At 39.3% G+C, this 56,745-nt stretch carries 63 protein-coding genes and 1 pseudogene (1 of these 64 running past the window's edge); 13 read left to right on the top strand and 51 right to left on the bottom strand.

The features are described 5' to 3' along the window. Window positions 1-19: 19 nt before the first annotated feature. The 17 genes from rpsH to LKE05_RS03505 form a co-directional block, all read right to left on the bottom strand. The gene (gene rpsH / locus LKE05_RS03585; RefSeq protein WP_022231083.1) at window positions 20-418 is read right to left on the bottom strand and encodes a 30S ribosomal protein S8; all 399 of its coding nucleotides are present in this window, start codon (window positions 416-418) and stop codon (window positions 20-22) included. Between the two features lie 193 nt (window positions 419-611). Then, a complete protein-coding gene (locus LKE05_RS03580) occupies window positions 612-797 on the bottom strand; it encodes a type Z 30S ribosomal protein S14 (RefSeq protein ID WP_022231082.1) in 186 nt (61 codons plus the stop codon). A gap of 19 nt (window positions 798-816) precedes the next feature. Further along, a complete protein-coding gene (gene rplE / locus LKE05_RS03575) occupies window positions 817-1,356 on the bottom strand; it encodes a 50S ribosomal protein L5 (RefSeq protein WP_022231081.1) in 540 nt (179 codons plus the stop codon). A 26-nt stretch (window positions 1,357-1,382) separates the two neighbouring features. After that, complete coding sequence (gene rplX / locus LKE05_RS03570; RefSeq protein WP_022231080.1) at window positions 1,383-1,706, bottom strand: 50S ribosomal protein L24; 324 nt, start codon at window positions 1,704-1,706, stop codon at window positions 1,383-1,385. A gap of 21 nt (window positions 1,707-1,727) precedes the next feature. Further along, complete coding sequence (gene rplN, locus LKE05_RS03565; RefSeq protein WP_022231079.1) at window positions 1,728-2,096, bottom strand: 50S ribosomal protein L14; 369 nt, start codon at window positions 2,094-2,096, stop codon at window positions 1,728-1,730. Window positions 2,097-2,188: 92 nt separating this feature from the next. Then, on the bottom strand, window positions 2,189-2,446 hold the full coding sequence (rpsQ, locus tag LKE05_RS03560) for a 30S ribosomal protein S17 (protein WP_022231078.1): 258 nt from the start codon (window positions 2,444-2,446) through the stop codon (window positions 2,189-2,191). 76 nt (window positions 2,447-2,522) lie between these two features. Then, window positions 2,523-2,726 (bottom strand): 50S ribosomal protein L29, encoded by a 204-nt coding sequence (gene rpmC, locus LKE05_RS03555; protein ID WP_022231077.1) that lies wholly within the window; start codon window positions 2,724-2,726, stop codon window positions 2,523-2,525. A gap of 2 nt (window positions 2,727-2,728) precedes the next feature. After that, window positions 2,729-3,151: a 50S ribosomal protein L16 gene (gene rplP, locus LKE05_RS03550; RefSeq protein ID WP_022231076.1), complete on the bottom strand. Its 423-nt coding sequence runs from the start codon at window positions 3,149-3,151 to the stop codon at window positions 2,729-2,731. Window positions 3,152-3,153: 2 nt separating this feature from the next. Next, window positions 3,154-3,882: a 30S ribosomal protein S3 gene (gene rpsC / locus LKE05_RS03545; protein WP_117968371.1), complete on the bottom strand. Its 729-nt coding sequence runs from the start codon at window positions 3,880-3,882 to the stop codon at window positions 3,154-3,156. 19 nt (window positions 3,883-3,901) lie between these two features. Beyond that, window positions 3,902-4,240: a 50S ribosomal protein L22 gene (gene rplV, locus LKE05_RS03540; protein WP_022231074.1), complete on the bottom strand. Its 339-nt coding sequence runs from the start codon at window positions 4,238-4,240 to the stop codon at window positions 3,902-3,904. Between the two features lie 88 nt (window positions 4,241-4,328). After that, window positions 4,329-4,601, bottom strand: coding sequence for a 30S ribosomal protein S19 (rpsS, locus tag LKE05_RS03535; protein WP_022231073.1), 273 nt, complete (start codon window positions 4,599-4,601; stop codon window positions 4,329-4,331). Between the two features lie 42 nt (window positions 4,602-4,643). Then, complete coding sequence (gene rplB, locus LKE05_RS03530; protein ID WP_308455946.1) at window positions 4,644-5,477, bottom strand: 50S ribosomal protein L2; 834 nt, start codon at window positions 5,475-5,477, stop codon at window positions 4,644-4,646. Between the two features lie 36 nt (window positions 5,478-5,513). After that, window positions 5,514-5,816 carry a 50S ribosomal protein L23 gene (gene rplW / locus LKE05_RS03525; RefSeq protein WP_022231071.1) on the bottom strand — a complete coding sequence of 101 codons (303 nt, stop codon included), beginning with the start codon at window positions 5,814-5,816 and terminating at the stop codon, window positions 5,514-5,516. Continuing rightward, complete coding sequence (gene rplD / locus LKE05_RS03520; RefSeq protein ID WP_022231070.1) at window positions 5,816-6,439, bottom strand: 50S ribosomal protein L4; 624 nt, start codon at window positions 6,437-6,439, stop codon at window positions 5,816-5,818. The genes rplW and rplD overlap by 1 nt, the downstream gene beginning before the upstream one ends. Window positions 6,440-6,467: 28 nt before the next feature. Further along, a complete protein-coding gene (gene rplC / locus LKE05_RS03515; RefSeq protein ID WP_022231069.1) occupies window positions 6,468-7,094 on the bottom strand; it encodes a 50S ribosomal protein L3 in 627 nt (208 codons plus the stop codon). Between the two features lie 97 nt (window positions 7,095-7,191). After that, window positions 7,192-7,506 (bottom strand): 30S ribosomal protein S10, encoded by a 315-nt coding sequence (gene rpsJ / locus LKE05_RS03510; RefSeq protein ID WP_022231068.1) that lies wholly within the window; start codon window positions 7,504-7,506, stop codon window positions 7,192-7,194. A gap of 487 nt (window positions 7,507-7,993) precedes the next feature. Further along, the gene (locus tag LKE05_RS03505) at window positions 7,994-8,401 is read right to left on the bottom strand and encodes a DUF4830 domain-containing protein (RefSeq protein WP_022231067.1); all 408 of its coding nucleotides are present in this window, start codon (window positions 8,399-8,401) and stop codon (window positions 7,994-7,996) included. Between the two features lie 134 nt (window positions 8,402-8,535). Between LKE05_RS03505 and LKE05_RS03500 the strand changes: the two genes are divergently transcribed. Beyond that, window positions 8,536-8,742 (top strand): DUF378 domain-containing protein, encoded by a 207-nt coding sequence (locus tag LKE05_RS03500; protein WP_022231066.1) that lies wholly within the window; start codon window positions 8,536-8,538, stop codon window positions 8,740-8,742. A 62-nt stretch (window positions 8,743-8,804) separates the two neighbouring features. Here LKE05_RS03500 and LKE05_RS03495 read toward each other — a convergent pair whose 3' ends face one another. From LKE05_RS03495 to LKE05_RS03480, 4 genes are all read right to left on the bottom strand, one after another. Further along, the gene (locus LKE05_RS03495) at window positions 8,805-9,353 is read right to left on the bottom strand and encodes a cytidylate kinase-like family protein (RefSeq protein ID WP_308455945.1); all 549 of its coding nucleotides are present in this window, start codon (window positions 9,351-9,353) and stop codon (window positions 8,805-8,807) included. A gap of 68 nt (window positions 9,354-9,421) precedes the next feature. After that, the gene (locus tag LKE05_RS03490; protein WP_308455944.1) at window positions 9,422-10,945 is read right to left on the bottom strand and encodes a cellulase family glycosylhydrolase; all 1,524 of its coding nucleotides are present in this window, start codon (window positions 10,943-10,945) and stop codon (window positions 9,422-9,424) included. Window positions 10,946-11,018: 73 nt separating this feature from the next. Further along, window positions 11,019-12,431 (bottom strand): UxaA family hydrolase, encoded by a 1,413-nt coding sequence (locus tag LKE05_RS03485; protein WP_308455943.1) that lies wholly within the window; start codon window positions 12,429-12,431, stop codon window positions 11,019-11,021. Between the two features lie 2 nt (window positions 12,432-12,433). Beyond that, window positions 12,434-13,801, bottom strand: a complete 1,368-nt coding sequence (locus LKE05_RS03480; protein WP_308455942.1) for a tagaturonate reductase — start codon at window positions 13,799-13,801, stop codon at window positions 12,434-12,436. Window positions 13,802-14,031: 230 nt separating this feature from the next. Between LKE05_RS03480 and secG the strand changes: the two genes are divergently transcribed. Then, on the top strand, window positions 14,032-14,274 hold the full coding sequence (secG, locus tag LKE05_RS03475; protein ID WP_022231061.1) for a preprotein translocase subunit SecG: 243 nt from the start codon (window positions 14,032-14,034) through the stop codon (window positions 14,272-14,274). A 270-nt stretch (window positions 14,275-14,544) separates the two neighbouring features. Next, entirely contained in the window at window positions 14,545-16,101 is a 1,557-nt protein-coding gene (locus tag LKE05_RS03470; protein ID WP_308455941.1) for an acetamidase/formamidase family protein, read from the top strand. Between the two features lie 55 nt (window positions 16,102-16,156). Here LKE05_RS03470 and LKE05_RS03465 read toward each other — a convergent pair whose 3' ends face one another. Next, window positions 16,157-16,726 carry a nitroreductase family protein gene (locus LKE05_RS03465; RefSeq protein ID WP_308455940.1) on the bottom strand — a complete coding sequence of 190 codons (570 nt, stop codon included), beginning with the start codon at window positions 16,724-16,726 and terminating at the stop codon, window positions 16,157-16,159. 153 nt (window positions 16,727-16,879) lie between these two features. On the opposite strand from LKE05_RS03465, the gene LKE05_RS03460 reads away from it, so the two are divergent. Genes LKE05_RS03460 through LKE05_RS03450 form a run of 3 tightly spaced genes read left to right on the top strand, consistent with a single transcriptional unit; the run spans window position 16,880 to window position 21,163 of the window. Beyond that, window positions 16,880-18,238, top strand: a complete 1,359-nt coding sequence (locus LKE05_RS03460) for an aminotransferase class I/II-fold pyridoxal phosphate-dependent enzyme (protein WP_308455939.1) — start codon at window positions 16,880-16,882, stop codon at window positions 18,236-18,238. Further along, window positions 18,231-20,477, top strand: a complete 2,247-nt coding sequence (gene recD2, locus LKE05_RS03455) for an SF1B family DNA helicase RecD2 (RefSeq protein WP_308455938.1) — start codon at window positions 18,231-18,233, stop codon at window positions 20,475-20,477. The genes LKE05_RS03460 and recD2 overlap by 8 nt, the downstream gene beginning before the upstream one ends. 53 nt (window positions 20,478-20,530) lie before the next feature. Further along, window positions 20,531-21,163 carry an HAD family hydrolase gene (locus tag LKE05_RS03450; protein ID WP_022231057.1) on the top strand — a complete coding sequence of 211 codons (633 nt, stop codon included), beginning with the start codon at window positions 20,531-20,533 and terminating at the stop codon, window positions 21,161-21,163. Window positions 21,164-21,211: 48 nt separating this feature from the next. Here the strand turns inward: LKE05_RS03450 and LKE05_RS03445 are convergent, their stop codons facing one another. From LKE05_RS03445 to LKE05_RS03420, 6 genes are all read right to left on the bottom strand, one after another. After that, window positions 21,212-21,712, bottom strand: a complete 501-nt coding sequence (locus LKE05_RS03445; protein ID WP_308455937.1) for a YcxB family protein — start codon at window positions 21,710-21,712, stop codon at window positions 21,212-21,214. A 20-nt stretch (window positions 21,713-21,732) separates the two neighbouring features. Further along, window positions 21,733-22,152, bottom strand: a complete 420-nt coding sequence (locus tag LKE05_RS03440; RefSeq protein WP_117965212.1) for a hypothetical protein — start codon at window positions 22,150-22,152, stop codon at window positions 21,733-21,735. 9 nt (window positions 22,153-22,161) lie between these two features. Continuing rightward, window positions 22,162-22,923 carry an imidazole glycerol phosphate synthase subunit HisF gene (hisF, locus tag LKE05_RS03435; protein ID WP_022231054.1) on the bottom strand — a complete coding sequence of 254 codons (762 nt, stop codon included), beginning with the start codon at window positions 22,921-22,923 and terminating at the stop codon, window positions 22,162-22,164. 15 nt (window positions 22,924-22,938) lie between these two features. Then, the gene (hisH, locus tag LKE05_RS03430; RefSeq protein ID WP_022231053.1) at window positions 22,939-23,544 is read right to left on the bottom strand and encodes an imidazole glycerol phosphate synthase subunit HisH; all 606 of its coding nucleotides are present in this window, start codon (window positions 23,542-23,544) and stop codon (window positions 22,939-22,941) included. Between the two features lie 361 nt (window positions 23,545-23,905). Beyond that, complete coding sequence (locus tag LKE05_RS03425; RefSeq protein ID WP_308455936.1) at window positions 23,906-24,814, bottom strand: hypothetical protein; 909 nt, start codon at window positions 24,812-24,814, stop codon at window positions 23,906-23,908. A gap of 24 nt (window positions 24,815-24,838) precedes the next feature. Continuing rightward, a complete protein-coding gene (locus tag LKE05_RS03420; RefSeq protein ID WP_117965218.1) occupies window positions 24,839-25,453 on the bottom strand; it encodes a hypothetical protein in 615 nt (204 codons plus the stop codon). A 276-nt stretch (window positions 25,454-25,729) separates the two neighbouring features. On the opposite strand from LKE05_RS03420, the gene LKE05_RS03415 reads away from it, so the two are divergent. The 4 genes from LKE05_RS03415 to LKE05_RS03400 all read left to right on the top strand — a co-directional run bounded on the left by LKE05_RS03415 (window position 25,730) and on the right by LKE05_RS03400 (window position 29,914). Then, on the top strand, window positions 25,730-26,956 hold the full coding sequence (locus LKE05_RS03415) for a bifunctional folylpolyglutamate synthase/dihydrofolate synthase (RefSeq protein ID WP_308455935.1): 1,227 nt from the start codon (window positions 25,730-25,732) through the stop codon (window positions 26,954-26,956). Between the two features lie 87 nt (window positions 26,957-27,043). Then, window positions 27,044-27,256: a 50S ribosomal protein L31 gene (gene rpmE, locus LKE05_RS03410; protein WP_308455934.1), complete on the top strand. Its 213-nt coding sequence runs from the start codon at window positions 27,044-27,046 to the stop codon at window positions 27,254-27,256. Window positions 27,257-27,371: 115 nt separating this feature from the next. Continuing rightward, a complete protein-coding gene (gene rpsO / locus LKE05_RS03405) occupies window positions 27,372-27,638 on the top strand; it encodes a 30S ribosomal protein S15 (RefSeq protein WP_022231048.1) in 267 nt (88 codons plus the stop codon). Window positions 27,639-27,823: 185 nt separating this feature from the next. Then, window positions 27,824-29,914 carry a polyribonucleotide nucleotidyltransferase gene (locus tag LKE05_RS03400; protein ID WP_022231047.1) on the top strand — a complete coding sequence of 697 codons (2,091 nt, stop codon included), beginning with the start codon at window positions 27,824-27,826 and terminating at the stop codon, window positions 29,912-29,914. Window positions 29,915-30,530: 616 nt separating this feature from the next. On the opposite strand, the gene LKE05_RS03395 is transcribed toward LKE05_RS03400, so the two are convergent. The 8 genes from LKE05_RS03395 to LKE05_RS03360 all read right to left on the bottom strand — a co-directional run bounded on the left by LKE05_RS03395 (window position 30,531) and on the right by LKE05_RS03360 (window position 39,664). Next, on the bottom strand, window positions 30,531-31,190 hold the full coding sequence (locus LKE05_RS03395; protein ID WP_022231046.1) for a sugar transferase: 660 nt from the start codon (window positions 31,188-31,190) through the stop codon (window positions 30,531-30,533). Window positions 31,191-31,207: 17 nt separating this feature from the next. After that, window positions 31,208-32,092, bottom strand: coding sequence for a metallophosphoesterase (locus LKE05_RS03390; protein ID WP_308455933.1), 885 nt, complete (start codon window positions 32,090-32,092; stop codon window positions 31,208-31,210). Window positions 32,093-32,109: 17 nt separating this feature from the next. Beyond that, a complete protein-coding gene (locus LKE05_RS03385; RefSeq protein WP_022231044.1) occupies window positions 32,110-33,981 on the bottom strand; it encodes a GGDEF domain-containing protein in 1,872 nt (623 codons plus the stop codon). Next, a complete protein-coding gene (locus tag LKE05_RS03380; protein ID WP_022231043.1) occupies window positions 33,974-35,350 on the bottom strand; it encodes a YveK family protein in 1,377 nt (458 codons plus the stop codon). Before LKE05_RS03380 ends, LKE05_RS03385 begins: the two co-directional genes overlap by 8 nt. Window positions 35,351-35,500: 150 nt before the next feature. Further along, complete coding sequence (locus tag LKE05_RS03375) at window positions 35,501-36,778, bottom strand: O-antigen ligase family protein (protein WP_308455932.1); 1,278 nt, start codon at window positions 36,776-36,778, stop codon at window positions 35,501-35,503. After that, on the bottom strand, window positions 36,775-37,338 hold the full coding sequence (locus LKE05_RS03370) for an acyltransferase (RefSeq protein WP_147514177.1): 564 nt from the start codon (window positions 37,336-37,338) through the stop codon (window positions 36,775-36,777). The genes LKE05_RS03375 and LKE05_RS03370 overlap by 4 nt, the downstream gene beginning before the upstream one ends. Window positions 37,339-37,379: 41 nt before the next feature. Continuing rightward, complete coding sequence (locus LKE05_RS03365; protein ID WP_308455931.1) at window positions 37,380-38,477, bottom strand: glycosyltransferase family 4 protein; 1,098 nt, start codon at window positions 38,475-38,477, stop codon at window positions 37,380-37,382. Further along, entirely contained in the window at window positions 38,474-39,664 is a 1,191-nt protein-coding gene (locus LKE05_RS03360) for a glycosyltransferase (RefSeq protein ID WP_308455930.1), read from the bottom strand. The genes LKE05_RS03365 and LKE05_RS03360 overlap by 4 nt, the downstream gene beginning before the upstream one ends. A 138-nt stretch (window positions 39,665-39,802) precedes the next feature. Here LKE05_RS03360 and LKE05_RS03355 point away from each other — a divergent pair, with 138 nt between their 5' ends. Together LKE05_RS03355 and LKE05_RS03350 are read left to right on the top strand one after the other, a co-directional pair. Further along, window positions 39,803-40,879 (top strand): acyltransferase family protein, encoded by a 1,077-nt coding sequence (locus tag LKE05_RS03355; RefSeq protein ID WP_308455929.1) that lies wholly within the window; start codon window positions 39,803-39,805, stop codon window positions 40,877-40,879. Between the two features lie 31 nt (window positions 40,880-40,910). Beyond that, a complete protein-coding gene (locus tag LKE05_RS03350; protein ID WP_308455928.1) occupies window positions 40,911-41,084 on the top strand; it encodes a hypothetical protein in 174 nt (57 codons plus the stop codon). A 58-nt stretch (window positions 41,085-41,142) separates the two neighbouring features. On the opposite strand, the gene LKE05_RS03345 is transcribed toward LKE05_RS03350, so the two are convergent. From LKE05_RS03345 to cdaA, 9 genes and pseudogenes are all read right to left on the bottom strand, one after another. Then, window positions 41,143-43,095, bottom strand: coding sequence for a fructose-1,6-bisphosphatase (locus LKE05_RS03345; RefSeq protein ID WP_308455927.1), 1,953 nt, complete (start codon window positions 43,093-43,095; stop codon window positions 41,143-41,145). A 335-nt stretch (window positions 43,096-43,430) separates the two neighbouring features. After that, window positions 43,431-44,177, bottom strand: a pseudogene (gene jag / locus LKE05_RS03340) (RNA-binding cell elongation regulator Jag/EloR); the annotation flags it as partial. After that, window positions 44,125-45,108, bottom strand: coding sequence for a YidC/Oxa1 family membrane protein insertase (locus LKE05_RS03335; protein WP_308455926.1), 984 nt, complete (start codon window positions 45,106-45,108; stop codon window positions 44,125-44,127). The gene LKE05_RS03335 and the pseudogene jag, both read right to left, overlap by 53 nt. Window positions 45,109-45,113: 5 nt before the next feature. After that, the gene (gene yidD, locus LKE05_RS03330) at window positions 45,114-45,356 is read right to left on the bottom strand and encodes a membrane protein insertion efficiency factor YidD (RefSeq protein ID WP_022231033.1); all 243 of its coding nucleotides are present in this window, start codon (window positions 45,354-45,356) and stop codon (window positions 45,114-45,116) included. Continuing rightward, the gene (gene rnpA / locus LKE05_RS03325; protein ID WP_022231032.1) at window positions 45,353-45,685 is read right to left on the bottom strand and encodes a ribonuclease P protein component; all 333 of its coding nucleotides are present in this window, start codon (window positions 45,683-45,685) and stop codon (window positions 45,353-45,355) included. The genes yidD and rnpA overlap by 4 nt, the downstream gene beginning before the upstream one ends. A gap of 81 nt (window positions 45,686-45,766) precedes the next feature. After that, window positions 45,767-45,901 (bottom strand): 50S ribosomal protein L34, encoded by a 135-nt coding sequence (gene rpmH, locus LKE05_RS03320; RefSeq protein ID WP_022231031.1) that lies wholly within the window; start codon window positions 45,899-45,901, stop codon window positions 45,767-45,769. Window positions 45,902-46,031: 130 nt separating this feature from the next. Beyond that, window positions 46,032-46,916 (bottom strand): Hsp33 family molecular chaperone HslO, encoded by an 885-nt coding sequence (gene hslO, locus LKE05_RS03315; protein WP_117965245.1) that lies wholly within the window; start codon window positions 46,914-46,916, stop codon window positions 46,032-46,034. 12 nt (window positions 46,917-46,928) lie between these two features. After that, window positions 46,929-48,116: a CdaR family protein gene (locus tag LKE05_RS03310; RefSeq protein ID WP_022231029.1), complete on the bottom strand. Its 1,188-nt coding sequence runs from the start codon at window positions 48,114-48,116 to the stop codon at window positions 46,929-46,931. Beyond that, window positions 48,113-48,955 carry a diadenylate cyclase CdaA gene (gene cdaA / locus LKE05_RS03305; protein ID WP_308455925.1) on the bottom strand — a complete coding sequence of 281 codons (843 nt, stop codon included), beginning with the start codon at window positions 48,953-48,955 and terminating at the stop codon, window positions 48,113-48,115. The genes LKE05_RS03310 and cdaA overlap by 4 nt, the downstream gene beginning before the upstream one ends. A gap of 185 nt (window positions 48,956-49,140) precedes the next feature. Between cdaA and LKE05_RS03300 the strand changes: the two genes are divergently transcribed. Then, complete coding sequence (locus LKE05_RS03300) at window positions 49,141-50,286, top strand: stalk domain-containing protein (RefSeq protein ID WP_308455924.1); 1,146 nt, start codon at window positions 49,141-49,143, stop codon at window positions 50,284-50,286. A gap of 93 nt (window positions 50,287-50,379) precedes the next feature. Here LKE05_RS03300 and LKE05_RS03295 read toward each other — a convergent pair whose 3' ends face one another. From LKE05_RS03295 to LKE05_RS03270, 6 genes are all read right to left on the bottom strand, one after another. Continuing rightward, window positions 50,380-52,833, bottom strand: a complete 2,454-nt coding sequence (locus LKE05_RS03295) for an ATP-dependent Clp protease ATP-binding subunit (protein ID WP_308455923.1) — start codon at window positions 52,831-52,833, stop codon at window positions 50,380-50,382. Between the two features lie 38 nt (window positions 52,834-52,871). After that, window positions 52,872-53,870 (bottom strand): protein arginine kinase, encoded by a 999-nt coding sequence (locus LKE05_RS03290; protein ID WP_308455922.1) that lies wholly within the window; start codon window positions 53,868-53,870, stop codon window positions 52,872-52,874. Beyond that, window positions 53,867-54,238, bottom strand: coding sequence for a UvrB/UvrC motif-containing protein (locus LKE05_RS03285; RefSeq protein WP_022231024.1), 372 nt, complete (start codon window positions 54,236-54,238; stop codon window positions 53,867-53,869). Before LKE05_RS03285 ends, LKE05_RS03290 begins: the two co-directional genes overlap by 4 nt. A 14-nt stretch (window positions 54,239-54,252) precedes the next feature. Beyond that, window positions 54,253-54,696: a CtsR family transcriptional regulator gene (locus LKE05_RS03280; protein WP_308455921.1), complete on the bottom strand. Its 444-nt coding sequence runs from the start codon at window positions 54,694-54,696 to the stop codon at window positions 54,253-54,255. A 191-nt stretch (window positions 54,697-54,887) separates the two neighbouring features. Beyond that, complete coding sequence (locus tag LKE05_RS03275; protein ID WP_022231022.1) at window positions 54,888-55,640, bottom strand: nucleotidyltransferase family protein; 753 nt, start codon at window positions 55,638-55,640, stop codon at window positions 54,888-54,890. Between the two features lie 9 nt (window positions 55,641-55,649). After that, window positions 55,650-56,745, bottom strand: partial view of a ribose-phosphate pyrophosphokinase gene (locus LKE05_RS03270; RefSeq protein WP_308455920.1) — the 3' portion only. Its footprint extends 47 nt past the window's final position; 1,096 of the gene's 1,143 nt are visible here — the last part of the coding sequence; its start codon lies beyond the right edge, outside the window; it ends in the stop codon at window positions 55,650-55,652.

Raw genomic sequence — 56,745 nt, 5'->3', positions numbered from 1 at the left:
ATTTTTTTATTAATATTAATTACCAGATGTAAGCAAGTACTTCGCCGCCAACGTGCTGCTTTCTTGCTTCCTTATCTGTCATAATACCCTTTGATGTTGAAACGATTGCGATACCAAGACCCTTAAGAACTCTTGGAAGTTCGTCAACGCTTGCGTAGAATCTAAGACCAGGCTTAGAAACTCTCTTAAGACCGCTTATAACTCTTTCCTTGTTAGGTCCGTATTTCAAAGTAATTCTGATAACGCCTTGTTTACCGTCTTCGATTACTTGAAAATCTTTTATATAACCCTCATCATTAAGGATTTCAACAATCGCCTTCTTCATGTTTGAAGCAGGAACATCGACTGTTTCATGCTTTGATGAGCTTGCATTTCTGATTCTTGTAAGCAAATCTGCGATTGGATCAGTTATTTGCATTTATTTTACCTCCTTACGCTCTCACAAACCGCAAGCGGTTTGCCTTATGCTACGGTATTTGATGTCTCGCATCAAATACCTGCTTCAGCTATAACTTGCTGTGCAAGTCACTTTACCTCTTTCGGATTTTTGTAAGTCCGAATTTTATCATATATCTAAAAATCAATTCGTTTCTTATAAGAAACGCTCGATTTTACCAGCTTGCTTTTCTTACGCCAGGGATTTGACCTTTGTAAGCCAATTCTCTAAAGCATATACGGCAAATACCAAACTTTCTAAGGTAAGCATGCGGTCTGCCGCAAATCTTACATCTTGTATAAGCTTGTGTTGAATACTTAGGTTGTTTCTGTTGTTTTAAAACCATTGCTTTCCTTGCCATGTTAAATCCTCCTTTTTAACTATGAACGGAACGGAGCGCCCATTAACTTTAGAAGTTCACGAGCTTCTTCGTCTGTCTGTGCAGTTGTGACAATGTTGATGTCCATACCTCTGATTTTGTCAATCTTATCATAGTCAATTTCAGGGAATATAAGCTGTTCCTTAATACCAACAGAATAGTTACCTCTACCGTCGAAACCGTTAGGGTTGATACCTCTAAAGTCTCTTACACGTGGAAGAGCAACATTGAAAAATCTGTCTAAGAATTCATACATCTTGTCAGCTCTAAGTGTTACTTTACAGCCGATATTCATTCCTTCTCTTAACTTGAAGTTCGCAACTGACTTCTTAGCCTTTGTTATAATAGGCTTTTGACCTGTTATAGCAGCCAAATCTCCGCAAGCAGCCTCGATTGCCTTAGGGTTGTCTTTAGCTTCACCCATACCGATATTTATAACGATCTTGTCGAGCTTAGGGATTTGCATTGTACTTTTATAGCTGAACTTCTCCATAAGAGCCGGAGCAACTTCTTTATTATATTTATCTTGCATTCTACTCATTGTTAGAATCTTCCTCCTCTCGAAAATTAATCGTTAAGTTCTGCATTACACTTCTTGCAGTATCTCATCTTTGAACCGTCATCAAGAACCTTAACACCTGTTCTTGCAGCTTTACCGCACTTTGAGCAAACTCTCATTACGTTTGATGCGTCGATTGGCATTTCCTTATGGATAATACCGCTTTCCTGACCTTGAACTCTTGCCTTTTGATGTCTCTTAGCAACAGCAACGCCTTCAACGATTACCTTACCGTCAGCCGGAATAGCTGTGATAATCTTGCCCTCTTTACCTTTATCTTTGCCGGCGATAACTTTTACAGTGTCGCCTCTTTTTACATGCATCTTTTTCATTGTATCAATTATCCTCCTTAATTAAAGAACTTCCGGAGCCAATGATAGTATCTTCATGTACTCTTTATCTCTAAGCTCTCTTGCAACAGGGCCAAAAATACGAGTACCTCTTGGGTTTTTGTCATCTTTTACGATAACTGCTGCGTTCTCATCAAATCTGATGTATGAACCGTCAGCACGCTTTGACTCTTTAACCGTTCTGACTACAACAGCTTTTACAACGTCACCTTTTTTTACAACGCCGCCCGGTGTTGCCTTCTTGACACTGCAAATGATTTCGTCGCCAACTGCTGCATATCTTTTCTTACTGCCGCCCATAACTCGGATACACATAACTTCCTTTGCGCCAGTGTTATCAGCCACTTTTAAAAGTGTTTGTTGTTGAATCATTAAAACTTCCTCCTTACGCTTCACAAATCGCAAGCGATTTGCTTACTACAACTTGCAAAGCAAGTTGTTCCACTCTTTCCGGGAACGCTATATTACTTAACTTTTTCTACTATTTCAACGAGTCTCCATCTCTTGTCCTTTGATAGAGGTCTTGTTTCCATAACCTTTACCTTATCGCCGATAGAGCATACGTTTTCTTCATCATGTGCCTTTAGTTTGTAAGTTCTCTTAACGATCTTACCATAAAGCGGATGCTTTTTATTTTCTTCAATAGCAACAACGATTGTCTTATCCATCTTATTGCTGATTACTTTACCGATCTTAACCTTACGGCTGTTTCTTTCTTCCACAGATAAGTGCCTCCTTCCGCACGTTTCTAATAATCTTCTATCTGCTCAATTTGTACCTGTCAAACAAGTACCGGCATTACATCGCACTGCCTTGTAGTTCTCTTTCATGAATGATGGTTAAAATACGAGCGATAGTCTTCTTTACATCACCAATTCTCTTTGGATTTTCTAATTGGTTAATAGCATTCTGAAATCTCAAGTTGAAAAGCTCTTGCTTGCTTTCTGCAAGTTTTTCTTCCAATTCAGCTGTTGATAAATCTCTTAGCTCATTTACTTTCATTCTTATTCACCATCCTCTGCTTGACGTTTTACAAACTTACACTTGATTGGTAGTTTGTGCATAGCAAGACGCATAGCCTCTCTTGCTACTTCTTCACTTACGCCTGCCATTTCAAAAAGCACTCTGCCAGGCTTAACTACTGCTACCCAATACTCTGGAGCACCCTTACCTGAACCCATTCGAGTTTCAGCAGGTTTTCTTGTTACCGGCTTATCAGGGAATATCTTAATCCAAACCTGACCGCCACGCTTTGTATATCTTGTCATAGCTATACGGGCTGCTTCAATCTGTCTTGAAGTAATCCATGCCGGCTCAAGAGCCTGAAGGCCGAACTCGCCGTGTGATACAACGTTACCACGTGTTGCCTTACCCTTCATTCTGCCACGCATAACTCTTCTGTATTTAACTCTCTTTGGTAACAACATGATTATCTGCCTCCCTTCGGTCTTCTATCGCCGCGTCTTCTGTTATCGCGTCTGTTATTGTCAGCCGCTTGTTGAGCAGCTTCCTTTCTTCTGCCGTCAGCAACGTTTAGGATTTCACCTTTGTAAATCCAAACCTTAACGCCAAGAATACCGTATGTTGTATGAGCTTCAGCGAAACCATAGTCAATATCAGCTCTCAATGTCTGTAGAGGAATTGTACCCTCGTGATATTGTTCTGTTCTTGCGATTTCAGCACCGCCTACACGACCTGCAACTGCAGTCTTGATACCCTTAACGCCAAGACGCATTGCTCTGCCCATAACTTGCTTCATTGCACGTCTGAATGAAATTCTTCTTTCAAGCTGTGCAGCAATGTTTTCAGCAACAAGCTGTGCATTTGTATCAGGAGTCTTAACCTCCATGATGTTTACGTTAACAGTCTTTGAAGTAAGCTTTTCGATTTGAGCCTTTAGCTTATCGATTTCAGCACCGCCTCTACCGATGATGATACCAGGCTTAGCAGCATGAATTGTGATAAACACTTTATTCTGCTTTCTTTCAATACCGATCTTAGCAACACCTGCATCATAGCAAGCCTTCTTAACGAACTTTCTTATATTATAATCTTCAACCAACTGGTCTCCGAAATCTTTTTTACCTGCAATCCACTTAGAATCCCAATCTTTTATAACTCCGACTCTAAGTCCGTGTGGATTAACTTTTTGTCCCATGAGTGAACCTCCTTTTCGATTAGTCTTCCATTTCCTTTAATACTAAAGTGATATGGCTGGTTCTCTTTAAAATCTTGAACGCTCTGCCTTGAGCATGAGGCTGAATTCTCTTTAAAGTAGGACCTTGTGTTGCGTAACATTCTGCAACGTATAACTTATTCTTATCCATATCATGATTGTTCTCTGCGTTTGCAATCGCTGACGCAAGAAGCTTTGTCAAATACTCGCTTGCTGCTTTAGGTGTGTTGTTTAGAATACCCATTGCAACGTTAGCAGGCTTGTTTCTTATTAGATCAAGCACTATCTTAACCTTTCTAGGTGAAATACGAGCATATCTTAACACTGCACGTGCTTCCATGTGGATTCCTCCTTTTGCAATATTAGTAACGGGATTTAACATCCCTCTGTAAATCTTATTTCTTTGCTTCTAAGCAATATCATAGATATTACTTAGAAGTTTTAGCTCCGGCATGACCTTTGTATGTTCTTGTAGGAGCGAATTCGCCAAGTCTGTGGCCTACCATGTCCTCACTGATGAATACAGGAACATGCTTTCTGCCATCATGCACTGCGATTGTGTGTCCAACCATTTCTGGGAAAATTGTGGAAGCTCTTGACCATGTCTTTACGACCTTCTTTTCATTAGCTGCGTTCATAGCGTCAATTCTCTTCATAAGACGCTCTTCAACGAAAGGTCCTTTCTTAAGTGATCTGCCCATTAAATCTTCCTCCTTTCAATCTATATCAAAATTAAATATCTATTATTTAGCGTTTCTTCTCTTAACGATGAACTTGTCAGTTCTGTTCTTAGTCTTTCTTGTCTTAAGACCAAGTGCTGGTTTACCCCAAGGAGTAACCGGTGCAGGACGACCGATTGGTGACTTACCTTCACCACCACCGTGAGGGTGATCGTTAGGGTTCATAACAACACCACGAACTGTCGGTCTCCAACCCATGTGACGCTTTCTTCCGGCTTTACCGATAGATACGTTTTCATGCTGTTGGTTACCTACAACACCGATAGTTGCTTTACAATCAAGTCTGATCATTCTAACTTCGCCGCTTGGAAGTCTAACCTGTGCATAGTCGCCTTCCTTAGCCATAAGCTGTGCACTGTTACCTGCACTTCTTACAAGCTGAGCGCCCTTTCCAGGATACAATTCAATGTTATGAATTAGTGTACCAACCGGAATATCTTTTATAAACAATGCGTTACCCGGCTTAATATCTGCACCTTCGCCCGATACTACGACGTCACCGTCTGTAAGACCGATAGGAGCGATGATGTAAGCCTTTTCGCCGTCTTCATATTGAACAAGAGCGATATTGGCACTTCTGTTCGGATCGTATTCAACACCGATAACTGTTGCCGGCATACCGTCTTTATTTCTCTTAAAGTCAATAATTCTGTACTTTCTTCTGTTGCCGCCGCCTCTATGACGAACAGTGATTCTACCGTATGAGTTTCTGCCGGCGTGCTTGTCTTTCTTAGCAAGAAGTGAACGCTCCGGTGACTTCTTTGTGATTTCAGCGAAGTCTGAAACTGTCATAAATCTTCTGGCAGGCGAAGTAGGATTATACTTTTTAATAGCCATTATCCTTTACTCTCCTTATCTATAAATTAATAACGATTAAATATCGAAGAATTCGATAGTTTTGCTGTCAGCTGTAAGAGTAACGATAGCCTTTTTCCATGAAGGACGTCTTCCTTCGTTTCTGCCCATTCTCTTAACCTTACCAAGAACATTCATTGTGTTTACCTTAGCAACCTTAACGCCGAATGCTTCTTCAACAGCTTTCTTTATTTCAACCTTGTTCACAGTCTTTGGAACTTCAAAGGTATATCTCTTAATCTCGTTACCTTCTCTGTCTAAAACAGTTTCCATGCTGCGTTCAGAGATGATTGGTCTTCTTAGAATATCAAATGAATTCATTATGCAAGCACCTCCTCAATCTTTGCAATGGCATCCTTTGAAACGATGAATGCATCGTTGTTAAGAACGTCATATGTGTTAAGTGTACCAACGTGAGTCGGTGTAACACCCTTAATGTTTCTTGCTGATTTGTAAACCTTTTCATCAGCATCTGCTGTAACGATAAGAGCCTTTGAATTAACGTCAAGTCCCTTTAGAAGAGCTACGATCTTAGCAGTCTTGATTTCGTCAACAGCAAGTTCATCTATAACAAATATTTTGTAATCAGCATACTTAGCTGAAAGAGCACTCTTAAGAGCGATTCTCTTAATCTTCTTGTTTACGCTGAATCTGTAACTTCTTGGCTTTGGACCAAGTGCTACGCCACCGCCAGTCCACTGTGGAGCACGGATACTACCTTGTCTTGCACGACCTGTACCCTTTTGTCTCCAAGGCTTAATACCGCCGCCACGAACTTCTGTACGTGTCTTTGTAGACTGTGTGCCTTGTCTTTGGTTTGCAAGATAGTTAACAACTACCTGATGCAAAACTGATTTATTCACTTCAGCAGCAAAGATAGCATCTGATACTTCCATATCGCCTGTCTTTGTGCCTTCCATGTTATATAAAGCCACTTTAGCCATTATATTTCCTCCTTTCCAATAACCTCGATTATGCCTTTACGCTGTTTCTGATTGTAACAAGTCCGCCCTTGTTTCCCGGAATTGCACCTTTTACAAGGATTAAATTCTGTTCAGCGTCGATTTTAACAACCTCAAGATTCTGGACTGTAACTTTTTGAACACCCATGTGTCCCGGAAGTACCTTACCCTTGAAAACTCGTCCAGGGTTTGAGCACATACCCATTGAACCGGAAACTCTCTTTGATTTTGAACCGTGAGTCATAGGACCTCTGTGTAGACCGTGTTTCATCGGACCGGCAAAGCCTTTACCCTTTGAAATACCGCTTACGTCTACTTTGTCTCCGGCTGCGAAAATGTCAGCCTTAATTTCGTCACCAACATTCAGACTTTCGCAATCATCAAGTCTGAACTCTCTGACATACTTTTTGTTTGCAGTGTCTGCCTTTTTGAAATGACCTAATTGTGGTTTGTTAAGGTGCTTTTCTTTAACGTCACCAAAACCAACCTGTACAGCTTCGTAGCCGTCTGTTTCAACAGTCTTCTTCTGTGTAACTACGCATGGGCCAGCCATAACAACAGTTACAGGAATAACTACTCCGCCTTCGCCAAAGATTTGAGTCATACCAATCTTTGTACCCAAAATTGCTTTTTCCATTGATTTTTCCTCCTTAACAGTTATTGGTTTCCGCAAAAGCTATCGGAAACTTGACCTGCATCATAGCCGTATAGGCTACTGCACTTTATAGACGATCTTACTTCTGGATTACGTCGATATCTACTCCAGCAGGAAGATCAATTTTGATTAGTGATTCCATAGTCTTAGCACCCGGAACAACTATATCAATCAATCTTTTGTGAGTTCTTCTTTCGAACTGCTCACGAGAATCCTTATACTTATGAACCGCTCTTAGGATTGTGATAACTTCCTTATCTGTAGGAAGCGGAATAGGACCTGAAACTTTAGCACCTGTTCTCTTTGCAATCTCAACAATCTTTTCAGCACTCTGATCAAGTACAACGTGGTCATAAGCCTTAAGCTTGATTCTGATTTTCTGGTTTGCTGCCATACTTTTCCCTCCTCGAATTGTTATTGTGTTGTAATCTGCACGACAGCGCTTAAAGAAAATGGCACACACCGCCGGGTGTTTCGCATCACCCTTATAAAAAAAACCCGAACCTCATATTGTAGAGTTCGGGCAAAGTTAGCCAATTTCGCCGCATACTTATCCTGTCTTATGCCATCAAAAGACCGCACTTCTCCTAAGTATACATTGACTGCCGCCCGGTTTCATGAATCGGACTCACTCCACAGAAAAACCGACGTTAAATCGTCGCAACCTCCCGCTTCATCGTTTGTCAGTACCTATATGCTTTCGCATACTTTAGTCACAACACTGTTATTATACACTATAACAGCCGTTTTGGCAAGCTTTTTTGTATAAAAAAATCATTAAATTTTATACAAATTTAATGATTTTGCGAATATTTTTTTGTATACTTTTACACGTATGATTTTTGGTATTATTACAAAACTTAATAATTTGTAATCAAATTTTAACGAAGTGAATCGTCAAAGTTCAAAGAATGTATAAATCCGCGGATACTTACGGTCATTATATCACCGCCGACAGGTTCGTTATTTATGCAGATTACATTCGCCCTGACCTCTTCGCCGACATCTTTCGGATAATTTTCTACTATATATGTATATCTCACGCCTTTCATACCCATATACGGTCTTAAATCAAGTCCGGCCTTTAATTGAATATCATTATAATTTTCATACACACGGTCAAAAGGTTTCGGAATTATAATATCCTCCTTTTCGACAGATTTTGTCCTCACTTCCCAGCCGTATCCTTTTAAAAACACAATATTGTTCGTATCGGTTTCACCGCTGGCAAAAAGCACAAACATCAATGTAGTTACTATTATTATAACAACAGAAATAAAATACATCATAGCTTTTCTCCCCATCTTCTCACCCCATATATAATATGAAGTTTTTTATGAAGTTATTACCACGTTTAAAATTTCACTTCTTTGTTTACACTAAAAACAACAATATAAACCAATTCAAAAGGAGTGTAAGTATTATGAACAATACTGCTTTAATCATAACAATTATCGGTGCGGTAAACTGGCTGCTTGTCGGACTTTTCAAATTTGACCTTGTCGCGTCAATCTTCGGCGGTCAAGCCGCAATCATAAGCAGAATTATTTATGTTATTGTAGGTCTTGCAGGTCTATGGTGCATAACTCTTTTATTCCGCAATCAAGGTACAGAGCATAGCAAAGCATAAAATGTAACATTTAAAAAGCGGTGCTGTTATTTTAGCACCGCTTTTTTGGAGGATTTATCAAATCAATCTATTTTCGTTTTTATATAGTTTTTGATTATATCAATAATCTTTTCTTTTTTCAATCCGGCTGTATTAAGACATATATCGTAATGCACAGCCTCGGACCAGTTCAAACCGGTATTATGCTGATAATAATCACCTCTTGTCTTGTTCATCGAATGAATAAGACTTTTTGCATCTTCGGGATTAAGCTCATACAATCTTATTACACGACGCATACAATCTCTGATTGGTGCGTAAAGATAAATCTTAACGACATTATCCATATCCCGAAGCACATAATCGGCACATCGTCCGACTATAACGCACGATTCTTTCTCGGCAATTTCGCGAATTGTTTTTGATTGTTGTTTAAACAATTCGTCAGCCTCTTCAAGAGATGCATTATGAATACTTTCATCATCGCCGGAATCCAAATCACTCTCAACCCCTTGTGACATTTCAAAAATCTCACGACCGTAATATTTTATTCCGAGATCTTTCGCAAGCAGTTTACCGATTTCCTTACCGCCGCTGCCGTAAGTTCTCGCAATCGTAACAACGTATTTCATAAATTCCACCCCTCTCTTTCGTGCTTATGTATTATATATACCACCAAATTGAGAGTTTAAACATTTTTTCAGAAATTTTTAAAAACAAATTTTCCGCTTTCGGTAAGTTCGTCCTCACTTATTCCGTCATTCACGTTTGCACCGTTCACAAGTGCGGCAGAAGATTCGCTTTTATCACAAAGCGACCAGTTTGCCCAACTTATTCCACGTTCATTCATAAAGTCAATCCACCTTTGCGCCTCGTCAAGATAAACACCGCCGTTTCCGTCAGCCGCACTTGTACCCCACTCGCTCACAAACACAGGTAAACCGCAGTCGTCTATACGTTGTCTTAGCCAATCGGTGTGAGTTCCTGCGTAAAAATGGCATGTGTACATTATATTTTCGGCATTAATCGGATTTTTTGCAGCCTCATGCAAATCCTGACTCCATGTCGGACTTCCTACTAATATAATAGCGTTTGTATTTGCACGTATAACAGGTATCACTGTTTCGGCATACGGTTTTACATTATCATTCCAAGTCACATTGCCGTTCGGCTCATTACATATTTCATAAAGCACAGCATTGCTGTCCTTATACCTCTCCGACATTTCGCCAAAGAAATCAACCGCATCATCAATATGTTGCATAGGGTTTCCGTCCGACAGTATATGCCAGTCGATTATTACATACATATCCTGACGTATCGCACTGTCAACCGCATTTATAAGCGTATCTTTTACAGACGGATTGCTTATATATCCGCCCTCATCGGTATACATTGCACATCTGAACAAGTTTGCACCGTAATCGGCAGTTGCTTTAACAGCATTTTCGGTCGCGAAATTACCAAACCATTGCAAACCGTGTGACGACATACCGTGAAGCACGACAGGCTCGTTGTTTTCATTCATAAGTTGCGTACCGTCAACGTGCAACGCACCGTTTTCACTTACACCGCCTTTTCTTGTCGTTTGCGGTTTTGGTTGCTCCGTCACAGTCGGCTCATAAGGTTTTAAATCACCTTTCATACTCGCCGCACGCATAATTATCGCACAAGCCTCAGCTCTTGTAATTGATGACTTCGGGTTTAAATTGCCCTTGTCGTCACCGTATACAATGCCTTTGCAGTAAGCCGCAATCATACTGTCATAATATCGTCCGTCAAGCTGTGCAAAATCAGATACAGACGAACTCACTCTGTTGTAATCACCGCGTTCTTCTTTAAAAAATGCATTCATAACAATTTTAACCGCCAACTGTCTTGTTATAGGCTCGTCATATGTTTGTGCCGTAGGCGGTATCTCGTCCCAATCGAACAAACCTTTTGTAAGTGCCGTTTGCACCATACCGTCTGCCCAATGATTGTTTTGCTTTGCACTCTCTTGAAGCCCCGCAATTCTGCCGACTATCGATACAAGCTCCGCTTTTGTAACAGTTCCGTCAGGTCTGAACGTTCCGTCCTCATAACCGCTTAAATATCCTTGGTTTGTCATATCGGTTACATTGTCATAATACCAGCTTCCGCTCTGTACATCAGAAAATGCACACGCATTAACGCAAAATATCATCATAACAAGTGCCGTCAGTATAAAAATTTTTCTTTTCATAATCTCACCCCTTTTTATTCAGTTTATCACATTTTCGTCATTTAGTCAAAAAAAGAGCGGCACAGCCACTCTTTCATAATACAACTCCGTCTTTGAAAATTGAAATTTCCTTATAACCGTTTTTCTCATTATTCGTTTGTTTGCCGTTTGCAACTTCTATAACATATTCAAAAAGCTCATCGGTCAAATCCGCACCGTTTATAATCTCACCTGCATTAAAATCAATCCAATGTGGTTTTCTTTTTGCAAGGTTTGTATTCGTCGCAATTTTCACAGTCGGCACAGGCGCACCCACAGGTGTACCGCGTCCTGTTGAAAACAGTATCAAATGGCAGCCCGACGCGGTAAGGTTTGTTACCGCAACAATGTCATTACCCGGTCCGGTAAGAAGATTAAGACCTTTTCTTGTAACGCTTCCACCGATTTCAATAACGTCCTCAACGTCTGCACTGCCAGACTTCTGCACGCAACCGAGCGACTTATCTTCAAGCGTGGTTATACCGCCTTTTTTATTACCCGGCGATGGGTTTTCATAAACAACTTGATTATGACTTGTGAAATAATCCTTGAAATCATTTATAAGCGAAACCGTCTTATAAAAAACTTCTTCATTTACACATCTGTTCATCAAAATCGTTTCCGCACCGAACATTTCAGGTACTTCCGTAAGCACCGTACTTCCGCCCTTGCTTATAAGCTTATCGGAAAATCTTCCTATAAGCGGATTTGCGGTAAGTCCGGAAAAGCCGTCACTGCCGCCACACTTCAAACCGACAACAAGCTCCGACACATCACATTCTTCACGTTTTTGATTTTTCGCATATTCGGCAAGCTCGCCTATAAGACGCAACCCCTCACCGATTTCATCATCAAAATCCTGCGTACTCATAAATTTAACTCTGTTTTCGTCAACTTCACCGAGAACTGTTTTAAATACGGAAATATTATTATTTTCACAGCCTAATCCCATCACAAGCACACCTGCCGCATTAGGGTGATTGACAAGACCCTTAAGGACGTTTTGCGTCATTTTCTGGTCGTCGCCAAGCTGAGAACAACCGAACGGATGTACATAATTAAACACACCGTCACACATATTTCCGTACAGCTTATCAGCCTCTCTTGCAAGTATTTCGGACGTCTTGTTCACGCAGCCGACAGTGTTCACAATCCAAATTTCATTTCTTATACCGACTTTGCCGTCTGCACGTCTGTAACCCATAAAAGTGCGTTTTTCCGTTTTCGGCATTTTGTTTCTTTGCGGTTCGTATTTGTATTCAAGCACACCGCTTAAATTCGTTTTAATATTATGTGTATGTACATGGTCGCCTTTTTTTATGTCCTCTGTCGCATGACCGATAGGATAACCGTATTTAATTATATTTTCGCCTTTTTTTATATCATTAAGGGCAATTTTATGACCGCTCAATTCACCATCAAGCATAACGGCTACGTTATCCTTTTCATTAATTTTTATCTGTTTCATTTTCAGTCAACTACCTTTTCCATAGCCTTTCTTATACCGTTCTTTTCGATTTCGTCAAGATGTTTTTGTACAGTCGGAAGTAAGAATGACAAATCTTCACCCCAATATTCCGTCTTTTTAAGAATATCTTCCGCACTTGCCGTTTTCATAAATTCCATTACTTCCTTATCATCATTCGCCGCGTCTGTTCTGTAAAATGCGATAAGTGCCGCAAGTGAAAATACAAGTCGTTTCGGCTCACAATTCTTTTCCTTAATATATTCAAGCACGCTCGGAAGTACACGAACTTTGTATTTTGAAACGGAATTAAGCGCAATACTCAAAAGATAATGCTTGATGAACGGATTTTTAAATCTTTCGATTACGTCATTTGCGAACTGTTCAAGTTCGTTTTTAGGCAAATCAAGAGTCGGAATAATTTCTTCAAAAATACCCTGTTTCATAAATGAAAATACAAGTTCATCGTCCATTGCGTCCTTGACTGTTTCAAGACCGGCAAGATGTGCCGCAAGCACTGTCATTGTATGCGCACCGTTCAAAATACGCACCTTACGTTTCTTGTACGGTGTAACATCGTCTGTCCAAAGCACATTAAGACCGATTTTATGGAACGGTATTTCCTCCGCAAGTTTCTTATCGCCCTCTATTACCCACAAATGAAAAATCTCCGCAGTGTCAATCATATCGTCAAGATAACCGTATGACTGCTCCATTTCCTTTGCGTTATCTCGCGGATAACCTGTAACTATTCTGTCCACAAGTGTATTTGTAAAATGGTTTTCGGTTTCAATCCACTTCTCAAATTCACCGCCGTAACCCCAATCCTCGCTATACTTTAAAATACATTCCTTTAGATTGTCACCGTTTTTGTCAATCAACTCACACGGAAGAAGTATAAAACCGCCCAGTCCCTCGTCAAATCTTTTCTTCATAAACAACGTAAGTCTGCCCGGAAAAGTAAGTCCGTTAAAATCATCAGGATTTTGATTAGGTTTGTACTCGATACCTGCCTCTGTAGTGTTTGAAACGATAAAACGCAAGTCGGGATTTTTTGCACAGTCAAAAAATTCATCTGTATTTGTATACGGATTGATACCTCTTGTCACACAATCAACAATTCTTGTTTCCTCAACCTTTTCGCCTTTTAAAAGTCCTCTTAAATACAAGCTGTATCGTCCGTCCTGCGCATTTAACTTATCAACAAGTCCGCCTGCAAGCGGCTGAACTATTGTCACACCGTAATCTCCGCCGTTTTCCTTGTTAAGTTTGTCTATCATCCAATCCACAAAACCTCTCAGGAAATTGCCCTCACCGAATTGAAGTACACGTTCCGTAAGTGTGTTTTTTTCCGTTCTCTTTAATCTTTCCATTACAAAATTCCTCCGTAATATTAATTATGATAATATTATACATCAATTTAAGTACAGTTACCATTAGTTTTTTTGCTATTATCAGAAATTTTTTATCATATTTTGCTCAAAAGCATTAAAAACAAAACTGATTTACAAAAAGGCAAAAAAAGTATTGCAAATTTTAGAATTTGTGATATAATAGATAAGTATTTAATGATTTACTTTAGAAGAAAAAGGAGGTTTATATAATGCAAACTCTATTTTTGGTATTACATTTGATAGTATCTGTTATACTTATATTTGTAGTTATGGCTCAGGAAGGTAAAGATCCGGGTATGAGAGGTATTCAAGGTGCATCCTCTGATATGGGCGATTCATTCTTTAAGAAAAATGGCGGAACTACTAAGGAAGCAATGTTCATTAAGCTTACAACAACTATTGCAATTCTTTTCCTTATAACAACAACAGTTCTTGTTATTTTAGGTGCATAATTTTAATCAGTAAAATGTCTCTGATACTCCATCAGAGACATTTTTATTTTTAATTAAATTTGAAAAATGTTGTACTGAGCTAAAATTTTAGATGTCAAATTTTCTATGAACATATCACAAATCGAAATTGATTTCGGTAATTTTTTTTGTAAAAGTTCAATATTGACATTTTTCTTTTTTAAGTCTAAAATAAAGCTATCAACCGGACAAGGAAGTTCAGAGCTTCCTTGTCCGGTTTTTTTATTTTCAAAACGAAAAGAGGTAATTACTATGAAAAAAAGACACGGATTTATCGCAGCGGCAGTAGCAGTATCATTGCTTGCAGCACAGACATTTGCGGGAGCTTATTACACGCAGGATTTGACATTTCCTTTGCAGTCCTCCGATAATGAAACCGTTACCGGAGATTATTATGTGAAATCTACTTTGGATAATATCAGTTGGGGATTCCTTCCTAACAGAGATTCGGAGCCTATTCTTACTGTTCCGTCAGGAAGTACGGTCACATTTGATACAGTATCACACGAGGGTATTCTTGAGGACCAAGGACGTGATCCGGTGAAATATTTCGGACAATACGGCGTAAGCAGTGATATGGTGCTTGATGACGCTAAAGCGATTGCGGCGTCAGACGATCCTCACGATTTTCTTGCTGACGGTCCTCATGTCGTGACAGGCCCTATTGCGGTTGAAGGTGCAGAACCTGGCGATGTACTTAAGGTAGAAGTGCTTGATCTTGCACCGAGAGTTCCTTACGGAGTAATTACAAACAGACATTTCAAGGGCGCACTTCCTGATGAATTCCCTGAAAAAGAAAGACTTGAAACAGCAAGCGTTGAAAATCCCGAAGCATACGGTGATGTATCGGTATTCTGCCCTATTCATCAGGAGGACGGCATATGGTACGGCACAGTAGACGACAACGGTACAGAGATGAAATTCCCACTAAGTCCGTTCCTTGGAATTATGGGTGTTGCTCCCGATACAAGTGAAAAGGTAAGCACTGTACCTCCGATTAACGTAGGCGGTAACCTTGACATAAACGAACTTGGTGTAGGTGCTACATTGTATTTGCCGGTTGAAGTAGAGGGAGCTAAATTCTACACAGGTGACCCACATTTTGTACAAGGTGACGGCGAAGTTGCACTTACGGCTCTTGAAGGCTCACTACGTGGAACAGTAAGACTTACTCTTTTAAAAGCAGGCGATTCATCAATTCCGAAAACTTCCGAAAAATTCACACAGGCATTCGCCGAAACAGAGAAATACTGGATTCCGATCGGACTTAACGAGGATCTTGACGAAGCAATGAAACAGTCGATAAGAGAATCTGTAAACTTCCTTTCAAACCAGTTCAATTTGGATCGTGCAAAGGTAAAGGTATACGCTTATCTAAGCGCAGGTGTTGATTATGAGGTATCACAGGTTGTCGATAAGACAAAAGGTATACATGCTCTTATCCCGAAAGTTGATTTCAGAGATATTCTTACATTAAAACTTAATGCAGGCAGCAAATCGATTGATGTCGGTATTTCAAGCAATCAGTTCTATGTACCACTGAGAGAAACAATGGAAGCGTTGGGATATACAGTAGAATGGGACGGAGCGACAAATAGTATTGTGATGACAAAGGACGGTAAGTCTGTGACAGCAGTTGTTGAGTCAAACATATATAACGCTGACGGACAAAACATTGTTCTGACATCATCACCGTTTATTTCGGAAGACGATGTTACAATGCTTCCTGTATCGGCTCTAAGCGATGCGGCAGGCTTATCTGTAAACTGGACAACAAGCGGTTCGGTTGTAACAGGTTCTGTTCAATAAAGCAAAATGACACTCAAAAGTTATAACTTTTGAGTGTCATTTTTTAATATACTTCTTATTTTATAAGTATTTCTTCAAGCGAACGTTTCGGAACGTTTATAACTCCGTTTTCGTCCTCATAGTATTTAACGTCATTATCTTTCATATCCACGATTTTGCTTTCCTGTTTCGGATAACCAACAGCAAGTAAATATACAACGTCAAGATTTTCGTCCAACTTCAAAAGCTTTTTGATTTCATCACGCTGTATAGCCCCAAGCCAGCAAGTGCCAAGTCCCATTTCAACCGCCTCAAGCATCATTGTTGTTACTGCCGCGCCTGCCTCAACTTCATACATTTTATTTGATTTAATACTGCTGTCGCCAAGTACCGCTATATATGCCGCAGGGCGTTCATTCTCTTTCGGTGCACCGTCTGCAAGATAGCCTGCCCACTTTGTCATTGGGTATATTTTTTGAAGCGTTTCGCTGTTGTTTACAATCATAAATTTAAGCGGCTGAACATTCGCGCCGTATGCCGCAACTCTTGCACAGTCCACAAGTTTCACAAGATTATCTTCACTGACTGCCTTTTGTTCAAACTTTCTTATCGTTCTTCTTTTCATTATCGCATCATATACATTCATAATTTATCTGTCCTTTCCAAAAATAACTATTGTTATTGAACTTGTCACTATTATATCATATTCTTTTGCGTTTTTCAATTTTGTATTCCATATTACTTTACATATACGCAAAAATTTTATATAATAATAGGAAACAAATAAGGAGATGTGTCTATGTCAGCACCACTGTATGAGCATTTGCTTGCATACTCAAAACAAAACAGAATATCATTTGCAATGCCCGGTCACAAAAACGGCAGAGGATTAAAAAAAGATTTACTGTCCCTTGATGTAACGGAACTTTCCGCAACGGAAAATCTTATCCACCCCGGTGAGTATGTTTTAAAAGCACAAGAGCTTTTGTCAAGCCTTTACGGCAGTGACAAAAGCTACATACTCACAGGCGGTTCAACATCTGCAATTCAGTCTATGATATGTGCAGGCGTAAAGCCCGGCGGCACACTGCTTTCGGCGGGCGACTGCCATATGAGCGTTATTAACACTTGCGCTTTACTCGGTATCAATTTAAAATTGTTTCCGAAAGAAATAGACAACAGTTTTAGTGTCCCTAAAGGTACAGGGACACTAAAAAAACATTTAACGGACGACATTGACGCGGTTATAATTACATCACCGAATTACTACGGAATATGTTCCGACATTAAAAACACAGCCGAAGAATGTCACGCAAAAAATATCCCTTTACTTGTTGACGAGGCGCACGGAGCACACTTTATCGCAAGCAATTTATTTCCGCAAACCGCAGTAAAATATGCAGACGCAGTATGCCAAAGTGCTCACAAAACGCTTAATGCAATGAACGGAAGTTCGTATCTTCACATAAACGGCGATTTAATCGACAGAAAACGTCTTGAAAAATCGCTTTATATGTTTCAATCGTCAAGTCCGTCATACGTCATCGCGTCATCGGCGGACATTGCAAGAGATGAATTAACCGACGGTGCAATGTGGGAGAAAACATATGATATGTGCAAATCATTTAAAGAAAAAATCACCGATACAGGTATCAAAGTTCTTAAAAATGACGATATGACAAGGCTTGTGCTGAATTTTTCAAATTTGGATATTACAGGCTTTGACGTTGATGACATACTTTCAAATAACGGCATAGACATTGAAATGGCTGATTTATTCAACATAGTTTTAATCGTTACGCCGTCAAACACGCAATCGGATATGGACGTGCTTTTTGATGAGCTTATCAAAATTACAAACAATACACCTAAAGCAAAAAGCACATTAAATCTAACGCCTCCACCGATTTGCAAAGAAAAACTGTTTCCGCAAAAAGCATTTTTCTCAAATCAAAGGGACACTAAATTACAGAATTCAATCGGACATATTTCTTGCAGTACGGTTGTACCTTATCCGCCCGGAGTACCGGTTATATACACAGGCGAAACTATCAGAAAAGAACAGATTGAGTACATAGAATACCTTGAAACAAAAGGCGCAGAAATCACAGGAATTTCAAACGGCACAATAGCCGTATCGGAGCAAAATAATGAGTGAAATTATTACAGTAACAGGCACAGTTGAAGAAATTATATATTCCAATCCCGACAACGGTTATTCTGTTGTCGGAATCGACAGCGTTGAAGAAGGACAATTCACCGCAACGGGATATATGCCGTTTATAACGGAGGGTGAAAGCGTTGCCCTGTCGGGTAATTGGACAACTCACCCCGATTACGGCGAACAATTCAAAGCGGAATATTATGAAACAGTTATGCCGTCGGACGAGGAGTCTATTATTAAATATTTAAGTTCGGGAATAATAAGCGGTATACGCGAGGCTACCGCAAAAAAACTTATCGACCATTTCGGACTTGACGTACTTCAAATAATGCTTACCCAGCCGTCAAAACTTGCCGAAATCAAAGGAATAAGCAAAGAAAAAGCGAAGAAAATAGGCGAACAATTTGCAGAAATACAGTCTATGCAAAATATCGTTATGTTCCTTCAACAGTACGGAATTTCCGCAACAACCGCAGTAAAAGTACACAATTCTCTCGGCGCAAATTCGGTTGAACTCATAAAGAAAAATCCGTATATCCTTTCTGATATGGTTGACGGCATTTCTTTTAAAACATCGGACACAATAGCCTTTAATATGGGATTGCCTAAAAACAGCATTATGCGTATACGTTCTGGAATTATACATATTTTACGCAGTGCCGCATATACAAGCGGTCATGTATATATGCCGAAAGATGTATTAATCGAGCATACCGTCTACACATTAAAAGTCACCGATGACGAAGTAATTGCGGCTGTTTCCGAATTGCTTTCTTCAAAAGAACTGTTCCAAGATAAAGTTGACGGAATTGACGCATACTATCTTTACAGCTATTATGAGTCTGAATATTACATTGCGCGCCGACTTATTGCAATGTCGCAAAACACGCAAAAATTCACAATGACCGAAGAAAAAGCAGAAAAAGCCATTGACGCGCTTGAAGCAAAAACAAATTTATACCTTGCCGCCGAGCAGCGCAATGCCGTTGTCACTGCACTTTCGGCAGGTTGTATGATTCTTACCGGCGGTCCGGGAACAGGTAAAACAACAACAATAAACACAATAATAAAGCTTTTGGAAGATTTAAAGCTTTCAATCGCACTTGCCGCGCCGACAGGACGCGCCGCAAAGCGAATGAGCCAAGTTACGGGTTACGAGGCAAAGACAATACACCGTCTTTTATGCACTCAACGGTCTTCTGAGGGTTACAGTATTTTTACGCACAACGAAGAAAATCCACTGCCGTATGACGTTATAATTCTTGACGAAGTCAGTATGATTGACGTAAATCTTATGTCGTCATTTTTAAAAGCGGTCAAAACAGGTGCAAGAATTATCCTTTCGGGTGACGCGGACCAACTGCCGTCAGTCGGGCCGGGAAACATCATTCACGATATAATCGAAAGTAAAACAATACCGGTAATTCAGCTTAACAAAATTTTCAGGCAAGCCGAAGAAAGTCTTATAATCGTAAACGCACACAAAATTAATCACGGAGAACTTCCCGATTTATCGGTAAAATCAAGCGATTTCTTCTTTTTAAGAAGAAAAACACCGCAGGACAGTGCTTTTACGGTGATGGATTTATTCAAAAACAGACTGCCGAAAAGCTATAATGTAAACCCGATTTCATCAATACAAGTCCTATCGCCGACAAAAAAAGGACTTGCCGGAACGATTGCATTAAACAAACTGTTGCAGTCACACATCAATCCGTATGACGAAAGACGTCCGCAACACGTTTTCGGCAATATAACTTTCCGTGTCGGCGACAAAGTTATGCAGACAAAAAACAATTACGATATGGTCTATTCACGCGAAAACGGCGAGGACGGTATGGGAATTTTCAACGGTGATATGGGAATTATAGAGAGTATTTCCGTCCGCGACAAGTGTATGAATATCGTGTTTGATGAGGACAAGCTCGTTGAATATCCGTTTACCAATCTTGATGAGCTTGACCTTGCGTACGCGATAACCGTCCACAAAAGTCAAGGCAGTGAGTTCCCTATCGTGATTATGCCCGTATGCTCATTTTCGCCTATGCTTATGAGCCGCAACTTATTTTACACCGCCGTAACGCGTGCAAGAGATATGGTTGTGCTTGTCGGCAGCGAAAAGACTATTCAAAATATGACTATGAACAACCAATTTCATCAACGATTTACGGGACTTACGGAAAAGTTAGTTGCGGTAAAAAAATTTGTTGCCGAGAAAGAGGAAAATTCATAAACGCTTGAAATATTCGGCAAATTATTGTATAATAGAAATACAGAGGTGATATAATGCGAGGAGCGATTTTTGACGTTGACGGAACATTGCTTGATTCAATGCAGGTTTGGTGGGACGTTGTAGTAGATTTTTTCAAAGAACACGGTGTTGAATTGCCTTACGAGGAGGCAAAGGAATACAAAGAAATGACTATGAAAGAATCTATCCCAACAATAAAAAACAGACTTAATCTTGACTTGTCGTTTGAAGAACTTTCAAATACTTTTATGCACATGGGATTAAAGCAATACGAAACAACCGTACCGCTAAAAAAAGGTGCAGACAAATATTTAAAGAAATTGCACAACAGCGGAATTAAAATCGCAATAGCCACATCAGGTTATGAAGAACTTTGCAAAACGGCTTTTACCAGGCTCGGAGTTTGGAATTACATTGACGCTTGTGCATTCTCTTCCGAGGTCGGAGTGAACAAATCAAATCCCGATGTTTATTTGCTTGCCGCAAAACGTATCGGAATACCTCCGGAAGAATGTACAGTATTTGAAGATATAACAACAGGTATCGGCGGTGCTAAAAAGGGTGGTTTCTCAACCTGTGCAATATTTGACGAAACAAACGCCGATGAAACAGATGCGCTTAAACAACTGTCTGACCATTATATTACGGGGTGGGAAGAACTGTTGTAGCGATAAAAAGAAATGGAACTTGGCATTTTTGCTAAGTCCCATTTTTTATTACTTGATTTTCTTATATTGTGTCTTTGTTTTTATAAAACCCGAAAAACTTTCAACATTTCCGCTAAAATGAGCCTTATCAACGATACTCACACTTTCCGAATTGTGAAATATGAAAAAATACTTTCCGGTTTCAAGCACTTTTTGTATATCGTCATATTTATATTCATTTACGTGTGATTTTGTTTTTTCCGACATATAATTTTCAAAAAAAGCAAAGTGCGTTGTCTGACTGTTGTCTTTTGCGTTTTTGTACGGTTTGCGATATATCATACGCGGATAAAAAAGCAGAAATGCACCAATCCAAAGTGCAATCGCTCCCCACAAAATTCCGTATCCGTTTGCAAGTATATAAAATGCACTGAAAATCGCAATCAATCCGACTATTTCGGCAACGATTTTAAACACCTTTAGTTTTTCGTTATAATATGTTTTATAAAAATCTTTATAAACAGCAGGCGTCATTTGGGTTGATGCACCATAAAGTTTTTTACTCTCCATAATATATATCCTTTCTGTGATTACAGACGTAAAAGTCGTTTTACAAATGCTCCGATTACTGTTGCCGCAAATGAGAATATCGCATAAACTATACACATAATAATCGTTGTCATCATCATATTTGCCGCCGCGTCAAACTGATAGTACATCGGTATTGATACCATTGAGATAATAGCCATAAACAATGGGAATTTAAAGTTAAATCCCTGTTTTATTCCGTAGATAAGTCCCGATAATGCGATAAACATTGGGTTTAACATCATAAGGAAAAATTGTAACAGTAATAATTGACCGTTTTCGCCCATCATAACAAATACAAGCGGTACAATATGAAACATAATAATTGTCGCAATTATATATATTTTCGATTCGTAAAACGAAAAGTCCGTTTTTGGAATTACAGGTTCTTTTTTCAGTGACTTTCTTCTGTTCTTGCTCATAAATTCCTCCTATAATCTGACGCTTTCACCGTTTTCACGCAGATATTTTTTTAAATCGTTAATTTCAATTTCTCTGAAATGGAACAGACTCGCCGCCAAAACCGCGTCCGCCTTTCCCTCTGTAAATGCGTCAAGAAAATGTTCCATCTTGCCTGCACCGCCCGATGCTATAACAGGTATTTTTGCATTTTCCGAAACACGTCTTGTAAGTTCAATATCGTATCCGGCTTTCGTACCGTCACAATCCATACTTGTAAGCAATATCTCGCCTGCACCAAGCTCCTCGGCTTTTTTCGCCCATTCAAGCGCATCAATTCCAGTATTTACACGGCCGCCGTTAAGGTACACATCCCAACCGCTCTTATCTTCACGTCTTTTTGCGTCAATCGCACAGACAACGCACTGTCTGCCGAATTTTTCAGCCGCCTCGCTGATAAGCTCGGGACGTTTTATCGCCGCACTGTTGACGGCAACCTTATCCGCACCGGCATTAAGAATTTTTCTGAAATCTTCAACTGTTCGTATTCCGCCGCCTACCGTAAACGGTATAAACACCTGTTTCGCAACAGCCTCAACCATATCGACAACCGTTTCACGTGCGTCCGACGACGCGGTTATGTCAAGAAAAACAAGCTCGTCCGCACCGGCTTTATCATAAACCTTTGCACATTCGACAGGATCACCGGCGTCAATAAGATTTACAAAATTGACACCTTTAACCACTCTTCCCTCTTTAACGTCAAGGCACGGTATAATTCTTTTTGCGTACATATCGTAATCTCCTTATTATAATGCAATAAAATTCTTTAGTATAGTCATACCTGTTTCACCGCTCTTTTCAGGGTGGAACTGTGTAGCAAACACATTATCTTTTTCAACGGCTATATCAAGCTTTTGACCGTACTCGGTGTATGCGGAAATAATGCTCTCGTCCTCCGCATTAACATAATATGAGTGAACAAAATATACATAAGGCTCACTGCCAATGTTCTTTAATATTCTGCTATTCTTATTAACAGTTATGCTGTTCCAGCCCATATGCGGAATTTTAAGCCCGTCTTTTTCGGGTATCTTTACAATTTTGCCTTTGAATATTCCAAGACCTTTCACACCCGGCGTTTCATCACTTTCTTCAAACATCAGATGAAGTCCCAAACATATTCCCAAAAGCGGTTTACCGCTCTTTGCAACAGCTTTAACCGTTTCAACAAGTCCGCTTTTTTCAAGACATTTCATTGCATCACCAAACGCACCGACACCCGGAAGTATCACCTTGTCAGCATTTAAAATCGTTTCACTGTCACCTGTGACAATGCTTTCTGCGTTCAAGAAATCAAGTGCATTTTTAACACTGTGCAGATTTCCCGCACCGTAATCTATAATCGCTATCATATTCTTCTCCTTAAAAACAATATAGATAAATTATATCACTATTTTTCAAAAGTTTCAATATATAAAAAGCGGATTGCTTAAGCAATCCGCTTCAGCGTGTGGACATTTTTGTCTACACGATGGCAGAAGCCGAGAAATTAGTTCGGATTTTGCGAAAATGAACTCGTCGGCGTACGATGGTACGTTAGAGTTTATTTTCGCAAAAAGTGCACAAGCAAGCCGTATATCGGAGATAGGCTTGCCTGTAATTTATTATAATAATAAATTATAGAATAAAAAATAATATTTTGCACGTTCCGGACAATTTATCGGCATTCTAAAAGCGGATTGCTTTGAGCAATCCGCCTTGGTTCAAAATTTATTAAGCATTAGGAGCTTCTGTTGCATCTGCGCTTTCTGTTTCGGCAGGTGCTTCTGTTGATTCGGCACTGTCAGTATCCTTGTTCTTATCTGATTCTTTTTCAGCTTTTTCAGATTCAATTCTCTGTTGTCTGCTCTTCTCGTCAACAGTTTGTCTTACGTCTTTCCAAAGTGTATCTGCTGTTATATCATCACCAAAACCGTAAGTTTCTTTGAATTCAGCAAGATTATCTTCACCGACATAATCGCCAAGTGTTACTTGACCGATGGCATCGCCCCAAGCTGTATCTTCATCTACATCATCAGGGAACTTTAGCACTTCTTTGATTGTATTAAAGTCCATACCGTACATTTCTGCCATTTTTGATACAGGAATACAGTTATAAGCAGCTGATTCTGTTGTGTTACCAGGCATATCTGACGGTAAATCAAACTGTTCAAGGAATTCGTCAACGTCCATTCCCTGTTCTTCTGCAACCTGTGCAACTGTACGTCCGCTTACATCAACATAACCAAGTCTGTTATACTTATTGAACATTGACGGACCGAACTTAACTGCAAGTACGACAACTATTGCAACAACGATTACCGCAGCTACGATTATAGCGATAAGTCCACCTTTGCCGCCCTTTTTCTGTTCGTCCTTTTGAACGTTTTCAAAAGCAGCTTGTGCCGCCGCAACAGCCTCGTCAACTTCTACGTCTGTATTTTCTTCGGCAACCGCCGGAGTTTCCTCTGTTTCGGCTGTTTCCGATACTTCAGTTTCAACCGGTGTTTCTTCTGTTTCAGCCGGTGTTTCGGCTGTTTCTTCTGCCTGTTCGGCAGTTGTTTCTTCTGTTTCTACAGGAGTTTGTTCTTCATTGTTTACTGATTCGTTATTTTCTTCATTTAGATTCTTTTCGTCGCTCACTGTTCTAAATCTCCTTATATAATATTATTCAGCAGGTGTTTCTGTTGTTTCTGCTGTTGGTGCATCAGTTGCCTGTGCGGCTTGTGATGCGGCTGATGCCTTTTGATAAAGCACTTTTTGGAATTCTTCGTAAGTAGTTGAATCTGAAATTTCATCATCACCTATTTGATACTGCTTCTTAACCTGTGCAAGAGCGTCTGCGTCTATAACTTGAGATACAGGCATTGCCATTAAGTCTTTCCATACAGTATCTTTTGTTACTGAATCGCTCATTCCTTGCAGAAAACTGTCAGCCTCTTGACCATTGTATTTAGCATAATTTTCAATAGTCATATTGTCAAGCATTTCGCTTTCAGTAGTCTTTGCTTTGATTGTATCGCCAAGAGTAAGACCGTACTGTGCAAGGTAATCTTCAACAGATTGACCGGCTTGATTTGCAAGATATTCAACAGTTGCCTCCGCTTTACCGCTTTCAATCTCCTTGTTTGTAACACCTTCCGATATTTTACCGTATGTTGCGTAAACTCCTACAGCGACAAATACCAATATAATTAAAACTATAATCGCATTTACAGCTTTATCGGCAGGAGTTGCTTTTTTCTTTTCGGCTCCGTTCATAACTGTATTTTCTCCTTTCATTTATTGTACCAATATAAAATGATCATTCCTCATTTTACATCATCTTTAACAATATACCACTTTAGCATAAAAAAATCAATATCTTTTTTATTAATTTTTTGTTAAAGGTAACATTTGACTTGTATATTGTAGGGGATTATAATAATAAGAGATAATATTATCGGTGTGATTTTTATTTATGTGTTGTCAGTTTCACGCAATGCTCCGTATGGGACAGAGCCTCGACGTCACCTACGGTCAAAAAAAATCACACCCACACAAGAAAGGTACAATGCAATGAATTACGAACAATCGATAGACTACATACATTCAATCCCCAAATTTCGCCGACCGTTAGGCAATGCAAATCTTGAAAAATTACTGACTCACCTCGACAATCCGCAAAAAAAGCTAAAATTCATACACATTGCCGGAACAAACGGCAAAGGCTCAACTGCGGCAATGACTGCGGAAATACTGAAAAAAAGCGGTTTTAAAACAGGACTTTTTACATCTCCGTATCTTGAAGTATTCAATGAGCGCATACGAATAAACGGTGAAAATATTACAGACAATGACCTTGCCGAATATGTTACAAGAGTAAAAGCTATAATGGAAAAAAACAACGCACTTGTTTCGGAATTTGCTTTTATAACCGCAGTATCGTTCCTGTATTTTTATGAAAAGCAATGTGATATTGTTGTTCTTGAAGTCGGTATGGGCGGAAAGCTTGACGCAACGAACGTTATAGATTCAAGTCTTGTCAGCGTTATATGCAAAATCGGTCTTGACCACACGCAATATCTCGGCAACACTGTCGAAGAAATCGCTAAAGAAAAATGCGGTATTATGCGTGACGGCGGCACAGCCGTTTCATATCCGAACAATGATGTAAGAGATATAATAGAAGAATATGCAAAGAGCAAAAATGTATCGCTTACATTCGCCGACACCGCATTACCGACTGAAAACGGTTTTATTTACAAAAGCAAAGAATACCCTCTTTCATTAAAAGGTACATATCAACCGCAAAATGCGGCGGTTGTGCTTGAAATCACAAGTGCACTTAATAAGCAGGGCTTTAACATTTCCGATAAAGATATATCATACGGTTTGTCGCACACATCTTGGGCGGCACGATTTGAATTTGTATCCGACAGAGTGGTCATTGACGGCGGTCACAACATTGACGGAATTAAAGCGTTGAAAAAATCGCTTTTATCATTAAATCGTGATGTAGTACTTGTCATTGCAATGATGGAGGACAAGGATTACAAAGCCTGTATTCGTGAAATATCGCCTGTCGCAAAAGCCGTTTTTGCGACACAGCTTGATATGCCAAGGTGCCTTTCGTCCGAAAAAATTTCCGATATTATCGGAAGTATGAACATTCCCGTATTTGCTGACAATAACCCTAAAGACGCACTTCAAAATGCTCTCGATTTTTCGGACAATTCAATCGTTTGCGTATGCGGTTCACTTTACCTCGCAGGCGAAATCAAAAAAATTTTTCATAAAAAGTAAAAAAAGACTTGCAAACAGTCGTTTTATATGTTAAAATACATAGTGGTATTTTTTGTACCGCAAAATTTTTAAAGGAGGCTGACGGTAGTGAAAGAAGGAATTCATCCTGATTACAAGCAGACTACCATTACTTGTGCTTGTGGCGAAGTAATCGAAACAGGTTCAACAAAGGAAAATATCCAAGTTGAAATTTGTTCAAAGTGCCACCCATTCTTCACAGGTAAGCAAAAGCTTGTTGATACAGGCGGTAGAGTTGAAAAGTTCAACAGACGTTTCAACAGAACATCAAAGCAAGACTAATTTTCTTGCAACAATTATTTTTATTACAGTTTATAAGTTGAACCCGTATCTTAGAAAACCGAATCACCAACGGTATCTCAGACTCGGGCGATGATTTATTATAGGAGGTGAAATCATGACAAAGGAACGTAAGGAAGAAATCATAAAGACTTTCGCAACTCATGAAGGTGATACAGGTTCTCCTGAAGTACAAATTGCACTTCTTACAGAAAGAATCAACCACCTTAACAATGACCACCTTAACATTCACAAGAAGGACCACCACTCAAGAAGAGGTCTTCTTATGATGGTTGGTAAAAGACGTGGTCTTATGAATTACCTAAAGAGTCAGGATATCGAAAGATACCGTGCTTTAGTTGCTAAGCTTGGTCTTAGAAAGTAATTTTATATTTGTTTATAAGGCAAACGGGATTTATTCCTGTTTGCCTATATATATTTATGGAGATATTTGTTTAGCAAATAAATAGAGCGTTAAGCCATATACGAGCTGTTGGCAAAACTAAGTTTATCGTTGTATTTATCTGCTAAAACGTATCTCCGAAGAAATAAATTTAAAGGAGAAAAACTATGTTTAGAACATTTGAAACAACTCTTGCAGGCAGACCGCTTGTAATTGAAACAGGCAAAATGGCACAACTTGCAAACGGACATTGTCTTGTACGTTACGGCGACACAGTTGTAATGGTAAACGTAACAGCATCTCGTTCACCGAGAGAGGGCGTTGACTTCTTCCCTCTAAGCGTTGATTATGAAGAAAAGCTTTATTCCGTAGGTAAAATTCCGGGCGGATACATCAAGCGTGAGGGTAAGCCGTCTGAAAAGGCTATTCTTACAAGCCGTGTTATCGACAGACCTATCAGACCACTTTTCCCGTCAGATTTGAGAAATGACGTGTCTGTTGTCGCAACAGTACTTTCAGTTGAACAGGACAACCCACCGGAAGTTGCCGCTATGATCGGTACTTCAATCGCTATTTCTATTTCAGACGTTCCTTGGAACGGTCCTATCGGCGGTGTTTGGCTTGGTCTTGTTGACGGCGAATACGTTATCAATCCAACTGTTGAACAAAGAGAAAAGAGCGAAATGCTTGTAACTGTTGCAGGTACAAAGCAAAAGGTTGTTATGATTGAGGCCGGTGCTAACGAAGTTGAAGAAAGCGTTATGCTTGAAGGTATCAAATTCGCTCACAAGCACATTATCGAACTTTGCGATTTTATAAGCGGTATTCAAGCTGAAATCGGCAAAGAGAAGTTCACATACGAATCACACGATGTTGACCACGACCTATATGACGCAATCAAGAATATGGCTTTTGAGAAGTTACAGTATGCTCTTGATACAGACGACAAAAATGTTCGTGATGAAAGAATCGGTGAAATTACAGATGAAATTATCCCTGCTCTTGAAGAACAGTTCCCTGACATAAACGAGCAAATCGGCGAAATTCTTTACAAAATGCAAAAGGAAATCGTTCGTGCATGGCTTGTTCAGGGCAGACGTGTTGACGGCAGAGGCCTTGATGAAATCAGACCGCTTGCGGCAGAAGTTGACCTGCTTCCGAGAACACACGGCAGCGGTATGTTTACAAGAGGACAAACTCAAGTGCTTTCAGTTGCTACACTTGCTCCTCTTTCAGAAATTCAAAAGCTTGACGGTATCGACCTTGAAGAAACAAAGAGATATATCCATCACTATAACTTCCCGTCATACTCAGTAGGTGAAACAAGACCTTCAAGAGGCCCGGGCAGACGTGAAATCGGTCACGGTGCACTTGCAGAACGTTCACTTGTTCCTGTACTTCCGTCAGAGGACGAGTTCCCATATGCTATCAGAGTTGTATCAGAAGTTCTTTCTTCAAACGGTTCAACTTCTCAAGGCAGTGTCTGCGGTTCTACACTTGCTCTTATGGCAGCAGGCGTTCCTATTAAAGCCCCTGTTGCAGGTATCTCTTGCGGTCTTATAACAACAGAAGACGGCTTTACAACAATGGTTGATATTCAGGGTCTTGAGGACTTCTACGGCGAAATGGACTTTAAGGTAGCCGGTACTAAAAAGGGTATCACATCAATTCAGGTTGATATAAAGAATGACGGTCTGCCATACGAAGTAATTGAAGAGGCTCTTGCTAAGACAAGAAAAGCAAGATGTTATATCATTGACGAAATACTTCTAAAGGCTATCCCTGCTCCGAGAGAAGAACTTTCGGCATATGCTCCGAAAGCTGAAACAATGAAAATTGACGTTGATAAAATTCGTGAAGTAATCGGTCAAGGCGGTAAGGTTATTCAAAAGATTGTTGCAGAAACAGGTGCTAAAATTGATATAGAAGAAGACGGTACAATCCATATCTTCGCAGTTGACCAAGAAAGCGGTAAGGCTGCAAAAGACGCTATTGAGGCTATTGTTAAAGAACCTGAAGTAGGCGAAATCTATAACGGTCTTGTTAAGACAATTCAACCGTTCGGTGCATTCGTTGAAATTCTTCCGGGTAAAGACGGTCTATGCCATATTTCAAAACTTGCTAATCACAGAGTTGAAAAGGTTGAGGACGTTGTTAAGGAAGGCGATTGGCTAAAGGTTAAGGTTATGGAAGTTGATAAAAAGACAGGTAAAATATCACTTTCACATAAAGACGCTATCGAAGAAGGCGAAGAATAATTTTTTCGGCAATGTGGGGCGACCGTTGGTCGCCTCTTTTTTTGTGTAATATTTTCGTACGGGACGGCGCCCTCGACGTCCCTTTTCCTCCTCACACTCCACATTTAACAGCACACCGACTTTTCCCATTCACTTCGTAGGGGACTCCCTTTGCTCCAATCACTCCGTATGTGACAACGTCAGCGCGTCGTAGGGGCGACCATTGGTCGCCCTCTTTTTTGTATAATCTCTCACTTTTCATACAGGACAATGCCCTCGACGACCCTTTACTCCTCACACTTTGACAACGACACCACTCCCCTTTCAGGCACCTCTCCTCAAGGGGAGGCTTTTTACAGCTCACCTTGATGGGAGCTGTCAGCGTAGCTGACTGAGGGGTGGCAATGCGTGATACACAAAGCGGGCGACCAATGGTCGCCCCTACGGAATATGAGTAAACATTATGGTTTTTAAGAAATCAAAGCAAAGCGGGACGTCGTGGGCGCAGTCCCCTACGAAAAAAGTACACCAATTATTGAATGTACCAAAAAGGGCGACCATTGGTCGCCCCTACGAAACAAATCACATACCACAATGCAAAATCACCCACACAAAAAGAGCGGTCACAGACCGCTCTTTAATATGCACCGCGTTTAAAAATAACCGCAAAAACAGTTTTAACGATAAGTTTAATATCAAGAAAAATATTCCTACGTTTTATGTACTTCATATCCATATCCATCCAATCGTCAAAAGACAGATCACTGCGGCCGTACGCCTGCCAAAAGCACGTCAAACCGGGCGTAACAAGCAATCTCTGCATTTGATATGAATTATACTGTTCAACCTCCCTTACAAGCGGAGGACGCGGTCCTACTATGCTCATATCGCCTTTAACAATATTTAAAAGCTGTGGAAGTTCGTCGATACTGTATTTTCTGATAAATTTACCGACCTTTGTTATTCTCGGGTCGCCCTTAATCTTAAATACAGGACCGTCCATTTCATTATATTTCATCAAATCATCTTGCAGATTCTCTGCATTTTTACACATACTGCGGAATTTATACATCTCAAAATGAGTATTATTCTTCCCCACTCTTGTCTGCTTATAAAACGCAGGTCCGCCGTCACTTCTTACCGCCAATGCCGTTACCAGAAAAGCAGGGGAAAGAACAATCAGAGCCACAACCGAACAAATTACATCAAGAATTCTTTTAAAAAATTCATATATCGGTTTATGCAAATCTTGTGATGTTATAATGATTTCACCTTTATTAAGCTCTTTTGTTTTCATTCGCCCCACTTCCTTCATTAATACCAGCTTATATCTGCAATTACGATTTCAGGCTTATTATTAATTCTCGGAACAATTCCCGATTTACCTAAACCGCGTGAAACGATGAACTTACTGTTACCGTCTTCGTGGTATCCGTCACAAAGCTTAGGAAACAAGCCTTGATCCGCCGCGTAAAGTCCCCCTATAAACGGAAGTCTGACTTGACCGCCGTGTGCGTGACCTGTAATTGCAAGGTCAATATCATAGTCATTTAATTTACCCAAGAAATATTCCGGATAATGCGTCAACAAAAGTTTGAAATTATCGTCCGCACTCATTGCTTTTTCAAAGAAATCTTTTCCGTATTCATCAAACTCCGTCGGATTTTGCGTCAAACCGATTATATCAATAGCAGTTCCGCCGATATTGACAGTTTCGGTTTCATTATTGAATATCTTAATACCTTCCGCCTTAATATCCTTATATATATTGGAATTTTTGAAAAGCATTGCGTCAATTTCGTGATTACCAAGACAATAATACACAGGTGCAATTTCATTAAGCTGTTTACACAGCGATATTACACTGCTGTAATTGTCCGGCTGACTTTCCAAATTCATATCACCGACTATTGCGACAATATCCGGACTGAGGTTTTTAACCTCAGCCACAAGTTTTTCGTTGTCCTTGCCAAATCCCTTTAAATGCAAATCGGCAAGTGCCACAATTCGGATATTATCTACAACTTTATTTGATTTTACCTGATAAAATTTCTTTTCAAGTTGATTATTCTGATGAACAATCATCAGCGAGCATACGCCCAAAAATGCAACTATAACAGCTAAAATTATAATCAGCTTTTTGCCGAATCCCATTTTCTTTTTCGGCTGAATTACTTGAGTTTGTTCACTCTCTGCCATTAACGTATCCTCCCCGATTATTTGTTATCTTTATTTTCTTCTTTTTTATCTTCCGACTTATTTTCAGCCTCACGTCTTGGCTGTTGAGCAGAAGCTTTACGGAATGTAGCACCCATAAGTTTTCTTATATCATAAATCTGCTCTGAATTTGTTTCCGAAACAGCTACGCTTACTTGCATTGTAACATTAGGCGTCTGTACATTATGATAATGCACAAGTTCTTCAAGGTACTGCTTAAAGTCTTCTGCACGCTGAACGGTACACTCTTCAAACATACCGATAAACTGGTCACTTCCGTTATATCCGACAAATCCGTAACTTGACGCGGCTCTCTTTAGCACCTTACCGAATACTTTCAAAAGTGCATCGCCTGCCTCACGTCCTCCCTTGTCATTGACATACTTTAAGTTATCAAGCTTAATAAGCAAGAATACAAATGAGTCTTTAAGCTTATCAGCTGCATACTTTTCAATCTCAATATCACACATTGCTCTGTTCGGAAGTCCGGTCTTACGGTCAGTGTACATAATATAATCAAGGAAGTCTTTTGAACGACCGAGTATAATAGCACCGATACAACCGCCGAAGAAGAATATGATAATCGCAAGAACGATATACATTCTTACATTAATCTTCTCACTTGTCGAAATACTTGAAAGTGTTGAAACGTTATACGCACCGATATATTGGTTGTATTCATCAACAGTTGTCGAAACACTTGAATACATATCACCAAGCTTTTGTGAAAGTTCTTCAAGGCTCTGTTCGATTTCGTCCTTATTGCTCATATCATCCGATTGAGCGCCGTCAGTAAATACGGCAAGCAGCTTTTTCTTATGCTCAAGGTCAACTTCAAGTTTTTCCTTTTCTGTTTCAATGTCCACGTACTCATTAATAAGAGTATCGTATGTTGTTTCACTCTGAACGTGACCGTCCTCTTGATTCCATTCATCATACACATTCTTCAAGATGTAGTCACTTGCGTCATTGCCCTCGTCACTTTGTGTGCCGTAGTGATATTCAACGCCCTCTTTATTCTTATCACTGTACTTTGTAATAAGGTCATTTAAGTCGTTGATTTTCTCCTCCATATTCTGCAAATCAAGTTCATATGTACTTATATCACTCTGATACTTCTTAATAAGAGTTTCCTTATCACCTGTAACCTCTTGTTCCAATATAAGCGAATAAATCTGCGGAATATCGTAATCTATATATGACTTATAAATTTCATACAAGTCACTGAATGAATATCCCGTTTCCGCACTTCTGTAATTCGGCTGAGTTTCCTTTTTAGCCGCAAGATAGTCGGAAATATTAAGCGCCCACGCGTCAAGGATTTCCACACGTTCAATATAATCATACTGACCATCCGTTCCGCGCACGTTATTATTAGGCAATGTTTGTTGGTTGATATATTTTTCACCGTATGTTGCGAAGTAATTCTTGATTATCGAATCAAGCACGGTTCTTGCAAAATCTTGGCTGTACTCACTGCCGACAGAGAACGACACAACATAGTCTGTAGGGAAATAAGTATATTCTTCACCGGCTTCCAAAAGAGCCTGTTTTTTAACTTCTTCGTCCGGAGGGATAATTTCCGTAACCTTACATTTTGATCGGATCGCGTCCGCACCGATATTCAAGTTAAGGTCCTCCAAAACGTTGGTTATTACCGCCGCCGAATAAATTTCCGTAACGTCTATATCGTCACCGCTCGGAGTTTTTCCGTCTGCGGCATTCTGTCCGGTATAACTGATAACCGTACTTGCTGTATATTCCTGATTATACATAGCATACTTGTAAACAATCAATGCACCGAGTACGCAGACAGCAAAAATAAGATATTTCCATTTACTAAGATATTTAAGCAAATTAAATTTATTCATATCTGCCGTCCTCCTTTCGTCTGATATATCCGTCTATAACGTAATATACAGCACAAAGTATAATAAAGAATACTACGGCAGTTCCGATAACCGTTTCAAGAATAAACATCTTGTTACCCGAGCCTGTATATTCAGTAAACGTCAAGTAATCCTTTGTTGTATGCTTGATATACTCCTTGTCAGTTGTGTCGGCAGTATTTGCTACTTGCTTTAATTCTTCATCAACTGTTTTGATAAGCTCATCGGCTTTTTTATAGCTTCCCTCATCAGCCGTTGACGCGTTTACTTTTGCGATTATATCGTTGTTGTCGATAATGTCACGGTCAACCGCATTACCTTGCGAAAGACTGTAATCAGCCTCTTTTGTAAGGTAGTCGGTACCCGTATTTGTTCTCGACATATAATATTCCTGTTTTTCGTTGATTGACGGCACCATAACCGTACCAATCATTGCCGAATCATAGTCCTGTACCTGTTGTTTTCTGACATTGTAATCAATCATAAATTTCTGGTAGTTTATATTCAGCATATCGTTTTTATAATTCAATGTTCTTATGTAGTGGTCTTTGTTTCTTGAAAGTCCCGATTCAAGTACGAATGCACTGTATTTTTTAATACTGTAATTCTGAACATTTTGAATCATTTTCTTTATAGTCTGAAAGCTCTGACCGGTTATGTCTGAACGATATGTAGCATTTTCTTCAATTCTTTGCTGAATATATCTAAGCATTTGATCCGATTTGTTTGTAAACAGCTTTGCGATTTCGATATATTCCTTGCCCTCAATATCGCCAAGGTCGTACTTTAGGACAGACTTCGTACCTACATATTCCTCATGGAACATATCGTTATACGATTTACAAATAAGCGTCATCATATCGTCAACAGAAATATTTTTAATCTCTCTGTTCATTCTGTACGAAACCGTATAGCTTGTTGAAATATAGTAAGTGCTTGAATCGTTAGGATCTATCGTCTTACCGCTGCTGTTTTCGGCAATATCAATATGTTCCGAAAGTTCAGTCGGTGTCAAAACGTCCTGAAGTCCGGCATTACTGATTACCCTTTCCATTACTCTGTCAGACTTTAATTCATAGACATTGTAACGTGTAAGGTTAGGGTTCTGCCCCTTTGACGCTTCCTCATAGTTAAGCGACAACACTACGCTTTTCTTGTTAAAACTGCCTGTATACGTCACGATAAGAGATATAAATACAAACACACACATAAGTACGACTATCGTTTTTATATTGCTGAGCACTATAAAAAGAATACGCTTGAATATGTTTGCGTCTTCCAAATTTACATTTGTAAATTTTTCATCACTTCTCTTAAAGAAACGACGCAGACCTTTCCACATTTTTTTCATCTTCTCTCTCCCAACTATAATTTACAATCTTAAAATATCATAACTACTTTATATTTTATCACATTCTTCCATTAATTTTAATAATGGTTTTCTGCATTTAACCATTTTTTGAGATTGCAGACAAAACCTTTATGGTTTTGTCGACAGGCTCTATTTTTTTTCCTTTACCCATGGCCACAGCTTTATATCCTGTGTTGTCGGAATATGGAACGCATAAGCCAGCGGCATAAGTCTCAGTACAAGACTTGTAAAGAAATAGTATAATGTATTATCTGTTGTGTATGTTATAAAGATGTACATTTCACAGAGGAAGAACAGCATACCTGTTTTTTCTCCCCAGTGATTTATCATCCAATTAACCTGAAATACCCAAGTATATATCATCCATGCCCAGAATCCCAAGAAACCGAGCTCTATGTAAATTGTAAGTATGTTATTGTGAAGTGCAACGACACCGATATGTGCGTTAGGATTGTCAACCATAATTTTCTGTAAAATTACTGTTGTGTACTCAAATCCGTACCCCATAAAACCTAAGCTTATCTGATAGTATTTTTCAATGTACTTGTACACATCATTTCTACCCATTGTATCTATGCCGAAGTAATTCGTTATGTATTCAAATGCACCTGTTTTTGTTACAACCACATACCCAAACGAAATGATAACCGCACACCAGCCGATGAATTTCATAAATCCGATACGTCTGTTAGGTTTCATTCGCCCCATAATCAATCCGAAAAACAACGCAACCGGCAAAGCCAAAAGTGCAATTCTTTTCCATCCGAGTATGAAGAAGAATATTGACACCAAAAGGCATAATATTCTCTCTTTCGTGTGTTGTGCAAAAAACAATAAGTATATTATGAAAAAGCCGTATGTAAACGTAATATCGTGTATTTCCATTGCCCTTGCAAAACCTTCTTGTGCATCACTGCCCATAAGCATTGCAATTACGGAATTTATACTGTCCGATATTCCGTACACGCCCAAGTTGTACACGACCATTAGCATATTTGCCGCCGCAAGTCCGTAAAATGTAGTAAATATCGCTCGTTCTCCGAACAAATATGCACCGGAGAAAATAATGAGCAGCACCAGAAACTGATACATAAATTTCGATGCGCCACGCAGAATGAAGTCGATAGATTCAATGTTGATTATCCACAAAAATATCGACCATACGATAATTCCGATAAGGACAAAGCCGTAAACACCGACAAAGCTTGCCGCCGTTTTAACTCTTTCCAACCGTCCTGATATAAACAGGTACGCCGCAGCCATAACAACAATGAAAAGACTTATCGCTTTCATCATACGGGTTTGGGAAACGGAAAACACTTTTAGGTCACCCATAGCCGCAGACATAAGCATTAAAATATACGCAATTTCCATTGCTATCTTTCGTTTTTCACCGTTTATAATCAACCGCTTACACGCCCTTTCTCATAAATATTTTCAGTTCGTTTCTGCACTATCACACTGCCTGCGGGATATACGCCTTTCAGCACCGAACCCGCACCGACAACGCAGTCACGCCCTATTACCGTTCCGCGAAGTATAACTGTATTTGCACCGATCCACACATCATCACCTATAACGACAGGCGACGTTTTATAACCGCTGTCGTGTATGCTTTCAGCTGATGATATGTCATGGTCATGGTCATATATAAGCACATTCGGACCGAATGCCGCTCGATTTCCTATGGTTATTCTTTCTTTTGCAACCGCCATACAGCCGTTGTTGAAAAAACACCCTTCGCCGATTTCAAGCGTTCCTCCCTCTGCACATAAAATAACATTACGTTTAGTATGTATATGCTTTTTTAATAAAATCTTCCCTCTTTCAGTTACAGATATTTTTGTTGTAATCGAAAAATCCTGTATAAATGCAGAGTGAAAACCTTTTATATTAAATATTTTTGTTATTACTATACGCAAAAATGTCAATACACTTCTGACGTACAGTGAAATTCTTTTTTTCATTCAATTCACCTTTTTGACAGAAAACAAATCTCCGTCATTTATCATTTTTTATATAATTCCAATGTTCTGTCCGTAATTTCGTCCCAACTGTAATTGTTTTTTACATATTCAATCTGCTCTGCCTTATCCGCTTTCGGTTTGCCGAGTATTTCACACAGCTTGTTTTTAAGGTCATTTACATCACTTTTCTTAAATGTATATCCATACTCCCCCACTACGTTTTTTGCAGTATCTATATCGCTTACAAGACACTCACAACCGCAAGCCATTGCTTCAAGCAGGCTTATCGGCATACCCTCAACGTCACTCGGAAGTACATACATTCTGCAATTATAATAAAGCTCCCAAAGCTCGTCCCCCTCGACAAAGCCGGTAAATATTATTCTGTCGTCTTTTGCCATATCGTGAATTTGTTTTGCATATTCGCCTGAATGACTTACTCCTCCGGCAATTACAAGTTTTTTATCAGTATCCGTCTGCATAAATGCGTCTATCAAATAATGCAATCCTTTTTCCGGAACAATTCTTGCAAGAAACAATATATATCCGTCTTTTTCAAGACCGTATTTTTTTGTGATTATATCGGCTTTCTTTTCATTTTGAACATCTATTCCGTTCGGTATGAAAACCGTTTCTCTGCCGTAAGTTTTTTTGAAATAGTCACGCGTTCCCTCAGACAGTACAATAAGTTCATCTGCATATTTCGCCGCCGTTTTTTCGCCGAATTTGAGAAATTTCGTGGCAAATCCGCCCCATTTGGCTCTCTGCCAATCAAGTCCGTGTATTGTCGCAACGGTATGTATTCCGAATAAATGCGGCAGCCATATCATCGAACAAGGACCTTCGGCGTGAAAATGTATAACGTCATATCTGCCGAAAAGTGCCAGAAATGTTGCTATAACCGAATAAACTATTGCGTTGAGTTTACCGTTTTCAAACGTCGGTACACTCTTTATCTTAACGCCCTTATATTCTTTCAAATTAACGGTCTTACCGCCGGAAACGTGTTTCCCTTTGCGGTTATACACCGTCACGCTATGACCTTTTTCGACCATTCTTGTAGCAAGTTCTTCAACAACTATTTCAACACCGCCCTCGCGTGACGGTATTCTTTTATGTCCTATCATTGCGATTTTCATTTTATAACTTCCTTATACAGTTTTATCAGTTTTTCGGAATATTCTTTTATTGTGTCATACTTTATATCTCTGCAATTTTCACTCATTTGTCTGCAAAGTTCTTTGTTGTTATACAAATATTCTATCTTTTCAGTCAACTTTTTCAAGTTTCCGCTTTCAAAAAGTATGCCTGTTTTGCAGTCATCGATAAGTTCGGGAATACCGCCGATTTTTGCACCGAGTACGGGAGTCATAAGACTCTGCGACTCCATAACAGAAAAAGGACAATTTTCCGACCATTCGGCAGGAAGTACGGTAAACAACGCTTTTTCTATAATATTCCTTAATTCATCGCCTGTCTTAAAACCGACATTTTTAATATTATCCGCACTGTTCACTTCATTTTCAAGTTCGCCCTTGCCCGCGAATACAAACGGTATATTACTAAGTTTCTTTGCCGCTTTGACAAGGTTTGATATTCCCTTTTCCTCTGAATATCTGCCGAAATACAAAACATAATTTTCACATTCTGCTCCCAACGGTTTTATCTCGTCAATAAAATTGTACATCGTAACCGTTCTTCCGTTTATATCATCATTACGGCTGATTTCTTTTTCCATAAATTCAGACGGACAGACGGTTAAATCTATCATTTTGTATGTATGACGCAATTTATAGTACCAAGCCTCGACCGCCCCAAGAATACTGCGTATTTTTGAAGAATGTACACAATTATTTTTTACACACTCAAAATACTTACCGCCGTCACATTTTCTGCAAAGACCGTCCGTATAATCATTTTTTAATTTATGATTGGGACATACAAGCTGTACGTCATGTGCGGTGTAAACAATCGGTATATTATGTTTCTTTATTTCATATATTATTGACGGCGTAAGCTGATAATTAAAGTTATTCAAATGTACAACATCCGGTTTAAAATCGCTTAACACCTTGCGGATTTGTTTTCTTGCATTAACCGAATAAATAATTTTAAAAGGGTAAGTAATATGCTTTAACGATTTTTTGTGAAAATCAATGTTTTCCGTATATGCCTCTACCCTATTTCCTACACAGTTACGCTCATCTGCCATACCGAAATATTCAACCTCGTTGCCGAGTGATTTCAAATATTCGCCTAACTTTATAAAATAAGTTTCCGCACCGCCTTTTCGGTACAGATATTTATTTACCAACAATATCTTCAAGGCAGACTCCTCCCACTATAATATGTGTATCAATTATATCAAATTTAATATTTCAAATCAAATAACAATACTTGACACTATTGTTACAACTATTATATAATCATACATATAATTTATAATCAAGGAAGGTTAATCGCTATGAATACAAAAAGACTTGATTGGATAGACATTGCAAAAGGTATCGGAATAATCCTCGTTGTACTCGGTCATACACTTGTTCCTCAGGTTCGCGAAACAGGTTTTGCAGGCTTTTTATGGATATTTATATATAATTTTCATATGCCGTTATTCTTCTTTTTATCGGGGTATTTGTTTGAAAAAGGACTTTTTCACTACACGAACAAAGGAAAATTCATACTCGGAAAATTACAATATCTGATGTTGCCGTATTTGATATTCTCAACATTTGCATATTTATTTATCGGTTTTTCGTTAAAAATCCCACTGCTTGCAAAAGTTCTTGAAAGTGGCGGATATACGGCAGTAGATTTAAAAGACGCAATTCTGCAAATTGTTACATACAATAACCACATTGACAAGCATTTATGGTTTGTTTTTTCACTGTTTATTGTATTCCTTGTGAATATACTTATTCCGAAAATTATGAAATCAAAACCAATGCTTATTGTACTTCTCGGATTGTATATTTCAAAAGCATATGTGCATTATTACGGAATACTTGACTATGTAACAAGCGATTTACTGTTTTTCTCACTTGCAAGAATTGCGTTTAGCACCGGCAACAAAAAATCAATTAACACTATTGTCACCGCAGTGATATTCGTTGTTACCAACTGTCTGTACAGTTATTTTTACGTTACACAAATGCCGTCGGGTGTTTTGAAAAGCATACTGTATTTGATAAGAAGTATCTCGTCCGTAACGGGAATTATGACGGTATGCAACATTTCAAAACATCTTCAAAACAAAGCACCGCAAAGATTATTAAAAACACTCGGTATGTATTCGTATGACATTTATCTTATGCACGCACCGTTTCTTGTGTCGGGATTGATGGGAATACTGCTCGCATATTCACCGTTTCCGACTGTTATATGCTGTGTATCGGTATTTGTGTTGGGATTGTTTATTCCGATTGTCGTGTCAAAATTCATAATACGGAAAATACCGTTTCTGTCGGTTTTGATACTCGGCAAAAATTACAAAAACAGCACACCTATAAACGCAAGCAACAATTTATCGCATAATTCGTAATTATTCGCACATACTATTACAGGGTGATTTTATGGATTACGAAAATATAAGTCAGCTTATTTCGTCGAATGTTGAGGCAACGCAATATTTCAACTCACTTTCCGCCGAAATGCAGCAAAAAATTCTTGACCGCGGAACAGGTGTGAATACACTCGATAAGCTGAAGGAATTTAAAAATCTCGTAGAAAACAACGGACTAAAATAGCCAAAACCTAAACGGTTTTGGCTACTTTATTTTTGTGTACTGATTTTATAATGATGTTTTATTTTTCTCGTTCGCTTATAATACCTTGTCTGTACGCCTCTATAAGCTCCTTTAAATCGGCTATATTTTCTTTCAATTTCTTACCGTTGTCGGTATCGCCGACAAGTATTCTGTTAAATGCATGCTGAACGGCGACTTGGTTGGACACAATATCTTTGCCGTTTTGAATAACCTGTTCCGCCGATTCAAACGGCTCGTGTGCCGTTAATGTCAGTCCGTATGAATTATATGTAAGAGTATATCCCGCAATTCCGGTCACTTTATGATACGGCTTTGAAAAACCGCCATCAATCATTATAACCTTGCCGTCGCATTTAAGCGGATTTTCACCCTCGCTTTGATGTACGGGAACGTGACCGTTTATAATATGCCCCGTTCCGTCAAGACCGAACTCTTCAAAAATCCTGTTTGTCGCGTCCTCCGTTTCAATCAAATCATAATACGCATTTTTTTCTTCGTGATGTGAAGTTTTATCCTCAATAAAGTATCTTTCAAACGTTGTCATTCTGTCACGACCAAACAATGGTGAACCCGAACCGCTCCAAAGATACCACAAAATATCACCGCCGATACTTTTTTCTTTTTTATTATTTGAAACAAGCACTTTTCTCACGCAAGCCTCATAGGCGTCATACAAATCTTTACCGCTGTACTCCTTGCCGTTCACATTAACTGCTTTAAAACTGCCGTCACTGTTCATCGGCACACAACCGTGAAACAGCAAGTTACCGTTATAAACCTTATACATACCGCCTTTTTTCAGCATTAACTGCATATGTTTCTGCAATTTTTCACACTTCACAAAGGCGCTGTAAAGTTTATTCATCATATCTTCTTCACGTTCGGTAAGTTTATACGGATTTTCCTTGTCAATCGTAGGAAAATTGACATCTTTCATTTTATAAACATTTTCACCGATAGTTACCGTACCGTTTTCAAAGTCAATTTTATCAAGCAAGCACCTTTCGTTCATATCAAATTCAGGGTGATTTTGTATAAGCTGTCCCTCAAGTTTGAATTGAATAACGGTAATCGCCTTGTGCATTTTCATTTCAAGTTCTATTTCCGTTTCGTATGAGTGCTTTTTATTTTTAATTTCAAAACAACTGCAGTCATCATCTGCATACACACTCATAGCAAACGTTGCAAGCGGTATCATATTAATTCCGTAACCGTCCTCGATAACGTCAAGATTGCCGTATCTGATACTGTTTCTGATAACGGTTGCAATGCAAGCAGGATTGCCGACAGCCGCCCCCATCCAAAGAATATCGTGGTTACCCCACTGAATATCAAGTGAATGATAAGAGCAAAGCTTATCCATTATCTTATGCGCACCGCTGCCCCTGTCGTATATATCGCCTATTATGTGCAAATGGTCAACGACAAGTCGTTGTATAAGCTCCGCTATTGCGATAATAAACTTTTCCGCCGCACCGATTTCAAGAATTGTATTCACTATTCCGTCATAATACGCACCGCGATTTAAAACCTCAGGTTTTTCCGTTATAAGTTCTTCGATAACATACGCATATGCCGGCGGAAGTGCTTTTCTGACCTTTGAACGCGTGTATTTTGACGAAACGACCTTACATATTTCAATAAGCCTGTAAAGCGTTATTTTGTACCAATTTTCCGTATCTTTATCAAGGCTTTTTATGTAATCTATTTTTTCTTTTGGATAGTAAATAAGTGACGCAAGCTCACTCTTGTCATTTGTACCGAGTGTATGCCCGAATACATCATCAATCTTCTTTCTGACCGCACCGCTGCCGTTTCTCAAAACGTGCGAAAACGACTCATATTCACCGTGAATATCAGAAAGAAAATGTTCCGTTCCCTTTGGCAAATTCAGAATTGACTGCAAGTTGATAATCTCCGTAGACGCTTTGTCTATCGTCGGATAAAGTTCCGATAGTCTTTCGAGGTATCTCACAAATTCCGTTTTCATATCTCCGCTCCTTATATTTTGGTACTTTATTTTTATTATACTATGCTATATTTGTTTTGTCAATTTGATACATTTTTAACAAAGAAAAAGCTACCGCAAATATGCGATAGCTTTTAGACTTATTCTTCACCTTTAAATTCATCACTGTGACCTGCAAGATAATCTTCAAAATTCTTGTATTCTGCCTTATGCTGTTGAGGCTTGAAGTCAGCTTTATAAGTTGTTGTGTAGCTTCCTGTTTTTTCTGCAACAGGCTTATCCGAATGATTTCTGTGCGGCTTTGGACTTCTCTTTTTATAGCCGTCCTTTTTGTAACCGCCCTTACCGTAAGGCTTTGCATTCTTAGGTGCAATTACGACTTTACGATACGGTTCTGAACCTACAGAATAAGTTGTTACTGTTTCGCTGTCTTGAAGATTTGAATGAATTATTCTTCTTTCATACGGATTCATCGGCTCTAAAGTAAACTTCTTACCTGTCTTTGTAACCTTATCGGCAAGACGTGTTGAAAGTGCCAACAATGCTTCCGCACGTTTTTCTCTGTAATTTTCAGTATCTATTGAAACCTTGATATAATCATCTGATCTTTGGTTTACAACAAGTGAAGTAAGATACTGCAAGCTGTCAAGAGTATCACCTCTTTTACCGATTACAATACCCATATTTTCGCCTGAAAGGTCGATTGAAACAGACTGTTCTTCCATCTTTGCGTCAATGGCAACGTCAAGATCCATTGCGTTAAATATGTCGCTTAGGAATTTCTTAGCGTCATCAGCCGGATCGCCAAGTGATTCTTTCTTCACTTTCGGCTCACGCTTTACAGGCTTAACTTCTGTTTCTGCTACTTCTTCTTTTTCTTGAACATAAGTTTCATTTACAGGTTCTTCGCTCTTTATAAGAGTTACTCTAACACGCGCATCTCTTGCACCTATTCCCAAAAATCCTTTTGAACCCTCGTCAAGAACTTCTATTTCAACGTCCTCTCTGCTTGCGTTAAGCTCTTTTAATGCAAGTTCGATTGCGTCTTGTTTATTTTTTGCGTTTTTTTCTATGCTGTTGTTTCTTTTCTGGAACTGTGACAACGATCTCTTCCCCTTTCTTATCTAAAAAAGCATTTAGTATCAACTGCTGAAGAATTTGTACAACTGAGCTTATAATCCAGTACAATCCAAGACCTGCCGGAAGTGTAACTGTAAAGAACGCTGTCATTACCGGCATCATAAGATTCATTGACTTTGTCATTTGAGCAGCCTGACCTTCTGTGTTTTGATTTTGACCTGTCTGTGCCTGAGTAACTTTCATTGAAATTACCGACGCAATAACCGCCAAAACAGGAATTAGCAGCAATAATATAACACTCATATTTGAAAAATCAAGTGCCATAATATGTCCAAAAGCCGCTGACGGTGCGTTTGAAAGGTCAAGACCAAGGAAATTGAAATTCAATACCCAAGGGTGAACTCCGCCCGAAACACCTTCAAGAGCCGTTCCCTGTGTTCCGACAATACCTGCCCACTTTGAAAGCTGGATTTGCGAATTGTTCGCAAGCTGTTCCATTGTAGCATTAGCAAGATTACCAATGTTATATCCCAAATTTACCATTGCGTCCTTTAGACGGATAACTTCGTTAATAACCGACGCATTAGCCCAATCAACACCTGCAAGGTATGAAAGAGGTTTCTGAATAACCTGATAAAGACCAATCAATATAGGCATTTGAATAAGCATAGGCAAGCAGCCGCCTGTCATACTTATATTATTTTCCTTATAAATCTTCATCATTTCACGCTGAAGTTTTTCTTGGTCATTTGCATACTTCTTTTGAAGTTCAGCCATCAGAGGCTGTATTTTTTGCTGTTTCTTCATAGCCTTTTGCGAATGTATGTTAAGCGGAATCAATATCAGCTTTATAAGAATCGTAAAGATAATTATCGCAAGACCATAATTTGAAACAAGATTATAGATGTGCTCAATTATAAAGCCCATCGGTCGTGTAATAAGATATTCAAACATATGTCTTATTTTTCCTCTCCGCTGCCTTTATGTTTATCGGGTACAGGGTCATAACCGCCCTTATGAAACGGATGACATCTCAATATTCTTCTTACGGCAAGATATGTCCCGTACAAAGCACCGTATTTCTCTATTGCCTCTCTTGCATATTGTGAACAGGTCGGGACAAACCGGCAGCACGCCCCGCCTTTATACGGTGAAATTTGGTGTCTGTAAAAATCAATCAATGCGATTAAAAATTTTTTCATTTAATTAGTCCCAGCTTTCTCATAGCAAACCTAATATCGCCTTGAATCTGCGACTGTGTTTTTCCAACAGCTCTGTTTCGTGCAACAATTATGAAGTCATAACCCTTTTCAATATCATCTTCCATAAGGCGATAACTCTCACGCATAAGCCTTTTCAAGCGATTTCGCGTAACAGCCTTACCGGTCGCCTTACCGACTCTCAAACCAAGACGGTTAAACTGATATTTATTTTTCTTCATATATACAACGGTATATCCTCCGACAAAGTTATCACCCTTGTATGCACGTCTGAAATCTCTGTTGAGTTTTAAACTTTGAGTGTTTTTCATATTAAACCTCATTTGTCTTATTATGAAAAAAAGGCAACAAGCAAAGAATTCCTCCCCGCTTCCTGCCTACATCTTCATATATTATGCAGATAACTTCTTTCTGCCCTTCTGTCTTCTGCTAGCCAAAATCTTTCTGCCTGACTTAGTAGACATTCTCTTTCTGAAACCGTGTTCCTTAGCTCTTTGACGCTTTTTCGGTTGAAATGTTCTTTTCATTGTTACAGCACCTCCTCTGCTTAATTCCGGCCCCAATCAGCCGTCTTTATTCCTATCATAAAAATAGACACCTCAAATATTATATAGATTTTCTCTCGGATTGTCAAGCATTTTTTACTAAATTCTTTATTTATTTTGCTTTTTCCAATAAATCTTCGAGTTCTTTCTTATTGAAATGGTATTTATTATCACAGAACTGGCAAGTAAGTTCAGCTTCCCCCTGATCCTCAATCAGTTCTTCAAGCTCTTTTTTACCTATTGAAATAAGTGCTTTTTCCATACGCTCTTTTGAACACGTACACTTATATTCCGGTACAACCGCCTTGTTTTCACATACCATCGAAAATCCTTCCGTTACTCTGAACAGAATATCCTCCGCAGTCATACCCTCTTTAATCATTGTCGTAACAGGAGGCAACTCCTTTAATATATCTTCAAGCTGAACCGCCATTTCTTCGGTAGCCTCCGGCATAAGCTGTATCATAAAACCGCCTGCCGCTATTACGCTGTTGTCTGTATCAACAAGCACGCCAAGTGCAACCGATGTAGGTATCTGCTCACTTTTTGCATAATAATATGTCAAATCCTCCGCAATTTCGCCCGATACAAGCGGAATTTGTCCGACATACGGCTCTTTCAATCCCAAATCGCGTACAACACTCAAATATCCGCCGCCGATAGCACCGCCGACATCAAGTTTACCTTTATTGTTAAGCGGTCTGTCAACATACGGGTTTGAAACGTAACCTCTGACCCTACTGTGACAATCCGTAACGGCAACAAGGTTTGTAATTTCACCCTCGCCCTTTATCTGAACCGTCATACTGTCTGTTTCATTCTTCAATCCTGCCGCACCCATAATTGCCGCACCTGTAAGCAATCTGCCGAGTGCAGCCGTTGCAACCGGATAAGTATGATGTATTCTCTGTGCCTCATTCACAAGGTCGGTTGTCACCGCCGCAAAAACACGGATTGCACCGTCCATACTGTTTCCTCTTACTAATTTATCTGCCATTTATTTATTCTCCTATTCTACAGTAACTTCTATTGTATAATTTTCTGCGAAACTAACATTTTCACCTTCAATTTTTACAGGCAAATTGTATGTTCCCGCTCCAAGTCCGCTTACGTCAACGTAAGCCTTTACATTATCTGTGGTAATTTTTCCTTCCTCACCCCAAACCTGTGCGATGAGTTTATTGTTTATCTTAGCCGTCAAACCTGATTGTACATTTTGTGCCTGTACGGTAAGTTCAAGCTGTGCAACGGCTTTTTTTACTATATCCAATTTATACTTGACTTTTTTATTATCCTCCGGTATATACATACCGCTTGACAATTCAAGTTCATATTCGCCGAAACCGTCTGACGGAACTTTATCTATAAGTGCAATGACTTTATCATCCGTATTAGTTTCGTCCACGCCAACCGTAACGCTTGCAGGTGTGGCAAAAGATTTATCCGCTTTCAAAATATATTCCTTGTCAAGCTCTGCCGAAAGTCTTGGCACAACAGGCAAAAGTTTTGCGTCATATATCGTATTTACAACCTCCACATAAGAACGTGCACTTTCAATCGTTTCATTCTTGTTTATAAGTTCACCGTTTGTGTCCGTCAGAAGATAGTTCACGTTTTCCACGCCGTCCTCTTGAATACTTGACACATCAACCGTTGCAATAGCACCTGCAACCTCGTCTATTTCACTTTTTGCACCTGTTATTGTGACAGTCGGATTATTTACAGACGATTTTACTATCTTGTCTTTGAGCATACCGGTCTGTTTTACAGTAACCTCAATATCTTTCATTTCAAGCGGTTCAACCGTAATCGGAATATCTCCGTACTTTTCCTTTTCAACTGAAATTCTCGTTGTCGGAATTGAAATCACTCCCGACAAATTATATTCACCCGTTGAGTCAATATCGCTGACATCAACCTGAACATATATATCGTCCATAAAATTCATAAGGTCACTTCGTTTACCCGTTACAACAACCGACAATTCGGGAATTTTATCCTTACCGGTCACCGCAAGTTTTTTATCCCTAAGCGACATTTCACCGACAAATCTTACATTCAAATCCGAAACGGTAGTCGTAATATCGGGGTCATTCACATATATAACCATAAACCACACGATTACTGCAAGGAAAACCGAAAGTATTACGGTTTTCAGCTTTTGAGTATTCGTTACATTCGCTTTCTTCTCCGTCATTTCGTCCTCCAAAACATAATCTTATCTATCTTTTCGTTCGTTTCCTGCTTTTGACTCATAATCTTTTTAAGTGCCTTTGCAAGCGACTCTCTTGAAAGATTACGCGTAAGCGAGCCGTTTAACGCTATGGAAATCTTGCCTGTTTCTTCACTCACCACTATAATAACCGCGTCTGTGACTTCGCTGAGTCCTATCGCCGCTCTGTGACGTGTACCCAAATCTCTTGATAAATTATTATTTGCGGTAAGCGGCAAAAGACAGCCGGCTGTCACAATTTTATTATTCCTTATTATAACCGCACCGTCATGCAAAGGTGTATTCGGTACAAATATATTCTCCAAAAGTCCGCTTGATACATTCGCGTCAAGCATTGTTCCCGTACTTATATATTCACCCAATCGCGTTGCACGTTCCATTACAATAAGCGCACCCGTCTTTGTCACCGACATATTCGCGGCGGCTTGTGCAATCGAATCTATAACCCTGTGTAAATCGTCCTCTGTAGTGTCCGACGCAAAATCAATTATACGTCCGACTTTGAAACGCCCCATTCTTTCAAGCAAATTACGCAATTCGGGCTGAAATATTACGATTACCGCAAATGCACCGATTTGCATTGCACCGCCTAAAATATAGTTTAAAGCATTAAGTTTCAGCCACTGACTTAAAAAGAATGCTATAAACAAAAATATAATACCCTTCACAAGTTGCATTGCTCTTGTTTCACGAATTAAATTTATAAGATAATACACTATAACCGAAACTATCAATATATCAATTAAATCACTTATTCTAAGCAACTGTACATATTTTACTAAGTATTCCAAAAACGCATTCATATTCAGATACTCCTTTCATTTTCTTGGAGCTTAAGGCGATATATCCTCTATATAACCTCAGTTGTTTATTATTATACTACATTTTCGATTGTATGGCTATACAAATTTAAAAAATTTTATTGTATATTTCGAGTTTTTGTGTTATAATGTTTGATAAATTCGTAAAATGAAAGGAAGTATTTTTTATGAAGAAACAAATTTTAAGCATTTCTCTTGCAGCTGCACTTGCAGTTTCATGCACAGGTATTGCTATGGCAGAGGATAAAACTCCTACTGTATTCGTGAACCAAGGTCAAATCTTTTTTGACGACCAAGCTCCTGTAATTCTTGGCGAAGGTACTACTCTTGTTCCTGCAAGAGGCGTATTTGAGGCTATGGGTGCAAAGGTTGAATGGAAAGAAGATACAAGAACTGTTGACGTTACAAGTTCTGATAACAAAACTCTTATCAGATTGACTATCGACGACAGTACAATGAAAGTTTTTGACGTAAGCGGTGTTTTCGGAGCTCTTATGTCAGGACAAGACTTCGTTGCTCCTGAAAATGACGTAACTTTGGACGTTGCTCCTCAAATCATCAGCGACAGAACTATGATTCCTCTAAGAGCAATCAGCGAGGCTCTTGACGCAGATGTTCAATGGAACGGTGAAGATTATACAATCAATATCACAACAGCTAACGCTCCTTCAGCAGACGCAGGTGTTCCTGCATTGTCACTTTCAGCTGACAAGCTAACAGCCGCTAAGGACGAAGAAGTTGTTCTTTCTGTAAACGCAGAAAATCTTCCGACTGAAAAATTTGTTTCAGGCGTAACTGCAACTGTTAAGTATGACCCTACTGCATTTGAATTTGTAAAAGCCGAACTTGTAAACGGCGACAACGTAATCGAAGGTGCAATAGGTGCAGCAAACCCTGAATTTACATACGGTTATGTAAAAGCCGCATCTATTACTGTTAATGCCGAAACAGCAGTTACGGCAGACGGTGCTGTTATGAAACTTACATTCAAGTCACTTACAGGCGAAAAGGGTTCATTCCAACTTTCAAACGGATACAACACAAAGCTTGGTTTCAACACATCACTTCTTGTTGACTCAGTTAGCAATGTAGGCAATAAATCAGTACAATATGAAGGTGATGATCTAAAGATCAGCCAAGCTGAAGTTGTTATAAACGGTACTGATACTCCTGCCGAAACAGTTAAACCAACTGCTACTGCAGACCCAACAGCCACTGTTGCTCCTGAGGCTACCGCAGACCCATCTGCTACTGTAGCACCGACAAAAGCTCCGGCTGAAACAGCTGCTCCGACAGCTACTCCGGCTGCATAATTAAATACAAAAATTTATATAGTTGCTCAAATGAGCAACTATATTTTTTTGCATAAACAAGGCAGTCACAAAAGTGACTGCCTTGTTTGAGTCTTATTTTTTAACAGTAAACTTATCGTCCTCAACATCTACAGTAATGCTGTCACCGCTCTTAACGTTACCGTCAATGATTTCTTCCGAAAGCATATCTTCGATTTCGTTTTGAATTGCACGTCTTAAAGGTCTTGCACCGTATACAGGGTCAAAGCCCGACTTAGCAATTTTGCTTACGGCACTCTCCGTAAATGTTACATTGATTTCATTCGCATTCAAACGTTTTTCAAGAGATTTAAGCATAAGTTTTGCAATTTCCTTGATGTTATCCTCTGTCAATCTGTCAAATACGATTATATCGTCAATTCTGTTAAGGAATTCAGGTTTAAACACACGTTTAACTTCTTCCATAACTTTGTTCTTGATACTGTCGTGTTCACTGATGTTCTTGTCCTTTTCCTCGTCTTTCTTGAAACCAAGTTTAGATGATACATTGCCGAGAATTTCTTTTGCACCAAGGTTAGATGTCATAATGATAACAGTGTTCTTGAAGTCTACTTTTCTGCCTTGTGCGTCTGTAAGAATACCGTCATCAAGAATTTGCAGCATAATGTTGAATACGTCAGGATGTGCCTTTTCGATTTCATCGAACAAGATTACCGAATAAGGGTGTTTTCTGATTTTTTCAGTAAGCTGACCGCCCTCTTCAAATCCTACATATCCCGGAGGCGAACCGATAAATTTAGATACGGCGTGCTTCTCCATATATTCCGACATATCTACACGGATAAGTGCATTTTCACTGCCGAACATCGCTTCAGCCAAAGTCTTTGAAAGTTCTGTTTTACCTACACCGGTAGGACCTAAGAACAAGAACGAGCCAATCGGACGTTTAGGGTCTTTAAGTCCGGCTCTGCCACGCTTGATTGCTTTTGCAACCGCACTTACAGCCTCGTCCTGACCGATAACTCTTGCGTGAAGAATATTTTCAAGATTCTTTAATCTCTCCATTTCTTCCTCTTTCAATCTTGCGGCAGGAATATGAGTCCAGTCTGCCAAGATGTCGGCAATATCGTCCTCGTCTACAACAAGTCCCGAAGATGAACCTGTACCTTTCCAAGAAGATTTTAGTTTTTCAACTTCTTCTTTCAATACCTTTTCTTCATCACGGATTTTTGCGGCTTTTTCAAAATCTTGTGCAGTTATAGCCTCTTGTTTTTCCGACTGTAATTTTTCAAGTTTCTTTTCTTTTTCTTTCAAATCATCAGGCTCTGTCTGTGATCCAAGACGTTTTTTAGATGCCGCCTCATCAATAAGGTCGATTGCCTTATCGGGAAGAAATCTGTCTGTGATATAACGTGACGACAATGTTGCGGCGGCTTTCAATGCGTCATCTGTGATTGTTACGCTGTGATGTGCCTCGTACTTGTCACGAATACCTTTCAATATCTCAACCGTTTCTTCTACTGTCGGCTCACCGACTGTTACAGGTTGGAAACGTCTTTCAAGTGCGGCGTCTTTTTCGATATATTTCTTATATTCTTTAAGCGTTGTCGCACCGATAAGCTGCAATTCACCTCTTGCAAGGAACGGTTTTAGGATATTCGACGCGTCCATCGAACCTTCGGCACTGCCTGCACCGACGATTGTATGAAATTCATCAATGAACAATATTACATTCTTTGCCGCAAGAACTTCATTTACAACTTTCTTCAAACGTTCTTCAAATTCACCTCTGTATTTTGCACCGGCAACCATACTTGAAAGGTCAACCGATACAAGACGTTTTGTCTTTAACGGCTCAGGAACGTCGCCTGACGCAATTTTCTGAGCAAGTCCCTCAATTACGGCTGTTTTACCTACACCCGGTTCACCTATAAGGCATGGGTTATTCTTTGTACGTCTTGACAAAATCTGAGTTACACGTTCGATTTCCTTACTTCTGCCGATTACGGGGTCAAATTTACCCTCTTTTGCAATAGCTGTAAAGTCACGTCCGAACTGGTCAAGAGTCGGTGTTGACGAATTTGGATTTGGGTGATATTCGCCGCCCGGCTGTGACTCCATTTCAACGTCACCCTCTATTGAACGGACTGTATCCGTATAGAAATTCGGCAAATTAACACCAAGCGATTCAAGAATTTTTGCGGCAACTCCGTCACCGTCACGAATGATAGCCATTAACAAGTGTTCTGTACCGATATAACTGTGGTTCAAACGTCTTGCTTCAAGAGCACTCATTTCCAAAATACGTTTTGAACGCGGTGTAAGCGGAAGTTCGGCCTGCTGTGGGAGAGAAACTCCGATACCGATATATTCGTTTATTTTATCTTTAACCTTTTCGGCGGTTACGCCGTTTTTCTCAAGCACTTTAGCAGCCACTCCGCTACCCTCTCGAATAAGTCCCATAAGAAGATGTTCACTGCCAATATAGTTATGACCCATTTCCGCAGCCGCATCGTGAGCCTCGCTAATCGCAATTCTTGCTTTTTCTGTGAAATTTGAGAATAACATAATAATCAACTCCTTTTCTTCTATGTGTTATTTGTTATTTAGATATTGTTTCTTATTAATTCTGCACGTTTTTTATCACGTTCATTCGGTGATAATTCCTTACCGTCACACACAAGCGCCGGCTCTGAAAGCACCATACATTCAAGCGGTGCAATTTTGCTTTCCTTTGGAATTATACCCAAACTTTGTCCAAGCATTACATCGGACAAAAGTGATTTCGCCTCTGATGACGACACACTTCGTGCATATTTAAGTGTACCGTATGAGCGGAACAATCTGTCCGCAATGACGTCATAATTTTTTTCTTTAAGCATATTTCTTGCTTTTGTTTCCATATCGACAATCTGATTAACCACATTAGTCAATTTTTCGATTACCTGACTTTCGGAAAGTCCCAAAGTAATTCTGTTTGAAATCTGATACAAATTACCGTATGCCTTTGTACCCTCACCGTAAAGACCTCTTACTTCAATGCCAAGACTGCCTGCCGAAGAAATAACTCTGTTGATATTCTCGGTCATTGTAAGTGCAGGCAAGTGCATCATTACCGACGCTCTCATACCTGTACCTGTATTTGTAGGGCAAGCTGTCAAGTAACCGAAATCATTATCAAAAGCATATGTGATATTTTCTTCGATTACATCATCAACCTTGCTTGCAAGTGAGTAAGCCTCGTCAAGTGCAAAGCCGTCTTTTATGATTTGCAGTCTGATATGGTCCTCCTCCATAAGCATAATGCTCATTGTCCGGTCTTTGCTTATCATAACCGACTTACCTTTGCCCTCGCACATAACAGGACTTATAAGATGTTCTTCGGCAAGCTCCTGTTTTCTGATAAGCGGTGTATTATCAAGGTCAATAAAGTCAAAATCCTTTGCCAATGTCGAATTACCGCCCAAAACAGCGTTTTTAATTTTTTCTGTTACTTCCTTTGTGTCCTTTAGGGCATTCGGGAACGGTGTTTTATCAACATTTCTCGCAAGACGTATTCTTGTTGAAACAACTATGTCCGAATTATTATTTTTATACCAAATCATGACTTTTTCACCTCATTTTCTATTTCACGAATCTGTTTATGAAGTTTTGCGGCTGTTTCGTAATCCTCATTTTTAACCGCCGCCGAAAGTTCTTGCTTTAGTGTTTCGTACTTTCTCTTTAATTTAAGTTCTTCGCCTGACTTTGACGGTATCTTACCGACATGAACGGTACTCGGATGAATTTGTCGTAATGTTTCGGTTACAGGACCTCTGAACACTTTGTAACATTCACTGCACCCAAGCTTGCCATCTCGTCTGAAATCGGAATAAGTACGTCCGCAAACGGGACATTTCTTTTCCTCTTTATAAGTTGTCGGCTGCATAAACCAATCAAACCCATCAAACAAATCTGAAAATAAATCATACATTCCAATCATCCTCCTTATTTACCTGCCATAGCAAGCATATTCTTAAATATATTTGCTCTTACTTTGTCTTTTTGTGGTTGATTAACAGTCAAAGAATTGTCGCATATTCCGCTGAATATAATTGAAGCTGTTCTTTCATCAAGAGCGTTGTGCCTGATTAAGTTTGCCAAATATGATTTAGCGGTTTTCTCGTCAAGGCTTTCGCCTACGGCTTTGATGGTCTGCATTATGATACCATCTTCGTGCTTTACCTGTTTAATCCTCAAATAACCTCCGCCGCCTCGTCTTGATTCGACGATATAACCGTGTTCGGGATTAAACCTTGTTGAAATAACGTAATTAATTTGTGACGGAACACATCCGAATATTGAAGCAAGTTCGTTTCGTTTAAGCTCCAACCATTCGTCCGTATCGTCTTTCAGAAGTTCGTTTATGAAAGCTTCTATCTTATCACTCATACCCATTTTTTAATCACCTCTTTGACTTTGACTTTCTTTGACCTTTCATCTATTATTATACTCACATTGTTTCTTTTGTCAATGAATATTTTGTATTTAGTTTTTTAACAATTTGTGAACACAAAAAAGATGAGGTTTCCCTCATCTTTGATTGCAAGTAAAAAGGACAGTTTTTAAACTGTCCTTTAGTATTACTTATTAAACAATGTACCGTTTTTCTGCTTTTCGCAAGCGTCATAATAGCTTTCCGGTGTACCGATGTCAATACGAACTGCGTCAAACACATATGCGTACACATCGTTTTTTCCGATAAGCCACGGTATGAAGTGTCCCGGTGCGTCGGGATTATTGCCCTCTTTCAAATATTCATCTATAAGAGGCAGTGTATCGCGTTTATACAGATAAAACGGCGGTACACCCAAATCCGATTTAGGTTGTTTCGGCTTTTCTTCAAAACTTGTCACCTTGCCGTCACCGTCAAGTTCAACAACGCCCATAGAATGTAAATCTTCTTTATTCTCAATCGTATGCGCACAAATCATATCAGCGTTTTTACTGCGGTACATATCCACAAAATCGCAAAGCGAAAAATCAAATATATTATCGCTTGCCATAACAAGAATTTCATCATTGATATTTTCCGTATCAATAACGTACTTCAAATCACCGATTGCGCCGAGTCTGTTATCATTACTCGTTGTATGGTCGTTAATAACCTTAACTTTTTTCGGGCCTTTATAGCTTTCGCACCACTTTTCAAACTGCTTATAAAACTTTTCGTTAGTCACAATGTAGATATTTTCGACATCGCTAACCTCGTCAATTTTATCCGTAACCATTTCCAAAATAGTCTTGTCACCGAGTTTTAAAAGTGCCTTAGGCATATTTTCCGTAAGCGGATACAATCTTGTGGCATAGCCTGCCGCCAACAACACACACTGCATAATTATCTCCTATTTATTTTCAAGTTTACTGACAAGATTCTTAATCTTTGTAACAGGGTTAAGAAGACTTGATATAGTTTCATCATGGTTAAGAGTATCGATAAGAAGTGAGATATATTTTGACATATCAACTTCACAGTACCATTCACGAGTTGCAAGGTCAGGATTTCTGTAAATCAAGTTTGTTGTGAAAATCTTATCAACAATACCGTCTGCCGCCGCTTTATCAAAGCACTCAAGACCGTTACAGAAAAGACCGAATGACGCAAATACGAATATTCTCTTTGCACCCTGCTTTTTAAGGTTATTTGCAACGTCAATTACAGATTCACCCGATGAAATCATATCGTCAACGATAATAACGTCCTTACCGTTTACGTCACGTCCCAAATATTCGTGAGCCTCAATAGGGTTTTTGCCGTTTACGATTACAGAGTAATCACGTCTTTTATAGAACATACCAAGGTCAAGCTTTAGCACTGATGAATAGTACATACATCTTGACATACCGCCTTCATCAGGAGAGATTACAATAGTATCTTTTTTGTTTAGTGATATATCAGGAACGGCTCTGACAAGTGCCTTTATCATCTGATATGTCGCTTGAACATCATCAAAACCTGCAAGTGGAATTGCATTTGAAATTCTCGGATCGTGTGCGTCAAATGTAATGATATTTGACACGCCCATATGAACAAGTTCTTGAAGCATAAGTGCCGCGTCAAGTGATTCACGACCGTTTCTTCTGTGCTGTCTGCCCTCGTAAAGCATAGGCATTACGACAGTAACACGTCTTGCCTTACCGCCCATTGCGGCAATAACACGTTTCAAATCCTGATAATGGTCATCAGGACTCATATGATTTTCAACTCCGTACATTTTATAGGTAACACCGTAATTGAACACATCGCATATGATATACACGTCATGACCTCTTACGGTTTCATCGATAACGCATTTTCCTTCGCCTGTACCAAATCTCGGACAAGTTACATGAGTAACATAAGTTTCTGTATCCTCATAACCTCTAAAAGCTCTAAGATATTCATCAATCTTAGCCGTTATGCCTTCACAGCCTTTCATACTTATGATACTAATGATACTA

This window comes from Hominilimicola fabiformis (assembly GCF_020687385.1).
Taxonomy (GTDB): Bacteria; Bacillota; Clostridia; order UBA1381; family UBA1381; genus Hominilimicola; species Hominilimicola fabiformis.
The sequence above is the reverse complement of the archived record's forward strand: the minus strand, read 5'-3'. Positions and strand labels throughout refer to the sequence as shown.

Excerpts from the sequence above, each read along its gene's own strand:
- rpsH (WP_022231083.1), bottom strand. The coding sequence starts at position 418 with ATGCAAATAACTGATCCAATCGCAGATTTGCTTACAAGAATCAGAAAT.
- LKE05_RS03580 (WP_022231082.1), bottom strand. The coding sequence starts at position 797 with ATGGCAAGGAAAGCAATGGTTTTAAAACAACAGAAACAACCTAAGTAT.
- rplE (WP_022231081.1), bottom strand. The coding sequence starts at position 1,356 with ATGAGTAGAATGCAAGATAAATATAATAAAGAAGTTGCTCCGGCTCTT.
- rplX (WP_022231080.1), bottom strand. The coding sequence starts at position 1,706 with ATGAAAAAGATGCATGTAAAAAGAGGCGACACTGTAAAAGTTATCGCC.
- rplN (WP_022231079.1), bottom strand. The coding sequence starts at position 2,096 with ATGATTCAACAACAAACACTTTTAAAAGTGGCTGATAACACTGGCGCA.
- rpmC (WP_022231077.1), bottom strand. The coding sequence starts at position 2,726 with ATGAAAGTAAATGAGCTAAGAGATTTATCAACAGCTGAATTGGAAGAA.
- rplP (WP_022231076.1), bottom strand. The coding sequence starts at position 3,151 with ATGTTGTTACCAAAGAGAGTTAAATACAGAAGAGTTATGCGTGGCAGA.
- rpsC (WP_117968371.1), bottom strand. The coding sequence starts at position 3,882 with ATGGGACAAAAAGTTAATCCACACGGACTTAGAGTCGGAGTTATAAAA.
- rplV (WP_022231074.1), bottom strand. The coding sequence starts at position 4,240 with ATGGAAGCACGTGCAGTGTTAAGATATGCTCGTATTTCACCTAGAAAG.
- rpsS (WP_022231073.1), bottom strand. The coding sequence starts at position 4,601 with ATGGGCAGATCACTTAAGAAAGGACCTTTCGTTGAAGAGCGTCTTATG.
- rplB (WP_308455946.1), bottom strand. The coding sequence starts at position 5,477 with ATGGCTATTAAAAAGTATAATCCTACTTCGCCTGCCAGAAGATTTATG.
- rplW (WP_022231071.1), bottom strand. The coding sequence starts at position 5,816 with ATGAATTCATTTGATATTCTAAGAAGACCAATCATCTCTGAACGCAGC.
- rplD (WP_022231070.1), bottom strand. The coding sequence starts at position 6,439 with ATGGCTAAAGTGGCTTTATATAACATGGAAGGCACAAAGACAGGCGAT.
- rplC (WP_022231069.1), bottom strand. The coding sequence starts at position 7,094 with ATGGAAAAAGCAATTTTGGGTACAAAGATTGGTATGACTCAAATCTTT.
- rpsJ (WP_022231068.1), bottom strand. The coding sequence starts at position 7,506 with ATGGCAGCAAACCAGAAAATCAGAATCAAGCTTAAGGCTTATGACCAC.
- LKE05_RS03505 (WP_022231067.1), bottom strand. The coding sequence starts at position 8,401 with ATGATGTATTTTATTTCTGTTGTTATAATAATAGTAACTACATTGATG.
- LKE05_RS03500 (WP_022231066.1), top strand. The coding sequence starts at position 8,536 with ATGAACAATACTGCTTTAATCATAACAATTATCGGTGCGGTAAACTGG.
- LKE05_RS03495 (WP_308455945.1), bottom strand. The coding sequence starts at position 9,353 with ATGAAATACGTTGTTACGATTGCGAGAACTTACGGCAGCGGCGGTAAG.
- LKE05_RS03490 (WP_308455944.1), bottom strand. The coding sequence starts at position 10,945 with ATGAAAAGAAAAATTTTTATACTGACGGCACTTGTTATGATGATATTT.
- LKE05_RS03485 (WP_308455943.1), bottom strand. The coding sequence starts at position 12,431 with ATGAAACAGATAAAAATTAATGAAAAGGATAACGTAGCCGTTATGCTT.
- LKE05_RS03480 (WP_308455942.1), bottom strand. The coding sequence starts at position 13,801 with ATGGAAAGATTAAAGAGAACGGAAAAAAACACACTTACGGAACGTGTA.
- secG (WP_022231061.1), top strand. The coding sequence starts at position 14,032 with ATGCAAACTCTATTTTTGGTATTACATTTGATAGTATCTGTTATACTT.
- LKE05_RS03470 (WP_308455941.1), top strand. The coding sequence starts at position 14,545 with ATGAAAAAAAGACACGGATTTATCGCAGCGGCAGTAGCAGTATCATTG.
- LKE05_RS03465 (WP_308455940.1), bottom strand. The coding sequence starts at position 16,726 with ATGAATGTATATGATGCGATAATGAAAAGAAGAACGATAAGAAAGTTT.
- LKE05_RS03460 (WP_308455939.1), top strand. The coding sequence starts at position 16,880 with ATGTCAGCACCACTGTATGAGCATTTGCTTGCATACTCAAAACAAAAC.
- recD2 (WP_308455938.1), top strand. The coding sequence starts at position 18,231 with ATGAGTGAAATTATTACAGTAACAGGCACAGTTGAAGAAATTATATAT.
- LKE05_RS03450 (WP_022231057.1), top strand. The coding sequence starts at position 20,531 with ATGCGAGGAGCGATTTTTGACGTTGACGGAACATTGCTTGATTCAATG.
- LKE05_RS03445 (WP_308455937.1), bottom strand. The coding sequence starts at position 21,712 with ATGGAGAGTAAAAAACTTTATGGTGCATCAACCCAAATGACGCCTGCT.
- LKE05_RS03440 (WP_117965212.1), bottom strand. The coding sequence starts at position 22,152 with ATGAGCAAGAACAGAAGAAAGTCACTGAAAAAAGAACCTGTAATTCCA.
- hisF (WP_022231054.1), bottom strand. The coding sequence starts at position 22,923 with ATGTACGCAAAAAGAATTATACCGTGCCTTGACGTTAAAGAGGGAAGA.
- hisH (WP_022231053.1), bottom strand. The coding sequence starts at position 23,544 with ATGATAGCGATTATAGATTACGGTGCGGGAAATCTGCACAGTGTTAAA.
- LKE05_RS03420 (WP_117965218.1), bottom strand. The coding sequence starts at position 25,453 with ATGAAAGGAGAAAATACAGTTATGAACGGAGCCGAAAAGAAAAAAGCA.
- LKE05_RS03415 (WP_308455935.1), top strand. The coding sequence starts at position 25,730 with ATGAATTACGAACAATCGATAGACTACATACATTCAATCCCCAAATTT.
- rpsO (WP_022231048.1), top strand. The coding sequence starts at position 27,372 with ATGACAAAGGAACGTAAGGAAGAAATCATAAAGACTTTCGCAACTCAT.
- LKE05_RS03400 (WP_022231047.1), top strand. The coding sequence starts at position 27,824 with ATGTTTAGAACATTTGAAACAACTCTTGCAGGCAGACCGCTTGTAATT.
- LKE05_RS03395 (WP_022231046.1), bottom strand. The coding sequence starts at position 31,190 with ATGAAAACAAAAGAGCTTAATAAAGGTGAAATCATTATAACATCACAA.
- LKE05_RS03390 (WP_308455933.1), bottom strand. The coding sequence starts at position 32,092 with ATGGCAGAGAGTGAACAAACTCAAGTAATTCAGCCGAAAAAGAAAATG.
- LKE05_RS03385 (WP_022231044.1), bottom strand. The coding sequence starts at position 33,981 with ATGAATAAATTTAATTTGCTTAAATATCTTAGTAAATGGAAATATCTT.
- LKE05_RS03380 (WP_022231043.1), bottom strand. The coding sequence starts at position 35,350 with ATGAAAAAAATGTGGAAAGGTCTGCGTCGTTTCTTTAAGAGAAGTGAT.
- LKE05_RS03370 (WP_147514177.1), bottom strand. The coding sequence starts at position 37,338 with ATGAAAAAAAGAATTTCACTGTACGTCAGAAGTGTATTGACATTTTTG.
- LKE05_RS03365 (WP_308455931.1), bottom strand. The coding sequence starts at position 38,477 with ATGAAAATCGCAATGATAGGACATAAAAGAATACCGTCACGCGAGGGC.
- LKE05_RS03355 (WP_308455929.1), top strand. The coding sequence starts at position 39,803 with ATGAATACAAAAAGACTTGATTGGATAGACATTGCAAAAGGTATCGGA.
- LKE05_RS03350 (WP_308455928.1), top strand. The coding sequence starts at position 40,911 with ATGGATTACGAAAATATAAGTCAGCTTATTTCGTCGAATGTTGAGGCA.
- LKE05_RS03345 (WP_308455927.1), bottom strand. The coding sequence starts at position 43,095 with ATGAAAACGGAATTTGTGAGATACCTCGAAAGACTATCGGAACTTTAT.
- LKE05_RS03335 (WP_308455926.1), bottom strand. The coding sequence starts at position 45,108 with ATGTTTGAATATCTTATTACACGACCGATGGGCTTTATAATTGAGCAC.
- yidD (WP_022231033.1), bottom strand. The coding sequence starts at position 45,356 with ATGAAAAAATTTTTAATCGCATTGATTGATTTTTACAGACACCAAATT.
- rnpA (WP_022231032.1), bottom strand. The coding sequence starts at position 45,685 with ATGAAAAACACTCAAAGTTTAAAACTCAACAGAGATTTCAGACGTGCA.
- rpmH (WP_022231031.1), bottom strand. The coding sequence starts at position 45,901 with ATGAAAAGAACATTTCAACCGAAAAAGCGTCAAAGAGCTAAGGAACAC.
- hslO (WP_117965245.1), bottom strand. The coding sequence starts at position 46,916 with ATGGCAGATAAATTAGTAAGAGGAAACAGTATGGACGGTGCAATCCGT.
- LKE05_RS03310 (WP_022231029.1), bottom strand. The coding sequence starts at position 48,116 with ATGACGGAGAAGAAAGCGAATGTAACGAATACTCAAAAGCTGAAAACC.
- cdaA (WP_308455925.1), bottom strand. The coding sequence starts at position 48,955 with ATGAATGCGTTTTTGGAATACTTAGTAAAATATGTACAGTTGCTTAGA.
- LKE05_RS03300 (WP_308455924.1), top strand. The coding sequence starts at position 49,141 with ATGAAGAAACAAATTTTAAGCATTTCTCTTGCAGCTGCACTTGCAGTT.
- LKE05_RS03295 (WP_308455923.1), bottom strand. The coding sequence starts at position 52,833 with ATGTTATTCTCAAATTTCACAGAAAAAGCAAGAATTGCGATTAGCGAG.
- LKE05_RS03290 (WP_308455922.1), bottom strand. The coding sequence starts at position 53,870 with ATGATTTGGTATAAAAATAATAATTCGGACATAGTTGTTTCAACAAGA.
- LKE05_RS03285 (WP_022231024.1), bottom strand. The coding sequence starts at position 54,238 with ATGTATGATTTATTTTCAGATTTGTTTGATGGGTTTGATTGGTTTATG.
- LKE05_RS03280 (WP_308455921.1), bottom strand. The coding sequence starts at position 54,696 with ATGAGTGATAAGATAGAAGCTTTCATAAACGAACTTCTGAAAGACGAT.
- LKE05_RS03275 (WP_022231022.1), bottom strand. The coding sequence starts at position 55,640 with ATGCAGTGTGTGTTGTTGGCGGCAGGCTATGCCACAAGATTGTATCCG.